This window comes from Dactylosporangium sp. NPDC000244, assembly GCF_040300725.1.
GTDB lineage: Bacteria > Actinomycetota > Actinomycetes > Mycobacteriales > Micromonosporaceae > Dactylosporangium.
Genome location: NZ_JBEPEH010000014.1, coordinates 1 through 57,671 on the forward strand (window position 1 = coordinate 1; position 57,671 = coordinate 57,671).

The 57,671-nt window shown below is 74.5% G+C and carries 37 protein-coding genes and 1 pseudogene (1 of these 38 running past the window's edge); 14 read left to right on the forward strand and 24 right to left on the reverse strand.

The annotated features are described in order from the left end of the window. Positions 1-91: 91 nt before the first annotated feature. The 14 genes from ABT369_RS20790 to ABT369_RS20855 form a co-directional block, all read right to left on the reverse strand. Entirely contained in the window at positions 92-922 is an 831-nt protein-coding gene (locus tag ABT369_RS20790) for a phosphate ABC transporter ATP-binding protein (protein ID WP_350614059.1), read from the reverse strand. Between the two features lie 55 nt (positions 923-977). Next, a complete protein-coding gene (locus tag ABT369_RS20795; protein WP_350614061.1) occupies positions 978-1,913 on the reverse strand; it encodes a class E sortase in 936 nt (311 codons plus the stop codon). Between the two features lie 100 nt (positions 1,914-2,013). Then, positions 2,014-2,880: an Ig-like domain-containing protein gene (locus ABT369_RS20800; RefSeq protein ID WP_350614063.1), complete on the reverse strand. Its 867-nt coding sequence runs from the start codon at positions 2,878-2,880 to the stop codon at positions 2,014-2,016. A 52-nt stretch (positions 2,881-2,932) separates the two neighbouring features. After that, entirely contained in the window at positions 2,933-3,229 is a 297-nt protein-coding gene (locus ABT369_RS20805) for a hypothetical protein (RefSeq protein WP_350614064.1), read from the reverse strand. After that, positions 3,226-4,419: a WxL protein peptidoglycan domain-containing protein gene (locus ABT369_RS20810; RefSeq protein WP_350614066.1), complete on the reverse strand. Its 1,194-nt coding sequence runs from the start codon at positions 4,417-4,419 to the stop codon at positions 3,226-3,228. Before ABT369_RS20810 ends, ABT369_RS20805 begins: the two co-directional genes overlap by 4 nt. Positions 4,420-4,499: 80 nt before the next feature. Next, a complete protein-coding gene (locus tag ABT369_RS20815; protein WP_350614068.1) occupies positions 4,500-5,930 on the reverse strand; it encodes an Ig-like domain-containing protein in 1,431 nt (476 codons plus the stop codon). Between the two features lie 223 nt (positions 5,931-6,153). Beyond that, the gene (locus ABT369_RS20820; RefSeq protein WP_350614069.1) at positions 6,154-7,266 is read right to left on the reverse strand and encodes a hypothetical protein; all 1,113 of its coding nucleotides are present in this window, start codon (positions 7,264-7,266) and stop codon (positions 6,154-6,156) included. A gap of 161 nt (positions 7,267-7,427) precedes the next feature. After that, on the reverse strand, positions 7,428-10,133 hold the full coding sequence (locus ABT369_RS20825; protein WP_350614071.1) for a hypothetical protein: 2,706 nt from the start codon (positions 10,131-10,133) through the stop codon (positions 7,428-7,430). Then, the gene (locus tag ABT369_RS20830; RefSeq protein ID WP_350614072.1) at positions 10,130-11,764 is read right to left on the reverse strand and encodes a phosphate ABC transporter substrate-binding protein PstS; all 1,635 of its coding nucleotides are present in this window, start codon (positions 11,762-11,764) and stop codon (positions 10,130-10,132) included. Before ABT369_RS20830 ends, ABT369_RS20825 begins: the two co-directional genes overlap by 4 nt. Continuing rightward, the gene (gene pstA / locus ABT369_RS20835; RefSeq protein WP_350614074.1) at positions 11,761-13,125 is read right to left on the reverse strand and encodes a phosphate ABC transporter permease PstA; all 1,365 of its coding nucleotides are present in this window, start codon (positions 13,123-13,125) and stop codon (positions 11,761-11,763) included. The genes ABT369_RS20830 and pstA overlap by 4 nt, the downstream gene beginning before the upstream one ends. A gap of 1 nt (position 13,126) precedes the next feature. Then, positions 13,127-14,134, reverse strand: coding sequence for a phosphate ABC transporter permease subunit PstC (pstC, locus tag ABT369_RS20840; protein WP_350614075.1), 1,008 nt, complete (start codon positions 14,132-14,134; stop codon positions 13,127-13,129). A gap of 130 nt (positions 14,135-14,264) precedes the next feature. Then, a complete protein-coding gene (locus tag ABT369_RS20845; protein ID WP_350614076.1) occupies positions 14,265-14,594 on the reverse strand; it encodes a hypothetical protein in 330 nt (109 codons plus the stop codon). Between the two features lie 656 nt (positions 14,595-15,250). Then, positions 15,251-16,291 (reverse strand): cellulase family glycosylhydrolase, encoded by a 1,041-nt coding sequence (locus ABT369_RS20850; RefSeq protein WP_350614077.1) that lies wholly within the window; start codon positions 16,289-16,291, stop codon positions 15,251-15,253. An 80-nt stretch (positions 16,292-16,371) separates the two neighbouring features. Further along, entirely contained in the window at positions 16,372-17,118 is a 747-nt protein-coding gene (locus ABT369_RS20855) for a class I SAM-dependent DNA methyltransferase (protein ID WP_350614078.1), read from the reverse strand. 266 nt (positions 17,119-17,384) lie between these two features. On the opposite strand from ABT369_RS20855, the gene ABT369_RS20860 reads away from it, so the two are divergent. From ABT369_RS20860 to ABT369_RS20870, 3 genes and pseudogenes are all read left to right on the forward strand, one after another. Then, entirely contained in the window at positions 17,385-19,271 is a 1,887-nt protein-coding gene (locus ABT369_RS20860; protein WP_350614080.1) for an ABC transporter ATP-binding protein, read from the forward strand. Beyond that, positions 19,268-21,052, forward strand: a complete 1,785-nt coding sequence (locus ABT369_RS20865) for an ABC transporter ATP-binding protein (protein ID WP_350614082.1) — start codon at positions 19,268-19,270, stop codon at positions 21,050-21,052. Before ABT369_RS20860 ends, ABT369_RS20865 begins: the two co-directional genes overlap by 4 nt. 30 nt (positions 21,053-21,082) lie before the next feature. Beyond that, positions 21,083-22,162: pseudogene (locus tag ABT369_RS20870) on the forward strand (condensation domain-containing protein); the annotation flags it as partial. A 629-nt stretch (positions 22,163-22,791) separates the two neighbouring features. Here ABT369_RS20870 and ABT369_RS20875 read toward each other — a convergent pair. Then, on the reverse strand, positions 22,792-23,820 hold the full coding sequence (locus ABT369_RS20875) for an aldo/keto reductase (RefSeq protein WP_350614084.1): 1,029 nt from the start codon (positions 23,818-23,820) through the stop codon (positions 22,792-22,794). A 118-nt stretch (positions 23,821-23,938) separates the two neighbouring features. Here ABT369_RS20875 and ABT369_RS20880 point away from each other — a divergent pair, with 118 nt between their 5' ends. The 5 genes from ABT369_RS20880 to ABT369_RS20900 are packed head-to-tail and all read left to right on the forward strand — an operon-like array spanning position 23,939 to position 31,008. Continuing rightward, positions 23,939-25,435 (forward strand): AMP-binding protein, encoded by a 1,497-nt coding sequence (locus tag ABT369_RS20880; RefSeq protein ID WP_350614085.1) that lies wholly within the window; start codon positions 23,939-23,941, stop codon positions 25,433-25,435. Then, on the forward strand, positions 25,432-25,656 hold the full coding sequence (locus ABT369_RS20885) for an acyl carrier protein (RefSeq protein WP_350614087.1): 225 nt from the start codon (positions 25,432-25,434) through the stop codon (positions 25,654-25,656). Before ABT369_RS20880 ends, ABT369_RS20885 begins: the two co-directional genes overlap by 4 nt. A 5-nt stretch (positions 25,657-25,661) precedes the next feature. Beyond that, on the forward strand, positions 25,662-26,489 hold the full coding sequence (gene surE, locus ABT369_RS20890; protein WP_350614088.1) for a 5'/3'-nucleotidase SurE: 828 nt from the start codon (positions 25,662-25,664) through the stop codon (positions 26,487-26,489). After that, the gene (locus ABT369_RS20895) at positions 26,486-27,862 is read left to right on the forward strand and encodes a condensation domain-containing protein (RefSeq protein ID WP_350614090.1); all 1,377 of its coding nucleotides are present in this window, start codon (positions 26,486-26,488) and stop codon (positions 27,860-27,862) included. Before surE ends, ABT369_RS20895 begins: the two co-directional genes overlap by 4 nt. After that, positions 27,859-31,008, forward strand: a complete 3,150-nt coding sequence (locus ABT369_RS20900) for an AMP-binding protein (protein ID WP_350614091.1) — start codon at positions 27,859-27,861, stop codon at positions 31,006-31,008. Before ABT369_RS20895 ends, ABT369_RS20900 begins: the two co-directional genes overlap by 4 nt. Before the next feature lie 55 nt (positions 31,009-31,063). Here ABT369_RS20900 and ABT369_RS20905 read toward each other — a convergent pair whose 3' ends face one another. From ABT369_RS20905 to ABT369_RS20915, 3 genes are all read right to left on the reverse strand, one after another. After that, complete coding sequence (locus ABT369_RS20905) at positions 31,064-31,987, reverse strand: TauD/TfdA family dioxygenase (protein WP_350614093.1); 924 nt, start codon at positions 31,985-31,987, stop codon at positions 31,064-31,066. Further along, positions 31,984-33,195 carry an SDR family oxidoreductase gene (locus ABT369_RS20910; RefSeq protein ID WP_350614094.1) on the reverse strand — a complete coding sequence of 404 codons (1,212 nt, stop codon included), beginning with the start codon at positions 33,193-33,195 and terminating at the stop codon, positions 31,984-31,986. The genes ABT369_RS20905 and ABT369_RS20910 overlap by 4 nt, the downstream gene beginning before the upstream one ends. Before the next feature lie 307 nt (positions 33,196-33,502). Next, a complete protein-coding gene (locus tag ABT369_RS20915; protein ID WP_350614096.1) occupies positions 33,503-35,173 on the reverse strand; it encodes a condensation domain-containing protein in 1,671 nt (556 codons plus the stop codon). A gap of 129 nt (positions 35,174-35,302) precedes the next feature. Here ABT369_RS20915 and ABT369_RS20920 point away from each other — a divergent pair, with 129 nt between their 5' ends. Further along, positions 35,303-36,037: an SDR family oxidoreductase gene (locus tag ABT369_RS20920; RefSeq protein ID WP_350614097.1), complete on the forward strand. Its 735-nt coding sequence runs from the start codon at positions 35,303-35,305 to the stop codon at positions 36,035-36,037. A gap of 53 nt (positions 36,038-36,090) precedes the next feature. On the opposite strand, the gene ABT369_RS20925 is transcribed toward ABT369_RS20920, so the two are convergent. Then, positions 36,091-36,807, reverse strand: a complete 717-nt coding sequence (locus ABT369_RS20925; RefSeq protein ID WP_350614098.1) for a phytanoyl-CoA dioxygenase family protein — start codon at positions 36,805-36,807, stop codon at positions 36,091-36,093. 338 nt (positions 36,808-37,145) lie between these two features. On the opposite strand from ABT369_RS20925, the gene ABT369_RS20930 reads away from it, so the two are divergent. From ABT369_RS20930 to ABT369_RS20945, 4 genes are read left to right on the forward strand one after another with little or no spacing between them, the layout of a single operon-like run. Further along, positions 37,146-37,877 (forward strand): phytanoyl-CoA dioxygenase family protein, encoded by a 732-nt coding sequence (locus ABT369_RS20930; RefSeq protein ID WP_350614099.1) that lies wholly within the window; start codon positions 37,146-37,148, stop codon positions 37,875-37,877. A gap of 4 nt (positions 37,878-37,881) precedes the next feature. Next, positions 37,882-39,141, forward strand: a complete 1,260-nt coding sequence (locus ABT369_RS20935) for a MupA/Atu3671 family FMN-dependent luciferase-like monooxygenase (RefSeq protein WP_350614100.1) — start codon at positions 37,882-37,884, stop codon at positions 39,139-39,141. After that, a complete protein-coding gene (locus tag ABT369_RS20940) occupies positions 39,138-41,297 on the forward strand; it encodes a penicillin acylase family protein (protein ID WP_350614102.1) in 2,160 nt (719 codons plus the stop codon). Before ABT369_RS20935 ends, ABT369_RS20940 begins: the two co-directional genes overlap by 4 nt. Beyond that, on the forward strand, positions 41,294-42,229 hold the full coding sequence (locus tag ABT369_RS20945; RefSeq protein WP_350614103.1) for a TIGR03621 family F420-dependent LLM class oxidoreductase: 936 nt from the start codon (positions 41,294-41,296) through the stop codon (positions 42,227-42,229). The genes ABT369_RS20940 and ABT369_RS20945 overlap by 4 nt, the downstream gene beginning before the upstream one ends. A 12-nt stretch (positions 42,230-42,241) precedes the next feature. Here ABT369_RS20945 and ABT369_RS20950 read toward each other — a convergent pair whose 3' ends face one another. The 5 genes from ABT369_RS20950 to ABT369_RS20970 all read right to left on the reverse strand — a co-directional run bounded on the left by ABT369_RS20950 (position 42,242) and on the right by ABT369_RS20970 (position 55,826). Continuing rightward, entirely contained in the window at positions 42,242-44,032 is a 1,791-nt protein-coding gene (locus tag ABT369_RS20950) for a 1-deoxy-D-xylulose-5-phosphate synthase (RefSeq protein WP_350614104.1), read from the reverse strand. Continuing rightward, complete coding sequence (locus ABT369_RS20955) at positions 44,029-48,555, reverse strand: type I polyketide synthase (RefSeq protein ID WP_350614105.1); 4,527 nt, start codon at positions 48,553-48,555, stop codon at positions 44,029-44,031. The genes ABT369_RS20950 and ABT369_RS20955 overlap by 4 nt, the downstream gene beginning before the upstream one ends. Continuing rightward, positions 48,552-53,825, reverse strand: a complete 5,274-nt coding sequence (locus tag ABT369_RS20960) for a non-ribosomal peptide synthetase (RefSeq protein WP_350614107.1) — start codon at positions 53,823-53,825, stop codon at positions 48,552-48,554. The genes ABT369_RS20955 and ABT369_RS20960 overlap by 4 nt, the downstream gene beginning before the upstream one ends. A 117-nt stretch (positions 53,826-53,942) precedes the next feature. Then, positions 53,943-54,680, reverse strand: coding sequence for a thioesterase II family protein (locus ABT369_RS20965; protein WP_350614109.1), 738 nt, complete (start codon positions 54,678-54,680; stop codon positions 53,943-53,945). Positions 54,681-54,683: 3 nt separating this feature from the next. Next, the gene (locus ABT369_RS20970; protein WP_350614110.1) at positions 54,684-55,826 is read right to left on the reverse strand and encodes a phosphotransferase; all 1,143 of its coding nucleotides are present in this window, start codon (positions 55,824-55,826) and stop codon (positions 54,684-54,686) included. A gap of 371 nt (positions 55,827-56,197) precedes the next feature. On the opposite strand from ABT369_RS20970, the gene ABT369_RS20975 reads away from it, so the two are divergent. After that, positions 56,198-57,671, forward strand: the 5' portion of a protein-coding gene (locus ABT369_RS20975; RefSeq protein ID WP_350614112.1) for an AMP-binding protein. Its footprint extends 275 nt past the window's final position; only the first 1,474 of its 1,749 coding nucleotides appear in the window; its start codon is at positions 56,198-56,200; its stop codon lies beyond the right edge, outside the window.

Here is a 57,671-nt window from a genome sequence, read left to right on the forward strand (position 1 = left end):
CCCCTGCGCCCACGCGCGGTCCAGGAACTGCCCGGCTCCGGGGTCGCCGAAGACGCGGAAGATCTCGTACCGGTGGCGATTCCCCCCGCCGTCAGCCGAAGCGGCCGCGCACGTAGTCGGCGGTCCTCGGGTCGCGGGGCGCGCCGAACATCGCCGGCGTCGGGCCGAACTCGACGACCCGGCCGGGCTGGTGCTCCTCGGCGAGGAAGAACACGGCCTGCTGCGAGACGCGGGCGGCCTGCTGCATGTTGTGCGTGACGATCACGATCGTGACGTCCTCGACGAGCTCGGCGATCGTCTCCTCGATGACCCGCGTCGAGGTCGGGTCGAGCGCCGAGCACGGCTCGTCCATGAGCAGCACCTTCGGCCGGATGGCGAGCGACCGCGCGATGCACAGTCGTTGCTGCTGGCCGCCGGAGAGCGCGCCGCCGGGCTGGCGGAGGCGGTCGCGGACCTCGCGCCACAGCCCGGCGCGCACGAGGCACTCCTCGACGATCTCGTCCTTGACCGCGCGCGAGGCCCGCCGGCCGGTCAGCTTGAGGCCGGCCACGACGTTGTCGTAGATGGACATGGCCGGGAACGGGTTGGGCTTCTGGAAGACCATGCCGATCTGGCGGCGCGCCTCGGTGAGCTTGCGGCCCGGATCGTAGATGTCCTCGCCGTCGAGCAGCACCTGCCCGGCCATCGACGCCGACGGCACCAGCTCGTGCATCCGGTTGAGGATCCGCAGGAACGTCGACTTGCCGCACCCCGACGGCCCGATCAGCGCGGTGACCTCGCCCGCGCGCATGTGCAGCGAGACGCGGTCGAGGACGAGGTGGTCGCCGAACCAGGCGGTGACGCCGACCGCGCGGAGTCCGGCCAGCTGCCGATGGCTGTGGTACGAGTCCGGTACGACGACCTCTGGTTCGGCGATGTCCATGGCGTTGCGTCTCCTCCGCTTCGATCTTCCCGGCCGGTCTCGCTCGCGCGCCGGCTCACAGCAGGTTGGGCAGCATCCGGACGGTCTGCTCGGCGACCATCAGGCCGAAGACCGCGAGCAGGGGCAGGAAGACCACCCAGGTGCGCACGGCGCCCCAGCGGTGCCGGGACCACACGAAGCCGACCGCGCCGGCGACGAGGCCCTGCAGGCCCATCACGAGAATCCACAGCGACGACGTGTCCCCGGCCAGCGCCTGCTCCTGCGGGCTGATGGAGCCCGGGCGCAGCGGGCGGGGCGGGCTCGGCTGGACCTGCGACACGAGCACCGCGTCGACCCGCAGCACGCCGTCGGGCAGGAACGGCACGCCGACGGCGGTGACGAGCGTGAGCCGCCCGGCGCCGGGCGCGACCGGCGGCGGCACCGCGTCGCCGGCGCGGCGGCTGCCGGTCACGCGGTACGTGGACTCGCCCTGCCCGGTGAGCACGGTGATGCGGTCGTCCGGCTGCAACTGCTCGATGCGGCCGAACGGGCCGCCGTACGCCGCGGCGCGGCCCATGATGATGGCGGTGCCGGCCTGGCCGGGCAGCGCGCTGTCGCGCTGGTGCCCGGGCCCGTACATGAGCACGCCGCTGGTCGTGCCCTCCGACACGACCTCCTCCAGGTGCAGCGCGGGAATGCGCAGGACGGCCACCGGCGTGCCGAGCGGGATGAGGTTGCCGTCGCGGAGCTGGCCCACGGGCGCCGTGCCCCGGGCGAGGTCGACGCGCAGCGTGTCCATGCCGGCCTTCTGCTTCGAGGCGTGCACGAGCTGGCTGATCCCGGTGATGTTCACCGCGAGCCCGAGCAGGACGGAGGCGAAGACCAGCAGCGCGGAGCCGGCGAAGTACCGCCAGGCGGGGGCGGGCTCCAGGGCCGGCGGCGGGTACGCGGCCGCGTACCGCGCGGGCTCGTAGTCCGGCGGCTCCGGGCGTACGGGCAGCAGTGCGGTCACGGGCCGGCCTCCCTGATCTTGTGGTCCGGTGCCGGGGCGGCTGCGCGCTCCGGCACCGTTGATGCGGGTGGTGCGGGTGGTGCGGTTCGTCAGGGCCGGATCAGGCGGTGACGTGGATCGTCACGGCGCTCGACGTGCCCGGGCGGACGTTGGCGTCACCGGAGTAGACCGCGACCAGCTGGTGGTCGCCGGCGGGGCTGAGGCCCGGAACGATCGCGACGGCCACGCCCAGGACGAGCCGGGCCGAGGCGACGACCGTCGAGCCGTCCTTGATCTGGATGGTGCCGGTCGGGATCTTGCCGTTGGTCGAGGTCACCTGGACCAGCGCGACCAGCGGCTTGTTCACCTTGACGGTGGTCGGGAACGCGAAGAACCCGCTGCCGGAGGTGGCCCGGCCGTCCCACCGCCACTGCAGGGCGTCGTAGAACCGGTCGGCCGGCCAGTCGGCCGGCTGCGCGGCGCGGGTGGCGGCCGAGACGTCGATCGGCGTCACCCAGGAGGCGAGGAGGTTGAAGTCGGCGTCCGCGCAGGCGCCGACGATGCTGAAGGCACCGGTGGCGACGGTGGTGCCCACCGGCTTCGCGGCGTCCTCCGGCGAGAGCCCCACGTCCGACGTGTTCGCCGGGAGGATGCCCTTGACGATGTTCTGCACGCCGCCGTCGTTGAACGTCCCGGCCTGCACCGGGATGGCGAGGTCGCTGCCGAGGGTGACGACCGGGGCCAGCGGCGCGCCGTTGACCACGATGTTCGCCTCGTCGCCCACCTTGGAGAGGGCGTCGACGTAGTACGTGGAGCCCGCGGGGCAGTTGGTGGCCGGGACGGCCAGCGTCACGGTGTCGGCGGGGTTGCCGGCGCCGAACTGGAAGCTGCCGGAGAGCGGCTTGACGGTGACGGTGCTGCCGCCGGTGGCCGCCTGGGCCGGGGCGCCGAGCGCGCCCAGCAGCAGCGACGACGAAACCGCCGCCACGATTAATGCCCGCTTGGACAGGTTCACAGGGAGGGGTCCTTTCGGTGCGCCGCTACGCGGCAGGGGGTTGGTTGGACTTGCCGTATCGCCGGCCGAGGACCACGAGCCCGAGGCCGGCGACGATCAGTGCGGCGGCGCCGCCGACCAGCCCGGCGAGCGCCGGGCCGGTCTTCGGCAGGCCGCCCGCGGGCGGTGAGGACGGGGTGGGGCTCGGCGTCGCGCCCGGAGGCACGCTGACGGTGATCGTCACGGAGCCGTTGTCGTCGGCCGCGGCGGCCCCGGCGGCGAACAGGCTGCCGAGCAGCAGCAGGGCGAGCGCGGTGACGGCAAGGCCGGTTCGACGGATCACAGCTTCTCCTCCATTCGCGCCGGCTCGGACTCGAGCTCGGGACGGGATGCCGCTCGCGCCGGCTCGGACTCGAAATCGGGACGGGATGCCGCCAGCCGGTCGGCGGCGGCGCGCCGCTCCTCGAGCCGGCCCCGCTCGACGGCCGCGGCCAGGCTCCGCGCGGCGGCCTGGCGGCGCCGGCGCAGGACGATGACGGCCAGCACGACCAGGGCGGCGAGCAGGACCAGCAGGACGAGCTGGCTCCACGGCATCGCGAACAGGCCGGCGCTGCGCCGGCCCGTGCCGAGGCCGGCGGCGGACAGGGACTCGGTGTACTTGTCGCCCTTGACGGCGGACGGCGTGACCGTCACGTCGGCGCCGAGCGGGCCGAGCGGGGCGACGCCCCGGATGATGACGGTGTACTGCAGCGACTGGCCCGGCAGCAGCTCGGCGACGGGCGGCCCGGAGGCGCTCGCCAGCCGGCCTCCGCTCGCCCCGGTCACCGCGGCGAGCTGGGCGGCGGCCAGCCGGACGTTGCCGGTGTTGCGCACCGTGTACTCCACGGTGACGTCGCCGCCGGCGAACGGGTTCGGCGAGTGGTGGTACCGCGCGTCGAGCCGGGTGATCCCCAGCGACGGCGCGAGCTTGCCGTGCACCCGCAGGTAGATCCGGGCGCCGATCCGGTTCTCCACGACGACGGGGCCCTGGCCCGCCCGCTGCAGCGCGGCGACGATGCCCCCCGCGTGGTCGCCGGGGGTGCCGTTGGCCGGAATCGCCAGCGTGAACGGGACGTTGACGGTCGCGTTGGCCGGAATCGTGACGGTGGACTGCGTCAGCGCCACCCAGGCACCGACGTCGGCCGGCTTCCGGTCGCCGGCGAGCAGGTCGAAGCCGCCCGTGGGCGTGTTGACGGCGTCGCTGGCGTAGACCCGGAAGGTCGCGGGCGCGGCGCTGAAGTTGCTGACCGCGACGACATCGCGCAGCGTCTGGCCGGGGTCCGCCTCGAACGTGAACGCGGCGCGCCCGTCGGGCCCCTTGTCCGTGCCCGGCGCCACCGACCAGGTGACGGAGCTCTTCGCCGCCGGCGTGCCCGGGCCGGGCGGCGGGCTCGGCGGCGCTGCGCCCGCGGGCTGGGCCACTCCCAGCAGCGCCGGCAGGGCCGCGACGACGGCGACCAGCCGGATCCGGCGCAGCGTGCGGGATTGCCTCATGAGGTTTCACGTCCGTTCGCGCTCGCGGTCCTGGTCCGGGTGGGCGGCCGGTTCGCCGCCCACCCGGTGGTGCGGCCGGGTCAGATCGCGGTGATCGTGACCGTGGCGTGGTACGTGTCGCCCGGCGTGGTCGCCGGGAACTGCAGACCCAGGTCGGCGCCGAGCTTGGCCGTGCCGATGCCGCTGCCCTCCGGCGCCGTGGCGAGCGTCGCCCCGGCCCCGGTGAGCCCGGGCGTGCTGCCCGGGGCGATCGCCGTACCGGCCGTCACGCCCTGGCCCTGGCTCTGGGACAGGACCTGCGGGGTCCAGCCCAGCGCGGTGCCGGGGAACGAGTGCTCGGCGTTGTCGCCGACGAAGGTGTCGGAGACCTTGCCGTTGACGTTCCAGCCGAGCGTGTCGCCCGTCCGGTTGTCGGTGACGGTGACCAGCGCGACGCCCGCCTGCTCGGTGACGAAGTCGTCCCCGACCCGCGAGGCCTCCGGCAGCGCGACGGTGCCCGTCGCGTCGACGGTGAGCGTCAGCGCCCCGGTGCCGGTGGACGGCACGGTGGTCTGGAGGGGGACGGTGCCCGACTGGCCACCGCCGCCCCTTTCCTGGGTGATCTGGTAGCTCAGCGTGGTGTTGGAGCCGGCGTAGGCCTTGGTGTCGTCCGGCGTGAAGACGGCCTTCAGCGTGTGGCCGCCGACCGCCAGGGTGTTCGTGCTCAGCGATGCCGCGCCGGCCGTGACCGCCTTGGCGCCGAGCGAGGTGGCGCCGTCGAAGAACTCGACGGAGCCCGCCGCGGCCGGCGGCGTGACGGTGACCGCGAGGTTCACGGTCGTGCCCGCCGTCGCCGACCCGGCCGGCGACGCGGTCAGCGCCACCGAGGTGGGCGTCGCCTCGCCGCCGCCCGGCGTCCCGAACGACCAGCTCCACTGCAGGTTGTCGTACGGGCGGTCGCCCGGCCAGCCCGAGGGCTTCGGGGCCCGGGTGGCCGCCTGCAGGTGCACCGCCGCGATGTCCGACTGCCCGGTGATCGCGCCGTTCGGGTCCAGGCACACCGAGAGGATGCTGAAGTCGCCCTCGGCGATCTTGGTGCCGGCCGGCTTCGCCGCGTCCTGCGGCGACAGCTGCTCGTCGGTGGTGCCCGCCGGCAGGATCGTCTTGACGATGTTCTGGATGCCGGGGTCCTGGAACGTGGCACCGTGCTGCGGCACCTGCAGGATCGGGGTGTTGCTGTCGCGCACGATGATGCCGTTCACGGTCATCGGCGCCCCGCTCTCGAGCACCGTGTCCTCGAGCCCCGGCAGGCTGAACGCGTCCAGGTAGAAGTCCGACCCGGCCGGGCAGGCGCCGCCCGGGGTGATCTGCAGCAGATCGGCGTCGTTGCCCACGCCGAACTGGAACTGCCCTGACTGCGGCGCGAAGGACAGCGCGCCGGTGCCGGTGGCGGCCATCGCCGGCGTCACGGCGACGCCGACGAGCACAATCGCTCCCACAGACGCCGCGATCAGGCGATGGGTGTTGTTCACGATAGGTTCTCCTCTCTGCCGAGCCATCGAGCGATGGCGGCATTCGGCCGGGCCGTCGAACCTGCTGCGCGGGCGCGCGGCCCCCGCGACCGGGCGTCGAGCGCAGCGTCGTCCGGCCGGACCCGGCGGGCTCGGCTGGACAGGAGCGTGGTGGCCCCGGGCCGGATGGCCGTGCGGGGAGGCACGACCATCCGGTGTTTCCGGTGTGGCGATGGGGCGACGACTACTTCTTGCCCTTGACGCTGGTGTCGCCGCAGTTCGCGTTGGTCAGGAAGCCGAACAGGTTGATGGTCGACTTCGGCGTGCCGGTGCAGACCAGCGCGCTGTTGCTGACGAAGATCTCCTTGAGCGCCGGGTCGGCGGTGAGGCCGGTGACCGACGTGGTCTTGAAGACGTTGTAGACCGAGCGCTGGTACGCCGACGGCCAGCTCGCGTTGATCTGGCCGCTGACGATCGGCGCCTGGCTGGCGAGGCTCAGCAGCTTGGAGCTGCCGCGACGGTCGGTGACGCCCGTCGTGACGTGGTTGGTCTGCGCGATGTTCTGCGCGATCGAGATCGGGATGATCTCGGTGTACAGGGTGGTGCCGACGGTCGGGTCGGTCAGGACCGTGCCGTCGTGCTCCTGCAGCGCCGAGCCGTCCGAGATCTTGGTGTCACGGACGCAGCCGCCCGACGCCGGCGCCTTGTTGACGTCGGCCTCGGTGATACCGACGGCGGTGAGCCAGAACGAGCGGGTGCCCGAGTTGGCTTGCGGCACGTACGGCGCGATGGTGTAGGTGGTGCTGCCGACCGTGATGGTCTTGGTGACGCACTTGTAGATGTCCTGCAGCTGGGCGATGGTCAGCCCGCTCGGGTACTTCTGGTCGAGCCCGCCGCCGGACTTGACCGCCGGCGCGACGGCGTCGATGCCGAACGGGATGAAGGTGAGGTCCGTGTTCGACGTGTCGTTCGGGCCACGCGAGGAGCGGGCGAAGGTCAGGGCGTTGGCCGGGACCGGGCCGGTGCCCTCGCCACCGAGGTTCAGCGAGTCACGCAGGGCGGTGATGCCGGCGCCGGAGCCGTCCGGGCGGGCGAACGAGCCGGCGGCGCAGTTCGTGGTGATGGGGCTGGTGCCGCGGGCGTTCCACGACTCGAACTTCTTGCCGCTGCTCGAGACGATGATCTCGGACAGCTTCTGCATGACGTCCTGCGTCGTGTCCGAACCGGAGCCACAGTAGACGGCGCCCGTGGGCGGCGCCGGGTCGGCCGAAGCCGGGCCCGCGGTCAGACCGACGACGACCAGCGTCGCCATCGGGATCGCGGCGGCCACCGCGATCGCCTTGTTGAGCTTGAACACTGCGGTTTCCTCCTCAGGAACCGCCTACCGGCCTGTCCGGTAGACTGCACTCCCGGCCTGCCCCTCCCTCTCTGAGGGGCAGGCCGGTCTTGCCACCGCCCGGGGGTGCCGGGCGGAGCCTCTGCGGGCCGCGTCGTGTGCGGCCCTCGGGAAGGTCTGCGCTAGGTGCCGCTCGGCCGGCGTCGGGGCCGCACGAACGGCGCCGCGAAGGCTGAGGCCAGCCCCGCGCCGAGTCCGAGGAGCAGGACCCACGGGGGCAGGACGGCCGGGTCGTCCGGGGTCCGTCCCGACTGCACGACCGCGACCGGCTCCGGGCCGCGGCTCGACCGGGCCGGCGCCGCCGAGGGCACCGAGCCGCGGGCGGGCACGCTGCCGGCCGCCGACGGTGCCGTGCCCGCGTTGGCGCCGTTGGTGTTCGGCTGCGAGCCCCCGCCCTCGTTCGCCGGCGGTTCGTCGTCCGGGTTGCCGTAGCCGGCGACGTGACCCTTCCGGATCTCCGTGGCCGCGGCCTTCGCCTGCAGCTTCAGGGTCAGCGGCAGCGGCGTGTAGCCCGGCGGCAACTGCCCGAAGGCCAGGCCCCGCGTCTGGCCGGCGCCGGCGGCGTACTCGACGAACTTGGCGAGCTGCTCGCGGGCCGTGGGGTCGGCCGCGGTGTCGATGTCGGCGACCGAGACCGCCGCGTAGGTGAGCATGGGCAGCGGGTAGGCGCCCGCCGCCGACGCGGCCGGGTTGGCGACCTTGACCCGCGGGTCGTCCGGGTCGCCGGCCATCGCCGCGGCGGCGGTCTGCAACGACGCGTCGCCGGGGGCGACGAAGTGACCGCTCGCGTTGCGCAGGCTCGCCGTGGACAGGCCGAAGCGGGCGGCCTCGGCGGTGGAGGTCACCGAGATCATGAACCGCTCGCCGACGTTCTGGGTGCCGATCTTCGTCCAGTGCGCGATGCCCGGCCCGTTGGTGATGGGGTCGCGGTTGTCGACGTCGTCCGGGCGGTACCACCGCGACGGCGCGACGCCGCCGGGCTTGCCGGTGAGCGTGCGCCGGGCGGCGTCGGCCAGGTTCTCCGCGTAGGGAGCGGCGTCGATCACGCAGACCGGCGTCGCGCCGTCGGCCTTCTCCTCGGCGGTGGGCGCGGTGCACGTGGGGTCGGAGGCCGGGAAGTTCTCGACCGGCAGCGCGATGCCCTTGTAGTTGGGGTTGACCGTCATGCCCCACGGGTCGGCCTTTCCGTCGAGGAAGGCGCGCGCGTCCTTGTCGGCGTTCACCCACTCCCACAGCGCCCGGGTGGCGTCGGCGTTCTCCAGCACGACGACCGGCGCCGCGGACGACGGTCCGCCCCGCGAGCCCAGCCATTTGATCTCCGGGTTGACGGCGACCACGTCCGGGTCCTCGAACAGCGTCGCCGGGTTCCTCGCCAGGTAGGCGGGCTTGCCGGAGGTCTTGTCGAGGTCCGGAACCGCGTACCGGTACGACTCGCTCAGCAGCTTGGCGACGATGCGCGGCGTGAGGTTGAGCCGGGGCAGCCGCGAGCCCCGGATGTCCTGCTCGGCCTGCGGCGTGTCGGGGGTGGTCACGTACCGCTCGATGTTGAAGGCGACGGCCACGCCCGACAGCGCCACCGGTGCGTAGGCGATGGGATGCTCGTCGTCGCGCCGGGCGGGCCGGCTGACGAGCGCCGCCCGCGTGCTGCCCGGGATCGAGCTGACGATCGTGTTGCGGGCGACCGTCTCCGCGACCGTCGTGAGGCTGTACGGCACCTTCTCGGTCGAGCACAGCGTCGGCGCCCAGTTGACGAACGCGATCTGGGCCGCGTTGCTGCCGATGATCCGGCGCTGGGCGGTGCCGAGCGGGCACGCGTCGCCGACCGGCCGGAAGTCGAGCCGGGCCGCCAGCCGGTGCTTCCACGTGGCCGCGGTGAGCGGCGAGGAGAGGTTCCGGCCGGTGCCGCCCGGCCCGGTGACGCTCGTGCCGGGGGCGTAGCCGTCGTCGATCTCGCCGCGCGGCACGATCACCAGCCAGCACGGGCGCCCCGTCGGGTGGCCGGAGTCGCCGACCGGTGCGCCGCAGCCCAGCCACGGCGACTCCAGCGACGTCTGCAGCTCGAAGGTCTGCTCGCCCGAGCCGTCCAGCCGCGCGGTGGCGTACGGCTGCTCGTTGGACTCGGCGTCGCCGAACACGCCGCCGCCGGCCCGGTTCACCGCCCCGCCGAACGGCGCGACGAAGCCCTTGTCGCCCGCGGCCACGTCGGGCCAGCCGCTCGCGACCGGGTAGAACGGCACCGAGCCGCCGGTGATGTTCCCGGCGTTCGCGAAGTAGTTCAGCGGCTGGCCGCCGCGCCCGGTGGCCGCTCGCTCGTCGACGTCGGCCCGCAGCGCCGTGCGGGTGCGGGTGTAGCCGCGCAGCGGGCCGCCGGCGGCCGGATCGGGGTGGTTGATCCGGCCGAGGTCGGTGTCGTCGTACGCGCCGAACTCGCAGGTCTCGCGGGCGGGCGCCGGCTGGCCGGCCGGTGCGGTCGGGTCGTCGCCCCAGCACTGCATGATCTGCAGGTAGCTCGAGAAGAACTCGGTGGAGAACTGCCGGGCCGGCAGGCCGGTCCAGCTGACGGTGATCGCCTGGTTGGTCAGGTCCCTGGTCTGCGACACCGTCACCTTGAGGTTCGCAAACGCGCTGTCGCCCTGCAGCGTGACCGCCGAGTCGGTGACCGGCGTGCCGGTGTACTCGATCTTGCCGATGCTCGGGTCGTCGGCCGCGGACACGGCCGAGATGTAGCCGACCTCGCCGAGGAGCATGACGGCCACGCCGGTGGCGACCCCGATGAGGGTCCGGCGGCGCCACGACATGGTGCGCGGCAGGGCGGGGATCGGGCTCACGAACGCCTCCGCAGGATCCAGGACGCCAGGCCGGGTCCGAGCACGAGGACGAGCACGGCTATCCCGGCGATGACCATCAGCGTCTGGCTGGCGGTCCAGCCGCCGCTGGTCGGCAGGGCTATCGGCACGGCCGCCACGTTCGGGTCTCCCCCGCCGCTGCCGCCGCCGGTGGTGACGTACTGGTCGGTGAGCGGGTCGTAGCTCACCGACGGCGCGGCGCTGGGGTCCCCCGTCGCGCCCGGGGAGCCCGCGCCGCCGGTGCCCTGCCCGCTGTTGCCGCCGGTGTTCTGCCCGCCGGAGGCCGCCTGGTTGACCGGCGTGCCCTGGTTCTTCTTGCCGCCCGTGCCGGTGGTGCACTGGCTCGGGCCCTGCTTGTCGCACGCCTGCGGCTGGGGCGCGATGTCGGCCAGGCGGTTGTGGCCGTCGGGCGTGAACGTGGGGTTGTTGCACGACTCGAGCGGCTTGCTGGCCGGCTCGGCGCCGGGGATCTTCTTGATCTGCTCGAAGCTCGCCTCGACCAGGTTCTTCGGCAGCGGCGAGTAGCCGAGATCGGGCGCCTGCTGCTGGCCCTCGCACTCGAAGAAGGTGCTGAACCTGGCCAGCGTCCGGCCCTTGTCGGTGGAGAAGTTGCCGGTGACCGTCGTGGGCAGGATGAAGTACGAGTACGACGACATCGGGTACGCCCGCGGGTCCGTGAACGTGTAGACGTCGGAGAGGTCCTGCGTGAGGTACACGGAAGGATCTGCGCTGTTGTTGTTGATCTTTGCCTTGAGCAGCGCGACCGCGACGTTGAGCGGCGTCGGCTCGACGTAGTAGCCGCCCCGGTTGAGCATCTTCACGACCGGGTAGTTGGCGTTGATCGCGTAGGAGTACTGCACGTAGCCGATCGCGCCCTCGGAGTAGCTCTGCGCGACGTAGCTGGCGACGCCCAGGTCGCCGGCCTTGGACACGGCGCCCGGGAAGTTCGGCCAGTACGACGCCGCGCCGTTGCCGCAGCCCCGGCTCCGGCAGAAGTTGCTCCACACGGACGCCTGCTGGGCCTGCATCCACAGGCTGAACTGGGCGCTGCTGCCGGAGCCGTCGGAGCGGATGACCGGCACGATCTTCTGGGCCGGCATGGTCAGGCCCGGGTTGTCGTTCTTGATCGCCTGGTCGTCCCAGCGCGTGATGCCGCCGGTGAAGATCTTCGCGATGACCTCGCCGGACAGCCGCAGGTTGGTGACCTGCCGGCCGGCGATCTTCAGGTTGTACATGAAGCTCGTGCCGCCGGCGACGATCGGCATGTACGCGTACGTCCCGGGCGTCGGGTTCTCCGGCGAGCCGCCGTCGGTCGGGTGCTGCTGGAACGGGATGTCCGAGGCGGCGAAGTCGACGGTGTGCTGCAGGAAGCGCTGGCGCCCGTCCGAGGAGCCGTTGGCGGCGTAGTCCACCCGGATGCCGTTCTGGTGCACGGCGCTGACCCACTGGTTGATGGCGTTCGCCGCCCAGCTCGAGCCGGCGCCGTTGATCGGCACGTTGCCGTCCGCCCGGGCCGGCGGGGCCGCGCCCAGGACGATGAGCAGGCTGCCGAGGCCCGCCAGCACCGGCCGCCAGGCCGATCGAGCCCGGCGGGCGGCGTCGCTGCGGTTCATGAGGCGTCTCCAGGGTCGCTCGGGTACGACTCGTGGTCGTCGTGGGCCGTCAGCTGATGGCGCGCCGCTTCCTGGCGCCGCATGCGCTCGAGGTCCTCGGCCGAGCGGCGGGTGTTGCGCCGGGCCTGCAGGGTGCCGACCCGGCCGGGCGGGCGGCCGGCGAAGGCCCGGGCCAGCGCGAAGAGGGTCACCACGATCACCATGAGCAGGGCCGCGGCGCCGAAGCCGCGCTGCTGGTAGAGCGGCTCGCCGGACCGGACGAGCTGGAAGGTGAGCAGCGGCAGCGACACCTGCGGGCCGCTGAACGGGTCGGCGTTGAGATACACCGTGTAGCCCGCCGTGAGCAGGACCGGGCTCGTCTCGCCGATGCCGCGCGCGGTACCGAGGATGATGCTGGTGAGCAGGCCGGAGCGCGCGGTCGGCAGCACGACATACCACACCGTGCGCCAGCGCGGCGCGCCCAGCGCCTCCGACGCCTCGCGCAGGTTGCCCGGCACCAGCCGCAGCACCACGTCGGCCGCCCGGATGATGATCGGCAGCATCATCACGCTGATCGCGCAGGCGGCGGCGAAGCCCGACGACGGGAAGCCCGCGATCAGGATGAGCGTCGCGTAGATGAACAGCCCGGCCACGATCGAGGGCAGCGCGGTCATCGCCTCGACGATCGTGCGCACCAGGCGGGCGCCGCGACCGCCGATCTCGGTGAGGTAGACGGCGCAGGCCAGCCCGAGCGGGATGGTGATCAGCAGCGCGATCGAGATCATCTCGAGGGTGCCGACGACGGCGTGCAGCACGCCGCCGCGGTCGAGCGAGTCGCGCGGGCCGGTGCCGGCCAGGTCCTCGGTGAAGAAGTTCAGGTGCCACAGCGCCGGTAGGCCCTTCCAGAGCGTGAAGCCGACGACGTCCAGCAGGCCGATCAGCAGGACCAGGCCGGCGCTGCCGAGGATCACCGTCCAGACCCGGTCCAGCGCCTCCGGGCCGCCGCCGGCGAGCCGGGACAGCACCGCGTAGGCGGCGATGAACACCGCGTACGCCACGATCACGAAGCCGGCGAAGCCGCTGAACGGGGCGAGCCAGGCGAACAGCAGGACCGCCACGCACACGCCGGTGCACAGCGATCCGAGCAGGTTGTACGCGTCGTCGGCCCGGATCGCGTGCAGCGCACGGCGCACCGGCACGGGCCCGAGGTCGCGCGGCAGGACGGTCTGCGCCCCGGCCGGCGGGTCCTGCACGGTGGGCTCCCACATGTCGACCTGGGTGTCCGCCCGCCCGGCGACCGGCTGCCACGAGGTCGCAGTGTCCAGCTCCGCGTCGGCGGCGCGCTCGCGCTCGCCGGGGTGGCCCATCGAGTCGACCGTCATCTCAGGCCTCGCTCTGCGCGCCGGAGCGGGACCGCGCGACGATCGTCGAGGCCGCGAAGTTCACGACCAGCGTGATGAGGAACAGCGCCAGGCCCGCCGCCATCAGCGCGGACAGGCCGAAGCCCGACGCGTCGCCGTACCGCAGCGCGATGAGGCTGGAGACCGAGTTCGTGCCGACCTGCAGGATGTGGATCTGCACGTCGAAGACCTGGGAGATCACCATGTAGACCGCGATCGTCTCGCCCAGGGCCCGGCCCAGGCCGAGCATCGTGCCGCCGATGATGCCACCGCGGCCGAAGGGCAGCACGACCGAGCTGATCATGCCCCAGCGGGTGGCGCCGAGCGCGTACGCGCCCTCGCGCTCGCCGGCCGGGGCCTGGCTGAACGCCTCGCGCATCACCGAGCACTGGATGGGCGCGACCATCAGCGAAACCGTCAGTCCGGCGACGAACGCGCTGGCGGTGTAGACGCTGGCCGAGCCCAGCGGGTCGGTCGGGTCCGCCCCGTCGACGTGCAGGATCGGGATCCAGCCGAACCAGGTCGCGAGCCACCGCGCCACGCCGACGACGGCGCCGTTGAAGAACAGCAGGCCCCACAGGCCGTACACCACGCTGGGCAACGCCGCCATGAGGTCGACGAGGGAGACCAGCCACGGCTTGAGCCATCGCGGCGCCACCTCGGAGATGAACAGCGCGGTGCCGATCGCCAGCGGCACGGAGACGCACACGGCGACGAGCGCGATGAGGACGGTTCCGGTGAGCACCGCGGCGATGCCGAACTGCCGGACGTCGGGCTGCCACTTGGCGGTGGTGAGGAACCCGAGGCCGGCCGCCCGCAGCGCCTCGGCCGCCCGCAGCGCCAGGAACAGCCCGATCGCGGCCATGACGCCGAAGACGAGGAAGCCGGTGAGGCGGGAGCCGCCGCGGAACACCCGGTCGGAGAGGGCCGACGAGGCACGCACGGCGCGCGGGCGCAGCTGCTCCTCGGCCGTCGTCGATTGCTGGCTCATCGGTCCCCTCCCCCTGCGCTGTCTCTGTCGAACGTGGCGTCGCCGATTCCCGGCTGCCGCCCGGAAAAGGTCATGCGGACACGCGGCGGCGAGCGCCGTCGCGTGGGATTGGCGGATGTCGGTCGTGTGGTCAGCCGGTGGTCGGGCGCCAGAACCGCCCCCGGCGACCGAGGGTCTCGTCGATGACGGCCGACGTGGCGCTGTCCATGAACCGCCGGGTGGCGGCCTCGCAGGTGGTCCGCAGCTCGTAGCCATGGGCGGCTACGGCCAGCACACCGAGCTCGGCGTCAGTGATCGACCAACGCCATCGGCGAGTCACATCGCGAGCCACCGCGACGGTGCCGGCGGCGGCGCGGCTGCGGACGTGCTGCGCGGCCTCGGCCGCCGCCTGCACACCGGCAAAACTCACCGGCGAAACGCCGAGAATCCGGTTGTTGGCGCCAACCAAGCGCCAGATCACCTGGCCACCACGCGTCCGATGGAATTGGTATCGCACTAATCAGCTCGCACCTCCGTGGTTCTGGCACGCCATTGTCACGGCAGCGTGCTCAGGTCTCGCGAACGCATCGATGCTGCGTCACGGTGGTGTATCGGCGAAACGCGGAACGGGTGAACAGGGACGTAATGAGATTGCTCCGCCCGGTAAAACCGACGATCTTGAAGCCGCGCGGATTCGCTAAAGGCGGCATTGACCTGCACTAACGGTCCACTTAAGGTCATCCGGGCTCCGCCGGGGGCGGGAGTTTCGCGTCAAGTGACGGATGGCGACCCATTGACTGTCGGCGGCGATTTGCAACTGATAAGGTGGCTGCCGGTCAGCCCAATCGAAGCCGATGGCACCTGGGCCCTATTGGCGTACCCGGATTAAGATCACCGGAACGAGCAGGTCAGCGCCACCGTGAGCGGTCACAGCATCGGCGATCTTGGCCGGCGCCAGCAATTGGCGATCTTCCATATTTGGAGGTCCGCAGCGGCCCCGGCGACGACCTCCGGGTCCCGTTATCGTCCGGACCCGGCGATATGCGCGCGGCCGCATTCCTCCCGGACGGGTCCGGCATATTTCGCGGCCGGTCGCGGCGGCCGGCAAGACCGCTATTCACAGCACGGCGGCCCGCACTACGGCGTGTAGACGGTCGCCTCGCGAGAGGTCTGCCGGATGCCGTTCGGGCCGTCGAACACCCGCCGGCCCCACCAGGTCATCGACTTGGCGTCGAACCGGTTCACCATGTCGAGGTTGCTCACGTCCCCGCTGTTGCCGCTCCAGGACCACGCGAGATAGCCGATGCCGTGCGCCTGCGCCTCGGCCATGACCGCGTCCTCGTCGACGTCGCCGTCGTGGTGGGTGTACGCGAACTCGGTCACCGCGATGGGGAGCTTCGCCTTCAGGTACCGCCCGGCGTAGTCGTGGATGTTCGTGGCCCGGCCGAAGGCGCCGTAGATGTGGATCGAGAAGACGGTGTTGTGCCGCGGGTCGGCGGCGAAGACCTCGGCGGCGTGGTCGCGCATGGTGAACGACAGGTCCTGGCCCCAGTCGGGCGCGTCGACCAGCAGCGTCTGCTGGATGCCCGCCCGGCGCAGGCGGCGGATCGAGTCCGTGGTGTCGCCGGGCCAGGTGCGGACGTTGTCCAGGACGTACGGTTCGTTCGCGACGTCGACGACGGCGTAGCGCTCCTGGCCGATGAGCGCCTTGCGAATGCCGATCCAGTAGTCCACCGCCCGTGCCTGCGGAATGGCCTCCGGCCGGTAGCCCCAGCCCGTGGTGTCGTTCACCACCAGGACGCAGATGAGGCGGTTCTGCCGGCACAGGGCGATCACGTGCGCGACATCGGCCGCGTCGTTGCGCTTCGCGACCACGCCGGTGGACAGCTCGACCCGGACGGTGTTGGCGCCCATCGCCTTGACGTCACTGAACACCTGAGCCGTCTTCTCCGGGAACACGGCGTGGTTCTCGCCCACGCCGCGCATGACGAACTCGTGGTTGTTGGCGTCGTAGAGGCGCCCGTCGCGCACGTGGAAGCCGGGCCGGACCGCCGCATCGCTCGGCCGGGGGGAACCACCGGGCCCCGGCTCCCCGTGCGAGTGGTGCAGCCGCCCCACGAGGACGAGCGCGGCCACGACGGCGAGCGACGTCCCCGCGACGGCGGTGCGCTTCCTCATGAACCACCTCGGACGGGATCTCCCGGCAATCGCCTGGCAATGTCGTAGCGCAGCCGGAGCACTTCCCCGAGGCCGGTCGTCTAATCCGGCAGCACGGGCTTCTCCCAGACGGAGACGTGCTGGGCGCTCTCGCTCGTGAACGGCTCGCGGTGCCAGTTCGCCCACCGCTCGCGCAGGTGCAGGCCGGCCATCTGGGCCATCAGGTCCAGCTCGGCGGGCCAGACGTAGCGGAACGGGATCGAGCGGAAGCCGCCGCGGCCGTTGACGACCTCGACATAGTTCGAGCTCATGGACTGCGTCGCGACGTCGTACAGGTCGTAGGCCCACCGCGTCTCGCTCACGTGGAACGGCACGGCGTCCTGCCCGGGCGGGAGCCGGCGCAGGTCCGGCATCATGACCTCGATGACGAACCGGCCGCCGGGCTGCAGGTGCGCCGCGACGTTGCGGAAGCAGGCCACCTGCGCCGCCTGCGTCGTCAGGTTCATGATCGTGTTGAAGACCAGGTAGGCCACGGAGAAGGCGCCGTCCACCCGCGTCGTGGCGAAGTCCCCGATCGTCACCCCGACCGCGTCACCACCGGGCTTCTCGCGCAGCCGGGCGACCATGGCCCGCGACAGGTCGATGCCGTGCACGGCGACGCCGCGGGCCGTCAGCGGCAGCGCGATGCGGCCCGTGCCGATGCCCAGCTCCAGCGCGCGGCCGCCGTCGGCCAGCTCGGCGAGCGTGTCGACGATCGGCTCGACCACCGCCGGGTCGGCCATGTCCGCCGACGACTCGTCGTACCTGGCCGCGACCTTTTCCCCGAAGTACCCATCCTGATCAATCACCGCAGGACCCTATCGCGGGCGCCCTCGCGCTCACCGGCCGCCGGTCGCCCGTCGAACAGTTGTTCCAGCCCCCGATGTTTCGCAATGATGTCGATCGCTGCGGGGGTCACGGACACACATAGGCCGATCCGGATTGATAGGTTGGATCACCGCACCGCGGGGAGCGCTCTCCCGGCGGGCCGCGATACCGCGTGTTCAGGGGGAGGTGCCATGCGTGCGCGATGCGCGAGACGTTCACGGCCGGCAATGCCTACGGGGTGTGACGCATGACCGCGGCGCTGCCCGGTGAGCTGTTCGAGGATTTCCGCGGCCGCGTCCGGGACCGGTGGCGGATCATCCGGCTGGTGCCGACCGGCGGCGCCGCCGCGGTCGGTGCCGCGCTGCTCATGCAGGTCGTCGCCGGCGCGCTGCCGGTCGCGTTCGTGGTGCTGACCGGTGCGGTGATCCAGCGGGTGCCGGAGACCGTGCGGGCCGGGATCGGGACGCCGCAGTGGCGCGAGCTGCGCAACGTGCTCGTCGCCGCGGCGGTGGTGTTCTTCGTCCAGCAGGCGCTGCTGCCGGTGCAGGCGTGGGCCGGTGAGCTGATCCGCCGCAGGATCGACGACATCGCCTCGGACCGGGTCATGGCCGCCTCGTTCGCTACGCACGACCTCGGCGTCCTGGAGGACCAGGAGGTCATCGAGTCCGCCGCCAACGGTGTGGAGATGCTCAAGGTCACCGTGTGGACCCCGGGGGCCGCCTGCACCGGCGTGATCGCGCTCGTCTCGCGCTACCTGCAGACGATCCTCGCCGGCGCGGTCGTCGGGTGGATCTTCAGCTGGTGGGCCGGTGCGCTGCTGGTCCTGGCGGGGCTGACGATCCGGTTCGGGTACCGGCTGGGGCTGTCGGTGTTCGTGAAGTCGTGGCGGACCGTCGACGCCGAGCGGCGCAAGCGCTGGTACTTCCGCGACCTGCTGCTCGAGCCGCGCGCCGCCAAGGAGGTGCGGGTCTTCGGCCTGCTGCCGTGGCTGCGGGAGCGGTTCACCACGACGGCGCTGGAGTCGGTGTACCCGACCTGGGCCGTCCGGCGGCGGATCTTCTACGGGCCCTACGTGCTGTACACCCTCGTCGCCTTCGCGGCGACCGCGGGGGCGCTGGCGATGACCGCGAACGCCGCGGCCGGCCAGGTGCTCGTCATCGGCAGTGCCGCGCTCGTCGCGCAGGCCGCGCTGTCCTCGCTGCAGATCGGCGGGTTCATCGCCGACTCCGACGTGCAGACCGAGTACGGCACCGTCACCTCCCAGGCGTTGCAGCGCTTCGAGGACACGGTCGCCGCGCGGGCCGGTGCCACGACCGCGGACCGGGACCCGGCGGGCCTGCCCCGGGCCGGGATTCGCTTCGAGGGCGTCACGTTCGGCTACGGCGACGGCCCGCCGGTGCTCAAGGGGCTCGACCTGGACGTGCCGGCCGGGCAGTCGCTCGCCGTGGTCGGGCTCAACGGCGCCGGGAAGTCGACGCTGGTGAAGCTGCTGTCGCGGTTCTACGAGCCGCGGCAGGGGCAGATCACCGTCGACGGCATCGACCTGCGGGACTTCCCGGCGGAGCGCTGGCAGCGCCAGATCGCCGCGGTGTTCCAGGACTTCGTGCAGTTCGAGCTGCCGGTGCGCGACAACGTCGGGTTCGGCGCGACCGGCCTGCGCGGCGACACGGCCCGGATCGAGTCGGCGCTGGAGCGGGCGGGGGCCGCGGACATCGTCCGGGGGCTGCCCGACGGGCTCGACACGATCCTGTCCCGGCAGTACGAGGGCGGCACCGACCTGTCCGGCGGGCAGTGGCAGCGCATCGCCATCGCGCGGGCGTTCATGGCCGTCGACCGGGGCGCCCGGCTGCTGGTGCTGGACGAGCCGACGTCGAACCTGGACGTGCGGGCCGAGGTCGAGTTCTTCGATCGGTTCCTGGAGCTGACGCGCGGCCTCACCACGATCGTGATCTCGCACCGGTTCTCCACCGTCCGGCGCGCCGACCGGATCGTCGTGCTCGACGACGGGCGGGTCGTGGAGTCCGGCAGCCACCAGGAGCTCGTCGACGCCGGCGGCCGGTACGCCGAGCTGTTCCACCTGCAAGCGGCCCGGTTCACCGACGACGCGGCCGACGTCGAGGAGGCAACCCGATGACCGAGTTCGCCCGCAACATCGCCGCGATCCTGTCCTCCGCGCGGCAGGCCAGCCCGTCCCGGCTCGCCGTGTCGCTGGTCCTCATGATCCTCGGCGCGGTGAGCGGGCCGCTCATCGCGCTCACCCTGAAGCAGATGATCGACGCCTCGATCGACCACCGGGTCGCCTGGGCGGTCGGCGCGTCGGTGGTGTTCGCGTTCATCGCCCTGGCCCACCTGACGATGGAGCACTTCGCGCACATCTTCTTCTTCGAGCTGTGCGACCTGCACGCGATCCGCGTCGAGTCCGAGCTCGGGCAGCTCGCCCTCGGCACGCCCGGCATCGAGCAGCACGAGCTGTCCGACTTCGCCGACCGGATGGAGCTGCTGCGCAAGGAGAGCGGCTCGATCGGCGAGGCGGTGCAGGCCGTGCTCACCGCCATCGCGCTGGCCGTGCAGATCGTGCTGACCGCGGTCCTGCTGGCCTACCTGCAGCCGTTCCTGCTGCTGCTCCCCCTGGCCGCGATCCCCCCGGTGATCGCCGGGCGGATGGCCGAGCAGCGCCGCCAGCGCGCCGAGCTCGCCGCCGCCGAGCAGGAGCGGCTCAGCACGCACCTGCTGGAGCTGGCCGTGCGGCCCGCGGCGGCCAAGGAGATCCGGATCTTCGGCCTGCAGGACGAGCTGCGCTCGCGGCGGGCGGGGCTGCGCCGCGACATCCACGCCCGGCTGCGCAAGGCCGAGACGACCGGCATGGTGCTGCGCATCCTCGGGCAGCTGGTGTTCGCCGCGGGGTACGTCGGCGCGGTCGTCCTCGTCGTGCGCGAGGCGATCGCCGGGCGGCGCAGCACGGGCGACGTCATCATGGCCGTCGCGCTCGCGGTGCAGACCAGCGCGCAGACGGCGAACGCGCTGAAGCTCGCGCAGGACCTCCAGCGCCACTCGCGCACCGTGCAGTGGGTGTCGTGGCTGCACGAGCGGGTCGCGAAGCTCCAGCCGCCGCCGGCGGACCTGCCCGCCCCGGACCGCCTGGAGCAGGGCATCGTGTTCGACGAGGTGTCCTTCCGGTACCCCGGCAGCGACCGCGACGCGCTCAGCCACGTGAACCTGCGCATCGCCCCCGGGACGACCGTCGCGATCGTCGGCGACAACGGCGCCGGGAAGTCGACGCTGACGAAGCTGCTGTGCCGGTTCTACCGTCCCTCCGGCGGCGCGATCACCGTCGACGGCGCGGACCTGTCCCGCATCGACCCGCAGGCGTGGCTGTCGCGGATCGCGGCGAACTTCCAGGACCACGTGCGCTTCGAGCTCGCCGCCGGGCAGGTGGTCGGGCTCGGGGACCTGCCGCGCAGCGACGACGAGGAGGCGGTCCGCCGGGCGCTGCACCGCGCCGACGCGACCGGCGTCGTCGACGGCCTGCCCGACGGGCTGGCCACCCAGCTCGGCAAGTCCTACGCCGACGGCGCGGAGCTGTCCGGCGGGCAGTGGCAGCGCCTGGCCCTCGGCCGGGCCATGATGCGCGAGGCGCCGCTGCTGCTCCTGCTCGACGAGCCCGCCTCCGCCCTCGACCCGCAGGCCGAGCACGCGCTGTTCGAGCGCTACGCGGAGTCGGCCAAGCAGGCCGCGGCGGTCAACGGCGGGGTCTGCGTCCTGGTGTCGCACCGGTTCTCCACGGTGCGCATGGCCGACCTCATCGTCGTGCTCGACAGCGGCGGCGTGGTCGAGCAGGGCAGCCACGACGAGCTGATGCGCCGCGGCGGGCTCTACGCGGAGCTGTTCGAGCTCCAGGCATCGGTGTACCGGTAGGCAGCAGTGATACCAGACGGGGAGGGCACGATGACGACACCGGACACGACGGTCTCCGTCCGCTTCGAGGGCGGGCGGGGCGGTGAGGCACCCCTGACGTGGGCGCAGCGGTTCATGTACGACGTGGTCGAGTCGCTGCGCGGCCAGGACACCCACCTCAACTTCCACATCCGCGCGGACGTGCCGGCCGGCGCGTCCACCGAGGCGGTCGGCGCGGCGGTACGGACCCTCGTGGAGCGCAACGAGGTGCTGCGCACGCGCTTCCACCCGGGCCCGGACGGCGAGCCGGTGCAGACCGTCCTGCCGTCGGGGACGGTCGAGATCGGCCTCGTCGACGGGGTCGGCCCGGGCGCGGTGGAGGACTTCTGCGCGGCGGTGCGCTTCGCCGACCACGAGTGGCCGCTGCGCGTCTCGCTGCTGTGCGACGACGACGAGCCCCGGCACCTGGTGGTCACGGTCGGCCACGCCGCGGTCGACCAGTGGGCCGCGGCGCTGCTCGGCGACCAGCTCACCGCGCTGCTGGCCGGCGATGCGCTCAGCGCGCCCCCCGACGGCGAGCAGCCGCTGGACCGGGCCCGGTTCGAGGGCTCGCCGGAGGGTGCGCAGCTGCGCGAACGGACCCTCGGGCACCTCGAGGCGCAGCTGCGCGCGGCCCAGCAGACGCTGTTCCCCGCCGCGTCCCGCGCGCCGGAGTCGCCGCGGTACTGGATCGGCGAGCTCGACTCGCCCCTGGGCGGCATCGCCATCCGCAAGGCCGCGCGCCGGCTGCGCGTGCCGGCCACCGCGGTCCTGCTCGGCCTGTTCGCGATCTTCGTCGGGGAGCGGGGCCGCACCGGCGCGCCGCTGATGCTCATCATCGCCGGGAACCGCCACACGGAGGCGGCGATGCGCTACGTCGGGCAGCTCGCCCAGTTCACCGCGACGACGGTGCCGGTGGACCCGGACAGCGTCGCGGCGACGGTGCGCGCCGCGTCCCGCGGCCTGCTGGAGTCGTACTCCTTCGGCCAGTACCCGACGCTGGAGCTGGAGCGTCTCGTGGAGACCGTCGGCACGCAGCGCGGCGTGGCCCTCGACCTCACCACGACCCTGAACGTCCACCACAGCGACGCGGACATGTCCCCGGTGAGCGACGAGGCGTTCGCCGAGGCCGTGGCCAAGTACGCGGACGCGACCACGTTCGGGTGGCTGTCGAAGCTGGAGGTGGAGAACTACAAGCTCTACCTCGACGCGCGCGTCGACGACCGGCTGCACCTGTGGCTGCGGACCGACACCGCGGTCATCTCCCCCGCCGGCACCGAGGCGCTGCTGCGCGGCATGGAGCACGCCATGGTCCGGCTCGCGACCGGCGACCTGAAGGTCGAGGAACTCATGGCGCAGACCGGTGCGCCCGCGTCCCGCCCGGCGTCGGGCGACGAGCGCGTCGTGGACCACAGCCTGGTCGACCTGCGCGACTGCCTCCGGCTCGTCACGGACGCGACCGGAGCATCGGCCGCGGTGAGCATCGAGGACGGCGACCGGCTCACCGCGTGGGTGGCACCGGCCGACCCGGCGACGGTGACGCCGCAAAGCCTGCACGCCGCCTGCATGGCCGCCCTGCCGGGCCGCCGGACGGCGATGGCGCCGCAGCACTACGTGGTGTGCGCGGAACCGCCCGCTGACCCGGCCGACCTCGGCCAGTGGCGCGCCCTGCCGGTCGTCGCGTCGGCGACCGGCCGCGGATGGCGCACCCCGCGGCGGCCTCAGCCCGCGCGGCGCCGGGCGGCCGGGTCGGTCAGCGACGGCGGGCGGTGGCCGGCGTCGGCGGGGTTGACGTCGGTGCCCGGCGGGACGATCTCGTCGATGCGGTCCAGCAGGTCGTCCGGCAGGTCGACGTCGGCGGCGCCGAGCTGGGACTCCAGGTGCTCCATGGTGCGCGGGCCGACGATCGCCGAGGTGACCGCCGGGTGCCGCAGGACGAACGCGACGGCCAGGTGCACCAGCGACAGGCCGGCCTCGGCGGCGAGGTCACCGAGGCGCTCCGCGGCGACCAGCTTCGCGGCGTTGGCGGGGTGCCGCGGGTCGTAGCGGTGCGGGGAGCGCGCGGCCCGCATCGACACCGGCCCGGCGTCGCGGTGCTTGCGGCCGGACAGCCAGCCTCCGGCGATCGGGCTCCACGGCAGGACCGCCAGGCCGTAGCGCTCCGCCAGCGGCAGGACCTCCCGTTCGACGCCGCGGACCAGCATCGAGTACGGCGGCTGCTCGCACACCGGCCGCTCCCGGCCACGGGTGCGGGCCACCCACTGCGCCTCGACGAGCTCGCCGGCCCCGAAGGTGGAGGTGCCGACGTAGCGGACCTTGCCGGCGGCGACCAGGTCGCTCAGCGCGCCGAGGGTCTCGTCGATGTCGGTGTGCGGGTCGGGCCGGTGCGCCTGGTACAGGTCGATGTGGTCGGTCCCGAGACGGCGCAGGCTGTCCTCGGCGGCCCGCACGATCCAGCGGCGGGAGCTGCCCGCGTGGTTGCGCCCGCCGGGCATCTGCCCGTGGAACTTCGTCGCGAGGAACACGTCGTCGCGGCGGCCACCGGCCAGGGCCCGGCCGACGATCTCCTCGGACTCGCCGGCGGAGTACACGTCGGCGGTGTCGATCGCGTTCACGCCCGCGCCGAGGGCCGCGTGGATGATCCGCACGCTGTCGTCGTGGTCCGGGTTCCCGGACGCGCCGAAGTTCATCGCGCCGAGCGTCAGGGTGCTCAGCTCCACCCCTGTGCGCCCGAACCTGCGGTACCGCATCCCCCGCCCCTTCCGCCGGTCCGCCGGGCATTGCCGGCGATCACTCGACCATATTTGCTCTTGCCGATAGCATTCTTCCATTCGCGGCCTGCCCGACGAACACCACACGGGGACCCACATGACCTTCGCACCTGACCGGATCACGATCGGGGAACGCATCGGCGCGCTCGCCGCCGAGCACCCGGAGACCCTGGCGATCGTGTCGGTCGCGCCCGACGGCACCCGCCAGACGCTCACCTGGGAGCAGTTGGAGCGTGTCACCAACGTCGCGGCCCGCGGCCTGATCGAGCGGGCCCGCGCCGCCGGGGCGAGCCCGGCCGGCCCGGTCGGCATCGCGCTGCCCAGCGGCCTGGACCACGTCATCGCCACCCTCGCCGCGTGGAAGGCCGGTGCGCTCGTCGTGCCGCTCAACCACGAGGCCACCGAGACCGAGCGCGCCGCGCTGCGGGCCAAGCTCGCCGGCGGCCTGCTGATCGGCGGCCGCGAGTGGAGCGGCGAGGAGACCGGCACCGTCGCGGGCGGCTGGTGGCGCGACGACGACGGGCTCGGCGACGGCCCGGTCGAGGCGGCCGGGGTCCCGCGGTCGGCGTCGGCCAGCGGCGGCAGCACCGGCCTGCCCCGCATCGTCATCCGCCGCCGCCCGTGGGTCTACGACCCGGAGCGGCTGCTGTCCGACGCGGACCGCGAGACCGGGCTGCGCTTCGGCCAGGCCCAGCTGGTGACGCTGCCGATGTACCACGCCGGGTTCACCGGGCTGCACCACGGCCTCGTGCTCGACCACACGATCGTGCTGCTGGAGCGGTTCGTGCCGACGCTGTTCGCCGGGCTGGTCGAGGAGTTCCGGGTCAACTGCTTCCGGATCGTGCCGACCCAGATGCGGATGCTGCTGGAGGTGCCCGCGTTAGCCGAGGCCGACCTCACCAGCATCGAGGCGGTGCACCAGGGCGCGGGGCCGTGCCTGGTCGAGGTGAAGCGCCGCTGGCTGGAGCTGGTGGCGCCGAAGGTCGTGTTCGAGGACTACTCCAGCGTCGAGCGGCTGGGCCTGGTCACCATCCGCGGCGACGAGTGGCTGGAGCACCCCGGCAGCGTCGGGCGCCCCACCGACTGCGAGGTGCTGGTCCTGCGCCCCGACGGCACGCCGGCGGAGACGAACGAGGTCGGCGAGCTGTACCTGCGCTCGGCCACGACCGGGCAGCCGGAGTACCTCGGCGACGGGCCGCCGCTGCGCTCCCACGGCGACTTCCTCACGCTCGGCGACGCGGGGCGCATCGACCAGGAGGGCTACCTGTTCCTCGTCGGGCGCACCAGCGACGTGCTCAACGTCGGCGGCGCCAACGTGTACCCGTCGGAGATCGAGGCGGTGCTGCTCGGCCATCCCGCGGTCCGCGACACGGTCGTCGTGGGCAAGCCGCACGAGTACCTCGGCGAGGCCGTGCACGCGCTGGTCGCCGCGGCCGACCCGCAGTCGCCGCCGGATCGGTGGGACCTCGACGCCTACTGCCGCGAGCACCTCTCACTGGCGAAGGTGCCGCTGTCGTACGAGTTCGTCGACGATGTCGGGCGCACCAGCGCCGGGAAGCTGCGGCGCGGTGCCGCGACGGGAGGAGCGCGATGAGCGACGTCGAGGCCGGGGTCTACGAGATCGTCGGACGGGTCCTGGGCTCCCGCGAGTGGACGCCGAAGAGCGACTTCTTCGACGTCGGCGGCAGCTCACTGGGCGCGATCCAGATCGTGGGCATGGTCGAGGAGCGCTTCGGCGTGAAGGTGTCGCTCACCGACTTCTTCGACGCGCCGGACCTGGAGACGTTCGCCGCGCTCGTCGTCGAACGGCACTGAGGCGCATGCGGATCCTGGTCACCAACGACGACGGCGTCGCCGCGCCGGGCCTCGCGGTCCTCGCAGCGGCGGCCGTCCGGCGGGGCCACGAGGTCGTCGTCGCCGCGCCGCTGAGCGACCACAGCGGCGCGAGCGCGTCGCTCGTGTTCGACCTCGCCCGGGGCGTACCGGTGCGCCGCTGCCGCCTCGGGGGTGCCGGTCTCGATGGTGCCGGTCTCGAGGGTGTGGAGGCGTTCGGCGTCGACGGCAGCCCCGCCCTGGCCGTGCTGCTGGCCCGGTCCGGGGTGTTCGGGCCGCGGCCGTCGATGGTGCTCTCCGGCGTGAACGCGGGCGCCAACACCGGCCGGGGCGTCCTGCACTCCGGGACCGTCGGCGCCGCCCTGACCGCCGCGACGATGGGCATGTCCGGGCTCGCGGTGAGCCTCGCCGCGGCCGACCCCGTCCACTGGGACACCGCCGGCCTCGCCGCCGGGGTCGCCATCGACGCGCTCGCCTCGGCCCGGGCCCGCACGGTGCTCAACGTCAACGTGCCCGACATCCCGGCCGCCGCGGTGCGGGGCGTGCGCTGGGGGCGGCTCGCCGCGTTCGGCCCGACCCGGCTGTCGGTCGGCATGGCCGGCGAGGACCACGTCGAGCTGGCGGAGCAGCCGGGCACGCTGCCGCTGGACCCGGAGACCGACGCCGGCCTGGTCGCCGCCGGGTACGTGTCGGTCACCCCGCTGCAGGGCGTCACGGCGATCGACGACCGCGGCGACGCCGACCTCGCGGCCTCGATGCACGGGCCGCTGCGCGACGCGCTCGCCCCGCACGGCACACCGGCGGGAGCCCGGTGACGGCGGCCGACGACCTGCGGGACCGGCTCGCGCGGCTCGACCCGCAGCAGCGGCGCGCACTGCTCGATCGGATCCGGCCGGCGCCGCTCACGGCCGCCCAGTTCGGGATCTGGCTGTTCGAGCAGCTGAACCCGGACACGACCGCGTACCACAACCCGGCCGCGCTGCGCCTGCGCGGCCCGCTCGACCTCGGTGTCCTGCGCCGGACCCTGGAGGTGGTCCAGCAGCGCCACGACGCGCTGCGGCTGCGCCTCGACGAGGACGACGAGGGGATGCCGGTGCAGCGCGTCGCGCCGCGGGCCGAGGTGGCGCTCGACGTCGTCGACGCGGCCGGTGACCCCGAGACCGCGGTGCTGGCGTCGGTGCGGGCCCCGTTCGACCTCACCGCCGGGCCGGTGTGGCGGGCCCGGCTGGTCCGCGTCGCGCCGGACGACCACATCCTGGTCATCACGTTCCACCACATCGTCTCCGACGGCTGGTCGCTCGGCGTCGTGCTGACGGACTTCGCCGTCGCGTACACCGCCCTCGCCGCCGGCACCGAGCCGCCGCTGCCGCCGGTGCGCCCCGGCTACCTGGCCACCGTGCGGGCCGCGGCCGGACCGTCCGGTGCGGACAGGGACCGGCTCGTCGCGTTCTGGCGCGGGTACCTCGACGGCGCACCGTCCCGCGTGACGCTCCCGGCGGACTCGCGGACACCGGCGAGCGGCTACGCGGGCGGCTCCGTGCCGTTCACCCTCGACGCCGCGGACACGGCCGGGCTGCGGGCGGTGTGCCGCTCGGCCGGCACGACGCTGTTCGCCGGGGCCACCGCCGTGTTCCTGGTCTGCCTCGCGCGGCTGTCCGGCGCCCGGGACCTCGTGGTCACCACCCCGGTCGCGGGGCGGGACGACGCCGCGACCCAGTCCCTCGTGGGCTGTTTCCTCAACACGGTACCGGTGCGGGTGCGGCTGCGCCCCGGTGCCACCTTCCGCGACCTGGTCGCCACGGCCGGACGTTCGCTCGGCGAGGCCCTGGCCCACGCGGCGCTGCCCTACGCCGACATCGTCACCGCCGCGGCCACGGGCCGGGGCGAGTCGGCCGTCAGCAACGTGATGGTGCTGCACGGCAACGCCCCGACCGCGTTCCCGCCGCTGCCGGGGCTGCGCTGCGAGCGCTACCGGGTCCCGGTCGCCGCGTCCAAGCACGACCTCGCCCTGCTGCTCACGCCCGGCGCCGACGGGCTGAGCGGCGAACTGGAGTACAAGTCGGAGCTCTTCACCGCAGCGACGGCAGCGCGGCTGGCCGCAGCGTTCACCACCGCCGCCCGGGACCTCACCGGCCGCCCGGACGTGCCGCTCGACGGGCCGGAGGACTCGACCACGGGGGCACCATGACACACATCGACCCGGCACCCGGCGAGGTGCCGCACGACGCCGTCACCGTGCACGACGCGGTGTTCCGGCACGCCGCGGCGCGGCCGGAGGCGCCGGCGGTGGAGGGGCCGGACGGCGTGCTCACCTTCGGTGCCCTGGCCGCCGCGGCGCGCGGGGTGGCCCGGACGCTGCTCGAGGACGGTCCCGGCGGCACGGTCGTCGTGCGGGGCGGGACGAGCCCGCAGTACCTCGCCGCGGCGCTCGGCGTGATGGCGGCCGGCGCGGCCGTCGTGCCGGTGGGGCCGGACGACCCGCAGGCCCGGGTCGCGGCGATCCTGCAGGACAGTGGCGCCCGCGCCGTGCTCGACCTCGCGACCCTCCGCCTCGACCCGCACGACGCGGAGCCTCCGGCGGTGGACGGCGGGGAGCTGGCGTACGTGCTGTTCACGTCGGGCTCGACGGGCCGGCCGAAGGGCGTGATGGTCGAGCACCGCAACGTCCTCGCCTACGTGCGGTTCGTCGCCGGCGCCTACCGCGTGGACGGCACGGTGCCGGCCCTGCCCGCACTGACCCCGCCGTCGTTCGACGCCTCGGTGCTGCAGACCTACGCGCCGCTGACCCGCGGCGAGCCGGTGTGGCTGCTGCCGCGCGGCACCCGCGAGGACCCGGCGGCGCTCGTCGCGGCGCTGCGGGAACGGCCCGGGAGCGGCCTGCACTGCGTGCCGTCGCTGTGGGAGGAGGCCCTGCGCGAGGTCGAGGACGGCGGCCCGCTCCCGCTGCGGGCGCTGCTGCTCGGCGGCGAGGTCGTGCGGCCCGAGCTGTGGGAGCGCACCCGCCGCGCCCTGCCCGCGACCCGGCTGGCCAACGTCTACGGTCCGACCGAGGCGACGGTGCAGGCAACCGGCGGCTTCCAGGCGGCGGGCGAGCCGCTCACCACCGGGCGGCCGATCACCGGTACCACGGTCACGGTCCGCGACGAGCACGGCGCGGTGCTGCCGCCGGGTGTCCGCGGCGAGGTGCACATCGCCGGCGCCGGGGTCGGCCGCGGCTACCTCGGCCGGGACGCCCTCACCGCCGAACGGTTCCGCGTCGAGGACGGCGTGCGGGTGTTCCGCACCGGCGACGCGGGCACGCTCGGCGCGGACGGCACGCTGGTCGTGCACGGGCGCCTCGACGACCAGGTGAAGGTCCGCGGGTACCGCATCGAGCCCGGCGACGTCGAGGCGGCCCTCCTGCGCCACCCGGCCGTGACGGCGGCGGCGGTCACCGTGCAGCACCCGGGGTCGAGCTCGGCCCGGCTCGTCGCGGCCGTCGTCGCGCGGCCCGGCGCCGGTGACCTGCGCGCCTTCCTGGAGACCGAGCTGCCGGCGTACCTGGTGCCGACGCTCGTCCGCGAGGTGCCGCGGCTCCCCCACGCGGCGAGCGGCAAGGTCGACCGGGCCGCCGTGGCCGCGCTGTTCGACGCCGCCGCGCCCGACGCCGGCACCGAAACCCGGGACGCCCCCGGCGACGAGATCGCCGCGAAGGTCGCCGCGATCTGGGCCGAGCTGCTCGGCGCCGCGCCGAACGGCCCCGGCGACGACTTCTTCGACGAGGGCGGGCACTCGCTGCTCGCCACCCGGTTCGTGGCCCGGCTGCGCAAGGCGTTCGGCCGCCCGATCCCGCTGCGGACGGTGTTCGACCTTCGCACCTTCGGCGCGGTCACCGCGGCCGTGCGCGAGCTGGCCGGCGCCGGGACCGCGACCCCCTCCCCCGCGCGGCCGGACACCGCGGCCGCCACGGCACAGCAGCCGGCCCCGCTGGTCGAGCCGGTCTCGGTGGCCGCCGACCGGCCCGTGCCGCTGTCGCTGCAGCAGCGGTCGCTGTGGCACGCCGAGCAGGTCGCCCCCGGCATGGCCACGGCCCACGTCGTGCTGCCGCTGCGGCTCACCGGCGACGTGGACGAGCCGCGGGTCGCCGGCGCGCTGCGGGAGCTGGCCGCGCGGCACGAGGCCCTGCGCACGGTCGTGGACCCGGGCCGCCGCGACGGCGACGGCGAGGAGGACACCCTGCGGGTCCGGCCCGAGGCGGTGGTACCGCTGCGGGTGCACGACCTGCGCGACACCGACGAGGCCGGGCGGCACCGCCGCGGCCGGGCCCTCGCCTGGCAGGCGTACCGCACCCCGTTCGACCTCACCGCCGAGCCGCCGGTGCGGGCGGTCTGGCTGCGGCTCGCCGACGCCGAGTCGGTGCTGCTGCTCGTGCTGCACCACATCGCCTGCGACGGTACGTCGCTGCGCATCCTCGTCGCCGACCTGACCCGCTCGCTGAACGGCACCGGCTCCGGCACTGAGCCCGGGGCCACGTACCGCGACTTCAGCGCCTGGCAGGCCGCGCGCCACGCCGCCGGGGAGCTCGCCGCCCAGCAGGCGTTCTGGGCGTCCCGGCTGGGTGCGCCCCGCGACGCCGTGCGGTGGCCGCTGCCGGAGCCGGAGCGGCGCACCTACCGGCATGCGATCACGACCTGCGACGCCCCGGCGGCGCTCACCGGGGCCCTGGAGTCGCTCGCCACGGCGCACCGGACCAGCCCGCTCGTCGTGGTCTGCGCCGCGCTGGGGGTGTTGCTGCAGCGGCGGTACGGCACGAGCGAGCCGGCGACGGGCATCCTCACCGCGAACCGCACCCACGCCGAGTTCGACGGCACCGTCGGCCTGTTCGCCACCACGCTCGTGCTGCGGACCCCGGTGGCCCCGGACGCGCCCTTCACCGAGGTGCTGGCCGTGGTACGGGAGGCCGCCCTGCAGGCCGTGGCCCACCAGGAGGTGCCGCTCGACGTGGTCCTGGAGACGACCGACGCCGTGGACCCGCCGATGGACGTGGCCCTGGTGATGGACATCGACGGCGTCCCGGCATCCACATCGGACGGTCCCGGCGACTCGACCGGCGATGCGGCCGGCGATACGGCCGGCGATACGGTCGGCGTGGAGGTCGTGGTGCCGGAGGCCGATGACGTGCCGACCGGTGTCGCGCTGGCCCCGACGCCGCTCACCGTGTTCGTCGCCCGCCACGGTTCCGGCCTGCGCCTCGCCGCCGAGTACAGCACCGACGTCTTCGAGGAGAAGGAAGCGCTCGCCCTGCTGGAGGCGCTGCTCGGCATGCTCGCCGACGCGACCACCGGGCACCGCTGAGCACCGCTGAGCCTCTGCCGTGGGGGATGCACCGGCATCCCCCACGGCAGGCCGGTCAGACCGGGTTGCCCATGGCGACGACGATCCGGCGCTCGCCGGTGAAGGACTCGCGGCCGTGGGCGGCGAGCATGTTGTCCACGACGAGGACGTCGCCCTCCTGCCAGGGCAGTGCCGCCTTCTCCGCCTCGTACGCCGCGTCGATCTCGGCGGCGACGTCGTCGGGGATCGGGGTGCCGTCGCCGTAGCGGGTCTCGTACGGCAGGCCGTCCGGGCCGAACTCCTCCTGCATCAGCTCGCGGGTCTCCTCCGGCAGGAACGACGGGTGCCAGAACCGCACGTGGTTGAACCAGGCCCGCTGCCCCGTGTGCGGGTGAGTGGCGAGCACCGGGCGGACCTGCCTGGTCCGCAGCACGTCGTCGCCGACCCACTGGGCGTCGACGTCGGCCTCGCGGCAGTACCGTTCGACCTCCGCCCGTGACTCGGTGCCGAACGCGCGCTGCCAGCCCAGCCCGAACCACGGCCCGAAGTTGCGCAGGAGCATCCAGCCGCCACGGTCCTCGAAGGTCCGCACCAGCGAGGCCGGCAGCCGCCCGAGCACCCGGCGCACGTCGGCGACCGGGGTGGCGCCGCCGGTCTCGGGCGCCTGCTGGCAGCCGAAGAGCAGCAGGCCCGGCCACGAGGTGGCGTACGAGTTCTCGTTGTGCAGCGGGATGACCTCGGCGGCGGGAAACTCGGTGGAGGTGAACACGTTGTCGCTGAGCTGCCGGCGCGGCGTGGCCCCCTCGACGTAGCGCGCGGGCTCGGTGAACACCGCGCGGCGGCACTGCTCGAACCCGTCGGTGTCGGTGACGCCGAAGCCGCGCAGCAGGACGGCCCCCGCCTCGTGCAGGTGCCCGGTCAGCCGCTCGCGATGCTCCGCGAGCCACTCGGGCACGCCACGGCCGTCGCTGTCGACGACGACGGGCAGCTGTACGGTCACGGCCCTTCCTCTCCATCTTGCTCCTGGCCATCCGTCGCCGGCGTCGCGACGTACCGCAGCAGCAGGTGCCGGTCGAATGGCTCCTCGGTCACGCCGTACGGGGCCAGGGCGGCCCACGTGCCGTCGTCGGGGCGGGGCGCCCCGGACGGCAGCGACGGCGCGAACGCGGCCATCCGCGCGAGGTCCGGTGTCCCCGTGAGCCGGTCGCGCAGCAGGTCCCACCAGAGCGCGGGCTCGACGACGTCGAGGCGATGGCCGGCCCGGCGCAGCCAGGAGAACACTTCGGCCCAGCGCACGCCGGTGCTCGCCGCGATCTGCAGCGTGTGCCGGTCGGCCGCCCGCAGGTCGTCGCGCGCGAGGGCGGCGACCGCGTCGGCGGCGACGTCGACCGGGACCCAGCACAGGTCGCCGGGGATGTGCGGCGCCGCCCGCAGCTCCAGGCAGGCGCGGACGAAGATCCAGCGGAAGTCCCGCTCGTTGCTCAACGCGGTGCCGCGATGGCCGGCGAGCGCGCCGAGGCGGTAGGTCCACGCGCGCAGCCCGCGCTGCCGGGCGGCGTCGACGAGGCGTTCGGCGACCCACTTGCTCTGCGCGTAGCCGTTCGCCAGGCCGGGCAGCGGCAACGCACCGGCGTCGGAGGCGGCCCCCGGCACCGGCACGGCGGCGGTGGTCGAGACGTGGTGGAGCGCGGCGCCCGCCTCGGCGGCGAGGCGCAGGACCGCGGCGGTGCCGAAGACCGTGCTCGCGCGCAGGGACGCGTAGGGCAGGCTGCCGTTGACGTTCGCGGCGGCGTGGACCACCCGGGCGGCGCCGGCCCGGATCTCGCGCCGGCGGTCCTCGGTGAGGCCGAGGCCGGGTTCGGCGATGTCGGCGGCGATCGCGCGGAGCCGGTCGGTCCCCGCGCGGTAGCCGGCGCGGTCGAGCGCGCCGGTCAACCGGGCCCGGGCCGCCTCGTCGTCGGGGGCGCGGACCAGGCACAGCACGTCGCCCTCCCCCGCGCGCAGCAGCGCGTCGACGAGGGCGGCGCCGAAGAAGCCGGTGGCGCCGGTGACCACGGTGGTGGTGCGCACCCCGGGCTCCGGCGCGGCGGCCGGGACGAGCTCGTCGGCGAGCCGGGCGTCGGCCGCCATGACCGCGGCCAGACCGCCGTCCGCGGCCGGGTCACCGTCCGTGGACGGGGCGCCGGCCTGCGGGTGGGTACGGGTCATCGCCCCGGTTCGGGCTCGGTGGGTGTGGCGGTCGCCGAGGCCTCGCCCGCGGAGGCGGACTGGTCGGCGTCGGCGTCCTGCAGCGACTGCTGGTAGAGCTCGCGCACGCGGCGCATCTCTTCCTCGGACAAGAACCTGGAGAACGAGCTCGGCATCATGACCTCCCGGGTCCGTGCCGGGGGCAGCCCACACGACATCGCCGTCGCTCGATCCGCCCCCCGCAACGTATCGATCTCGGACGCTAGCAACGGGCCGCTACACCGTCAAGGGCGTCGATGCTGGCCGCTGTCCATCCACTTCGGACGGTTCAGCCGCGCAGCAGCCGCGCGACCGGGACGTGCGGATCCTCGCCGACCCGGCGTACCACCTCGGCGAACCGGTCCGCGAGCGCCCGCGCGGCCGCCGCGTCGACGGTGTCGGTCTGGTACGCGAGGTGCCCCGACAGCCCGTCGGCGGACTCGCGAAGCTCCAGCGTCAGGTCGAACGTCGACGGGTTGACCTCGCCCTCGTCCTGGCCGAGCAGCTCGGGGCGGCGCTGGACGAGCACCAGCTCGTCGCCGAGCGGCCGGTCGGCGCCGACCGCCGGGTGCAGGGCGATGCCGTAGCGCATGCCCTCGGACAGCTCCCGCATCACCTCGCCGCCCATGGCCAGGCAGACGTGCTCGAACGGGTACTCCTGATGCGCCATGGCGGTGATCCCGGCCGTCCGGCACCGGGCCAGCACCTCGTGGAACGTCGGCTCGCCGGACACGTCGACGACGACCGGCACCACCGTGCAGAACATGCCGACGACGTCGTTCGTCGCCGCCCAGGTGCGGTTGGCGGTGATCGTCGCCACCGGCAGCCGCTCGCACCCGAGCCAGTCCGCGAGCACCACCCCGAACGCGGCGACGCAGGAGATGAACGGCGTCGTGGCGGCCGCTCCCGCGAGCGCGGCGAAGCGCCCCGAGTCGTCCCGCCCGATCGCCACGCCCTGCCGCCGCGACATGAACGTCGGCTCGGCCGGGCTCCCCGCCGCGCCGTCCGGCCGCTGCGGCGCCGGTGGCCGGGGCGTGCCGCCGCGCACCGCGTCCCGCCAGAACCCCAGGTGGCCGGCCACCTCGGTGGCGCCGAACCGGCCGCGCTGCCAGCGGGCGAAGTCGGCGTAGGAGATCCGGGAGGCCGCGGGCGGGGCGTCGCCGGCCGGGTCCGGTCCGGCGGTGAGCGCGGCGCGGTACAGCGCGGCGAAGTCGTCCAGGAGAACGTCGCGCGACCAGCCGTCGAAGTTGATGTGGTGGACCGCGATGATGACGTTGGCGCGGCCGCCGGGCAGGTGCGCGAGCATGACGCGCAGGCCCAGGTCGGCCGCGAGGTCGTAGCCGCGGCGGCTGAACGTGCGGGCCAGGGCCTGCAGGCGCTCCGCGGCCGGCGCGTCGGCGAGGTCCGTCAGGTCGTGCTCGGCGAGCTCGACGCCGGCGTGCGGGCGCACGTGCTGGGTGATGCCGCGCGGGCCGTCCTCGTAGACGGTGCGCAGCAGGTCGTGGCGGCGGACCAGGCCGAGCAGCGCGCCCGCGAAGGCGCCCGCGTCGAGGCGGCCGAGCAGGTCGAAGCGCACGAAGGAGACGTAGATGTTGCTGCCGGCCACGAGCTGCTCGATGCGGTACTGCCACTCCTGCTGCCAGGACAGGGGCGCCGCCGCCGTACCGTCCGCCGCCTGCACCGGGCCGCAGAGCGTGGCGTACGCCGGGTCGCAGACGCGTTCCGCGAGCGCGCGGGGCGTCGGGGCCTCGTAGACCGACTGCAGCGGCAGCGCCACGCCGAGCCGGTCGGCGAGCAGGCCCACCGCGCGCACCGCCGCCAGCGACTGACCGCCGAGGGAGAAGAAGTCGTCGTCGGGGCCGATGTCCTCGCGCCCCAGCAGGTCGGCCCAGGCCTCGCGAATCCGGCCGGTGACCTCGTCATGCGACAGGCTTCGAATGTCCGTGCCAGTGCCAGCCATGGAACGTGACTGTAGCAGCGCAACGGCGCGCCGCATTGACCCCCGACGATCGGCGCAGCCCTCGCGGGAACGCCGCTCCACCTATACTCGTCGATGATCACCGAACCCTGGCGAAACGGGAGGCATGCGATGGGTGTGTTGGACGGCAGGCGGGTGCTCGTCACCGGCGGGTCGGCCGGCCTGGGTGCCGCCGTCGCCCGGCGGGTGGCGGCCGACGGCGGGCGGGTCGCGGTGCTCGGCCGGGACGCCGACCGCCTCGAGGCGATCGCCAAGGAGCTCGACGCGGTCACCGTCGCCGCGGACCTCACCGACGGACCGGCCGCCGGGGCGGCCGTCGACACCGCGGCCGAACGACTCGGCGGCCTCGACGCGCTGGTCAACAACGCGGGCACGTTCCGGCTCGGCCTCGTCCGCGACGGCGAGCCGTCCGACTGGGCGGACATGGTCCAGGTCAACGTGCTCGGCCTGCTCGCCGTGACCCAGGCCGCGGTCAAGCACCTCGAGGCCGGCCGGGCGCCGCAGATCGTCAACGTCAGCTCGATGGGCGGCCGCCGGGTGGCCCAGCCCGCCCAGGGCGTCTACGCCGCGACGAAGCACGCCGTGCACGCGCTCACCGAGAGCCTGCGCCGGGAGCTGTACAGCTCCGGCATCCGCGTCACCGTGATCGCGCCCGGCTTCGTGCACACCAACCTCGGCGCCTACATCCGCGACCCCGACGTGCGGGCCAACATGGAGCACGGCCAGCTGCACCAGGGCCTCGACCCGGCGGACGTGGCGGCGCAGATCGCGCACGTCCTGTCCGCCCCGCCGGACGTGCACCACGTCGAGATCGCCCTCATCTCGACGCGCCAGCCCCCGGGCTGACCGCCCGCGACGTCCGCAACGCCCCGGGCGCCCGGGGCGTCGCGGCCCGCCGGCTATCGCGTGGCGGGCTCCAGGGTGTACGTCAGGGCCATCGCCAGCCGCGGACGCTCGGAGGCGTTGCCGTCGCTGCCGTGCACCATCATGTCGTGGTGCAGCGCGCCGGAGCCGCTACTCAGCTCGGCGACGAACGGGTCGGGCATCGCCGCGACGAGGTGCGGCGCGATCGCGCGGAAGAACTCGTCGCCCTCGACGCCGCCGTGCTCGACCAGGCCGTCGTGGTGGGAGCCGATCCAGTACTTGAGCGCGCCGTTGTCGGCGGTCGCGTCGTCGAGGCCCAGCCACAGGTTGACGCCGACGATCGGGCGGCCGACGTAGTACACGCCGTCCTGGTGCACCAGCGACGGGCTGCCGACCCGGGCCGGCTTGTGGAACGTCTCCATCGAGGCGAAGGTCGCCGTGCGCCCGGTGACCCGCTCCACGATGTCCTTGAGGTCCGCGCGCGCCGCGAAGTCCGTGAAGAACGGGTCGACCCGCTCCAGGAAGTACATGCCGCGCAGGGTGCCGTCGGCCTCGCGGCGGGCCCAGTCCTCGGGCAGCGCCGGCAGCAGCCACTTGGCGTACCGGGCGATGTTGCCGCGCACCTCGGCGACCTCCTCGGCGCTGAGGACGTCCCGCATCAGCACCACGCCGTCGCGCTCGTACGACTCGGGCAGCGCCGCCTCGTCCGTGTCGTGCAGTCGCAGCTCGTGCTGCGCGGCCGTCGATCCCATCCAGCCCACTCCCTCTCGCCGTTGCCGAACGATGCCGATGACAAAACGAGGTCCGTCGATGACGAACACGGCGGGGCCCGGCGTCCCCGCGCGCCGCGTCCCGATTCTTGCCCGGCACGACCGACGCCTGCAAGAGCGCAGATTCATTGATCGTAATGCGGCTCCAGGGCGTGACGGCAGCGACATCCTTGGATAGGGTGACGCCACGGCCCGCGCCGACGCGGGCCGTTCCGCCGTGCCGTGCATGAGACCGGCGCCGCGACACGCATGCTGCGTGGCACGGGGAGCACCAACGGGGCACTGGGATGCACCTCACCATACGGGGAGCCGGAGGGCGCATGACCGAGACAACGATCCAGCACTGGCGCGACACCGACCTCGACGACGCCGCGCGCCGGTTCGTCGAGGACGGAGCACTGTTCGCCGGGCAGGTCCTGACGCAGGACGAGCTCGCCGAGGTCCGCCATCATCTCGACCGCTATGCGAAGTACGTGATCCCCCGCCTGCCGGAGGAGATCGTGCGCAAGACCGTCCGCATCGAGGAGGACGGCGTCTCGGTGCGCAGCGCGTACTTCATGGACCAGATCGACGAGTGGTTCGCGGAGTTCGGCAACCGCGAGGACTTCAAGGACCTGCTGCGCCGCGTCACCGGCTGGGAGCCCGAGCTCTACGTCGTGGAGACGTTCAACAAGCCGGCCGGCATCGGCTCGGCCGCCTCGGCGCACCAGGACTGCGCGTTCCTGCCGCTGGAGCCGATGGACGTGGTCCACCTGTGGATCGCCATCGACGACGCCACCATCGAGAACGGCGCCCTGCGGTACTGGATGGGCAGCCACCGCGGCGGCCTGCGCGAGCACATCCCGGCGCAGTGGGGCCAGCAGGTCGGCCACGAGTTCGTCGGCGACTCCGGCGAGGCGACCGTCATGGAGGTGCCGGCCGGCTCCGCGGCCATCCACAGCGGACTGATCATCCACGACAGCCCGCCGAACACGTCGTCGAAGCGGCGCCTCGGGCTGCTGTGCGGCTACCGCGGCGCGCACACCCGCTACCTGACCGAGAACGCCGGGTGAGCCGGTGACCTCCGCCGACAACGAGCAGCTGCGGGCGCGGCTGGCCCAGCTCACCCCGCAGCAGCGCGTCGAGCTGCAGCGGCGCCTGCGCGAGACCCGCCCCGCCGGGGCGAGCACGCCGGCGCCCGCGCCGACGCCGGCGCCACGGGACGGTTCGCGGGCGCCTCGATTCAGCCTGTTCTTCTTCTCCTCCGACGCGCAGCACCCGGCCGCCGCGACGTACGACCTGGTGCGCCGCTGCGCCGCGTTCGCCGACGAGCACGGCTTCCACGCGGTGTGGATGCCGGAGCGGCACTACGACCCGTTCGGCGGGCCCTACCCGGACCCGGCCGTGCTCGCCGCCGCCATCGCCGCGACCACCCGGCGCCTGCGCATCCGCGCGGGCAGCGTGGTGCTGCCGCTGCACGACCCGCTGCAGGTCGCCGAGCGCTGGGCGATGGTCGACAACCTCTCCGGCGGGCGGGTCGACATCTCGCTCGCCTCCGGCTGGCACCCGCAGGACTTCGTCGTCTCGCCCGGGACCTTCGAGCCGCGCAAGCAGGTGCTCGCCGAGCGCCTGACCCAGCTGCGCACCCTGTGGGCGGGCGGCACGCTCGAGCGGACCGACGGCGCCGGGACGACCGTGTCCGTCGCCGCCTACCCGCGGCCCGTCCAGACCTCGCTCGACGTGTGGCTCACCAGCTCCAGCAACCCCGCGACGTGGCGCACGGCCGCGCGAATGGGCACCAACGTGCTGACCGCGCTGCTGGAGCAGAGCGTCGAGGAGCTCGCGGAGAAGGCCGCCGTCTACCGCGAGGCCCGCGAGGCCGAGGGCCTGGCGCCGGACGCGGGCGAGATCACCGTCATGCTGCACACCCTGGTCGGCACCGACGTCGACGCGGTGCGCCGCCTGGCCCGCGAGCCGCTGCAGCGCTACCTGCGCTCGCACGTCGACCTGTTCGAGAAGCTGGTCCGCAGCCGCGGCCTCGACATCAACCTGGACCAGGTCACCGAGCAGGACAAGCAGACCCTGGTCGAGATGGCCTTCGAGCGGTACTTCACCACCAACGGCCTGTTCGGCACCCCCGAGACGGCCCTGGAACGCGTCCGGGCGCTGGTCGCCGCGGGCGCGACCGAGATCGCCTGCCTGGTCGACTTCGGCGTCGGGCACGACGCGGTCGTCGAGCACCTCGTCCACCTGCGCCGCCTCGCCGATCTGGCGACCGCCGAGTTCGACGCCGGTCTCGAAGCCGCTGCGCCGGCCACTGTGCCGGCCGCGGTGTGAGCGGCGGCTCCGACGGCGAGGTCCGGGTCAGCACCGACGGCAAGGGTGTGCCGGTCGTGCACGGCCCGGACCGCGTGGCGGTCGCCCGCGGCCTGGGCTGGGTGACCGCCCGGGACCGGCTGTTCCAGCTCGACCTGTTCCGCCGCCGCGCGACCGGCCGCCTCGCCGAGGTCTTCGGCCCTGGTCTGCTGGCCCACGACACCGCCCAGCGCACCCTCGGCATCCGCATCGCCGCCGAGCGCGCCCTGCGGGACCTGCCGCCGGAGCAGCGCGCCCTCGTCGAGGCGTACACCCGCGGCGTGAACGAACGGCTCGGCTCCCTGCCGGACCGGCCGGACCTGCCGGTCGAGTTCGCGGTCACCGGCGCCGCGCCCGAGCCGTGGCGCCCCGAGGACTGCACCGCGGTGGCGCTGCTCCTCGCGCAGATGCTCGGCGGCGACGGCGCGGAGCACCGCATGCGCGCCGTGATGGAGGCCGCCCTGCCCGCCGCGGTCGTGTCGTTCCTGCTGCCGGAGCGGGGCCCCTACGACATCGGCATCGACGGCCGCCCGGCGCCGCCACCGGACCCGCCGGACCCGGCCCTGCTCGCGACGCTGGCCGGCATCGCCCGTGCGACCCGGCCCGACCCGAGCGCCGCGCCGGTCGTCGGCGCGGACGAGTCGCCGTTCGGCTCCAATGCCTGGGCGGTCTCGGGACGCCGGACCGCCGACGGCCGGGCCGTGCTGGCCAACGACATGCACCTGCCGCTGACGGCGCCACCGCTGCTGTATCGCGTGTCGCTGCGCTACCCGGGCCACGAGGTCGACGGTCTCGTGGTGCCCGGCGTCCCGGCGGTGATCGCGGGCTCGACGGGCCGGATCGCGTGGGGCGCCACCCGGCTCACCGCCGACAACGCCCGCCTGGTGCCGATCGGCGACGACGAGCCGCTGACCGTCCGCACGGAGCGCATCGAGGTCCGCGGCGGCGAACCGGTCGAGATCGGCGTCCGGGAGTCCCGCTTCGGCCCGGTGTACGGGCCCTCGCTCCTCGGCCGCCCGGTGGCGCTGCGATGGCGGCCGCTGGAGCCGGGCGGGCTGGACCTCGGCCTGGCGGACCTCGCCGAGGCGGCCACCGCCGAGGAGGCCTGCGACGTCGCGAACCGGGCCGCCGGGCCGCCGCTGAACATCGTGGTCGCCGACGCGGACGGCCGGGTCGCCTGGACGGTGACCGGCAGCTTCCCCGGCGCGGCGCGGCTGCCGCGGCTCGTGGACCCGCCCGGCGGTCTCGTCGTGGTCGCCAACAACCTCACGCCGCAGCACGCCGCCGCCGGGCACGTGGCGGCCAACGGGTTCAGCGCCTGCCGGGCGCGGCGGATCGTGACGCTGCTGGAGACCGGGGAGCCGCTCGCCGAGGCGGACCTCGCCGCCGTGCAGCTCGACACCGACGCCGGATTCTTCGCGTTCTACCGCGACCTGGTCCGCGCGGCGGTACGCGAGGCCGGTGACACCCCGCCGGCCCTGTCGGACGCCCTCGATGCGGTCGAGGCGTGGGACGGCACCGCCGGTGCCGGGGCGCGCGGGCTGGGCCTGCTGATCCTGCTGCGGGAGAACCTGCGCGAGTCGCTGTTCGCGGCGCTGCTGCAGCCGTGCCGGGCGCTCGAACCGGGGTTCCGCTACACCTGGTTCGACCACGAGCTGCCGCTGCGGGCCCTGCTGCGGGCCGAGCCCGCGGTCGTGCCGGCGCCGTACCGGACCCGGGCCCGGTTCGTCCTCGGGCAGCTGGAGCTGTCGGCCGCCATGCTGCGGGTCGCGGCCGGGGCCGAGCGGGTCGCCGACGTCGCGTGGGGAGCGCTGAACCGTACCGGCGCGCGGCACCCGCTCTCGCCGCTGTTGCCCGACCTGGCCGCCATGCTCGACCTGCCCGACGCCGCGCTGCCCGGCTGCGCCGAGTCGGTGCACGCCGCGCACACCGGCTTCGGCCCGGCGATGCGGCTCGTGGCCTCGCCCGGCCGTCCCGGCGACGCGATCCTGCACCTGCCGGGCGGGCAGTCCGGCGATCCCCGGCACCCGAACTACGCCGACCAGTTCGACGACTGGCTGCGGGGGCGGCCGGCACCGCTGCTCCCCGGCGAACCGCGCGACGACGTGGTCCTCACGCATCTTCAGGAGGCTCGATGACCCAGCCGTTCACGTTCTCCGTCGCGACCGGCGGCGAGACCTCCGGCGGACCCTCCAGCAAGGCCTGGCTGGAGCTGGCCCGGTCCGTCGAGGGCCTGGGCTACGACGCGCTGTACCTCAACGACCACGTCGAGCAGCCGCTCGCGGCGCTGCCCGCCCTCGCCGCCGCGGCGGCGGTGACCACGACGCTGCGGCTCGGCCCGCGGGTCGCCAACAACGACGTGCGCTCGCCGGTGCTGCTCGCCCACGAGATCGCCACCCTCGACGTGCTCAGCGACGGACGGGCCGAGCTCGGCCTCGGCGCCGGCTGGCGGGCCGAGGACCACCGCGCGGCCGGTATCCGCTTCGACGACGGCCCGCGGCGCGCCGCCCGCTTCGCCGAGAGCGTCGCCGTCGTCGACCGGCTGCTGCGCGGCGAGCCGCTGTCGTACACCGGCGCGCACTACACCGTCGAGCTCACCGAGCCCTTCGTCACCGTCCAGCGGCCCCGGATCCCGCTCACCGTCGGCGCCGGCGGCCCGCGCCTGCTGCGCCTCGCCGCCGAGCACGCCGACACGGTCAGCCTCACCGCCCGCAGCCTCCCCGGGGGCGGCGCCGACGAGGCCGACCTCGACCCGGCCCGCCTCGACGAGAAGGTCGCCGTGGTACGCGCCGCCGCGGCCGCGCACGGGCGCAGCCCCCGCCTGCACCACGTCGTCTGGGAGTGCATGATCACCCCGCAGCCCGGCCCGCTCCTGGAGATGTACGCGGGCGCGATGGGCATCACCGTCGCCCAGCTGCGCGCGCAGCCGAGCCTCATCATCGGCTCGGTCGAGTCGGTCACCGAGGACCTCCTGGCCCGCCGGGAACGCTGGGGGCTGTCCTCGGTGTCGGTACCGCACACCGCCCTGCAGCACTTCGCCCCGGTCGTCGCCGCCCTCGCCGGCCGCTGACCGGCCGCCCGCTCAGGAGCGGCCGGCGTCGAGGGCGGCCAGCACCCGGGCGGCGACCGCCTCCGGGTCGAGGCCGCTCGAGGCCCGCAGGGACGGCACGTCGCCGTGCGGGAGGTAGCCCACGGGCACGCCGCAACGGACCACCGGCACGTGGACACCCGCGTCGGAGAGGGTCTCCAGGACGGCGGTCCCGAGGCCGCCGGCCCGGCAGTGGTCCTCGACCGTGACGACGAGCCGGTGCGCCGCGGCGACCTCGGCCAGGCGGTCGTCGACCGGGTGCAGCCAGCGGGCGTTGGCCCGGGAGACCCGAAGGCCCGCGTCCGCGAGGCGCTCGGCGGCGGCGGCCGACACCGCGGTCATCTCCCCCGCCGCGACGAGCAGCACGTCGCCGGAGGTGCCGTCCCACGCCCAGTGCGGGGCGGGCAGCTCCCCCGGACCCGCGCCGGGCCGGCCCTCGGGGAGGTTGCGGTGGTAGCGCACCAGGGTCGGGCCGGGGCGCTCGACCGCGGCCCGCAGCAGCGCCGTCATCTCGGCCGCGTCGGACGGGGTGGCGACCGCGGCGCCCGGGACGTGGCGCAGCAGCGCCACGTCCAGGAGCCCGTGGTGCGACGGCCCGTCGCCGCCGGTGATCCCGGCCCGGTCGGCGACGAAGACGACCGGCAGGTCGTGCAGGCCCACGTCGAACAGCAACTGGTCGAAGGCGCGGCCGAGGAACGTCGCGTGGATCGCCACGACCGGCCGCATGCCCGCCATCGCGAGGCCCGCGGCGAGCGTCACCGCGTGCTGCTCGGCGATGCCGACGTCGAGGATCCGCCCCGGGTACCGCTGCGTGAACGGGTCCAGCCCGGACGCGCTCGTCATCGCCGCGGCCACCACGACCACCCGATCGTCGGCGGCGGCGAGCTCGCACAGGGTCTCGTTGAGCACGTCACCGGCGGGGCGCCGGCCGGCCGGTCCGGCCGCGGCGGTGCCCGTGTCGGCGTCGAACGGGCCGACGCCGTGCAGATGGTCGACCTGGTCGCGCTCGGCCGGCGCGTAGCCCTCGCCCTTGCGCGTGACGACGTGCACGATCACCGGGCCGGTGGTGTCCCGGGCGGTGCTCAGGACCCGCTCGGTCGCGGCGACGTCGTGCCCGTCGACCGGGCCCAGGTACCGGCAGCCGAGCACGCTGGCCGACCGCTCCCGGCCGCCGGCGCGCAGCTCGGCGAGCAGCTGCGCGACGGCACCGGTGGTGGGTGCGTAGCTGCGGGCGTTGTCGTTGAGCACGACGACGACGTCGAGGCCGCGGTCGACGATGTCGTTGAGCGCCTCCATCGCCATGCCCGCCGTCAGCGCCCCGTCGCCGATGACCGCCACCACCCGCCGCCGCCGTGTCCCGGCGCCGTCCGGGGCGAGGCGGAAGGCGGTGGCGAGGCCCGCCGCGTAGGACAGGGACGTCCCCGCGTGCGAGTTCTCCACCCAGTCGTGCTCGCTCTCCGTGCGGCACGGGTAGCCGGACAGCCCGCCGAGGGCCCGCAGCGACGCGAACCGCTCGGCGCGGCCGGTGACGACCTTGTGGATGTACGACTGGTGGCCGGTGTCCCAGAGCAGGACGTCCTCGGGGCTGTCGAAGACGCGGTGCAGCGCGAACGTCAGCTCGACGACGCCGAGGTTGGGGCCGAGGTGCCCGCCGCGGGCCGCGACGCTGCGCACGACGAGGTCGCGGGCCGCGCGGGCCAGGTGGCCGAGGCGTTCCGGGCCGGCGGCGCGCAGCTCGGCGACGGTCAGGCCGCCGAGGTCGAGTTCCAGGTCGGCGGCGGTCACAGGGCCGGGCCGTCCTGCTGGCCCGCCGGCTCGCGGTCGCCGAGGTCCTGCTGCTCCAGCTCGTTGAGCAGGTCCTCCATCTCCTGCGCGGAGCCGGCGGCGAGCAGCGCCTCGATCTCGCCGTCCTCCACGACGTCGGCGGAGGCCGGGGAGCCGGCGGGAGCCGGGGCGTCGGCGGCGGGCGCGCCGCCGCCGGCCAGGTGCTCGGCGATGGCCGCGGCGAGCGAGGCCGCCGTCGGGTCGCGGAACATGTCCGACATCGGCAGCGAGGTCCGCAGCTTGTCGCGCAGCAGCGAGATGAGCTGCATCGCCATGAGCGAGTCGCCGCCGAGGTCGAAGAAGTTGTCCAGGACGCCGACGCGCTCGATGCCGAGCAGCTGGCCCATCACCTCGACGACGAGCCGCTCGTCCTCGTTGCGGGGCGCGACGTAGACGGTGTCGACGTCGGGCCGGCCGTGCCGCTGCGGCGCGTCGCCGCCGGAGGGCTCCGGGGCGGGCGCGGCCGGGATCGGCTTGCGCGCCGCCGCGACGCGGGTCGCGAGCGGGCCGGTGGAGACCGCGAACGTGCCGGCCGGGCGGTGCAGGGCCGCGTCGATCGTCACGGTCAGCTCGTCGGCGTCGATGGCGTAGCGCTCCCGCTGCCCGCCGAGGGACTGCTCGCCGGGGCGCCGCCAGTGCTCCCAGGCGACCGTGGTCCACCGGGCGGCCCCCTCGGAGCCGGCGCCGCGGGCCGCGGCGAAGGCCTCCGCCCACAGGTTCGTCGCGGCGTACGGCGCGGTGGCCATGCCGCCGAGCGCGGTGACGAGCGACGTGACGAGCAGGCACGCCCCGACCGGCAGGCCGTCGGCGGCCGCGGCGAGGGCGCGCAGCCCGGCGACCCGGGTCCGCAGATGCGGCGCGAGGCTGTCCGCGGTCATCTCGGCCAGGCCCGCGACGCCCTCGGTGGCCGAGGGGCCCGCGGCGAAGAGGACCGCGTCGACGCGTCCGTGCCGGTCGGCGGTGCGGCGCAGCACCTCGCGGACCGCGTGCTCGTCGGCGCAGTCGGCGGTGACGACCTCCACGGTGCCGCCGAGGCCCTCCAGCTCCCGCAGCGCCGCGGCGTCGCCGCTGCGGATGTCGGCCAGCACGACGTTCGCGCCGGCCGTGCCGAGCAGGTGCGCGGCGGCGGTGCGGCCGAAGAAGCCGAGCCCGCCGAGGATCACGTAGGTGCCGCCCGGGCGCGGGGCCGCCGGCGCCCGGTCGTCCGGGCAGGGGGCGTAGGTGCGGGTCCAGCGACGGCCCGCCCGGTACGCCACCAGCTGCGGCGCGCCGTCCGTGGCGAGCTCCGCGGCGAGCGCGTCCACGCCGGCCGCAACCGGGTCGGCGGCGCCGAGGTCGATGCCGCGCGAGCGCAGCTGGGCGTGCTCCTGCTGAGCGAGCAGCGCCACCGTGTGCAGCGCGGCGAGCCCGGGCGAGACCGGGTCGTCGCCGTGGACGTCGAACGCGCCGCTCGTGACGACCACGAGCTCGACGACACCGTCGCCGGCGTGGCGGCGGGCCGCGTCGACGACCGGGGCGAGCGCGGTGAGGCCTTCGAGGTCGGTGCCGGGGTCTGCGGGCAGCAGGACCACCCGGTCGACGCGGTTGCCGCCCGGCTCCGCGAGCCGGGCCGCGAGGGCCGCGGCCGAGGCCACGACGGTGCCGCCCAGCCGCGCGGCGAGCGGGCCGGCGAGTCCGGTACCGCCGTCGAGCAGCAGCACCCGGCCGGGCTCGCGGGCCCCGGTGACCGGCGCGCTCTGGGTCCACACCGGCATGTGCCACCAGCCGTCCGGGGACGGGATGCGCGCGTCGCCGGCGACGGCGGCCGGAGCCGTGGCCGCGGCGGGCGCCTCGGCGAGCGGGGCGACCCAGTGCCGCCGGCGCTCGAACGGGTACGTGGGCAGCGACAGCCGCAGGCGCCGCGTCCCGGCCCACAGCCCGGACCAGTCGACCTCGATGCCGGCCGCCCAGAGCGCGCCGACCGCCGACAGGACGCTCTGCCGGGCGTCGACGCGGTCCTGGGCGCCGGGCACCGGCCGGATCGCCTCGGCCCACGGACCGGCCCCACGGGTGAGCCCGGTGAGCACGCCGCCCGGGCCGGCCTCCAGCAGGACCAGGTCGGCCCGCTCGGCGAGGGTCGCGACGCCGTCGGCGAAGCGGACCGTGCCGCGCACGTGCCGGGCCCAGTAGCCGGGGTCGGTCGCCTCCTGCGGGGTGATCCAGGTGCCGGTGACGTTGGAGATCCACGGCTCGGCCGGCGCCCGCAGCTCGACACCGTCGAGGGCGGCGAGCAGCGCGCCGAGGGCGGGCTCGGTCATGGCCGTGTGGAACGCGTGCGAGACGTGCAGCCGCTGGGCCGGGATGCCGGCGGCGTTGAGCCGCTGCTCGGTGGCGTCGACCGCCTCGGCCGGGCCGCCGACGACGATGACCGCCGGGCCGTTGACCGCGGAGATCTCGGCGCCGTCGGCCAGGTACTGCGCGGCTTCGGCCGGGGCGAGCGGCACCCCGAGCATCGCGCCGCCGGGCAGGGCCGAGAGCGCGGCGCCGCGGGCGACGACGAAGCGCAGGGCGTCGGCGAGGCGGAACGTGCCGCCGACGGTCGCGGCGACGAGCTCGCCGATGCTGTGGCCGAGCATCGCCGCCGGCCGGATGCCCGCGGTCGCGAACAGGCGCACCAGCGCGTACTCGACGACGAACAGCGCGGGCTGGGCGAAGGCGGTGTCGCGCAGCCGGTCCGCCAGGTCGGTCGTGGAACCCTTGGCCAGCAGCAGCTCGCGCAGCCGCGCGGCGAAGTCCGGCTCCAGCGCGGCCAGGCACTCCTCGACCGCGTCGCGGAAGGCGGGCATCGTCTCGTGCAGGGTCCGGGCCATGCCCGGGTACTGGGTGCCCTGCCCCGGGAACAGGAACGCGACCCCGGACGCGGGCGGGTCGGCGCGGTGGGTGAGCACCCGCTTCGACGACGGCGCGTCGAGCGCGTAGGCGGCGTCCTCCACGTCGCGGGCCAGGACGGTGCGCCGGTGCGGCATCGGCCGGCGGCCCATCTGCAGGGTGTACGCGACGTCGGCGAGGTTGGCCGCCGGGTGCTCGCGCAGCCAGCGGGCCAGCCGCGCGGTGGACTCGTGCAGCGCGGTGGACGTGCGCGCGGAGAGCACGAGCAACTGGCCGCGCTCCGCGGGGTCCGAGGGCGCGGGCCGCGGTGGTTCCTCGATGATGACATGCGCATTGGTACCGCCCATGCCCAGCGAGTTGACCGCGGCGAGACGCGGGCCGTCGGAATCCCACTCGGTCAGCGCGTTGTTGACGTAGAACGGGCTGTCGTCGAGGCGCAGCTGCGGGTTCGGGCTGCGGAAGTGCAGCGTCGGCGGGATCAGCCCGTGCCGGACGGTCTGCACCGCCTTGATGAACCCGGCGATGCCGGCGGCCGCGTCGAGGTGGCCGATGTTCGTCTTCACCGAGCCCAGCGCGCAGTACTGGACGCGGTCGGTCCACTGCCGGAAGGCCTGGGTCAGCGCGGCGACCTCGATCGGGTCGCCGAGCGGGGTGGCGGTGCCGTGCGCCTCGACGAACCCGATGTCGGCGGGGTCGACGTCGGCCGCGCGGACCGCACCGGCCGCGGCCTGGGCCTGGCCGAGCACGCTCGGGGCGGTGAAGCTGGCCTTCGTGGCGCCGTCGTTGTTGACGGCGCTGCCCTTGACGACCGCGTAGATGTGGTCGCCGTCGCGCAGCGCGTCCGCGAGGTGCTTGAGCACGACGACCCCGGCGCCGCTGCCGACGACGGACCCGCCCGAGTCGGCGTCGAAGGCGCGGCAGTGCCCGTCCGGCGACGAGGTGCCGCCCGGCTGGTGCAGGTAGCCGCCGCCGACGGGCATCCGGATCGACGAGCCACCGGCCAGGGCCATGTCGCACTCGCCGCTGAGCAGTGCCTGGACCGCGACGTGCACCGCGACGAGCGACGACGAGCACGCGGTCTGCACCACGCAGCTCGGGCCGCGCAGGTCGAGCTTGTACGACACCCGCGAGGTCAGGTACTCCTTGTCGTTGCCGACCATGATCTGCAGGTCGCCGACGACGTCCACGACACCGCCGCCGGCCATGAGGTTCATCGGCAGGTACGTGTTCATGGTGCTGCCGCCGTAGACGCCGATGAGCCCGGCGTAGCGGCGCGGGTCGTAGCCGCTGTCCTCCAGCGCCGCGTGCGCGCACTCGAGGAAGACCCGGTGCTGCGGGTCCATCACCTCGGCCTCGCGGTTGCTGTAGCCGAAGAATGCCGCGTCGAAGTCCTCCGCTCCCTCGAGCACGGCCGATGCCTTCACGTACCGCGGGTTCTCCAGCAGGTGCTCGGGCACGCCACGGGCGCGCAGCTCCTCGTCGCCGTGCATCGCGATGGACTCGATGCCCTCGCGGAGGTTGCGCCAGTACTCGTCCGGGTCCGCGGCACCCGGGAAGCGGCAGCCGATGCCGATCACGGCGATGTCGGCCGGGGAGGTCACCACATGCTCGGTCACTCAGATACTCCTTGCGGACGTGCGGATCGGTCGGCCAGGCCCCGCTGCCGGCCGCGGGCTTGCCGCCGGGCGACCGGCCGGGCCGGTGGCGCGGCATCGGTGCCGTCGCCGCCGGACGAGCCGGGTGCCGCGGCCGGCGCACCGGCCTGCCGGGCGAGCAGCTGCTCGACGTGCTCGGCGAGCAGCCGCACGGTCGGATGTTCGAAGAGCGTGTGCAGCGGAAGCTTGCCGACGCCGACGCGTTCGGAGACCGCCGCGAGCATCGGGACCACCGCGAGGGAGTGCCCGCCGAGCTCGAAGAAGTTGGCGTCCGGGTCGACGCGGTCCAGGCCGAGCTGCTCCTGCCAGGCCCCGGCGACCGCCGATCGCACCCCGCCGTGCCCGGTGACGGCACGTTCCTCGCGGGAGCGGCGCAGCAGGGCGTCCTCGTCGAGCTTGCCGTGCGCGGTCCGGGGCAGTGCCGCGACCCGGATGATCCGCCCCGGCACCATGTAGGCGGGCAGCCGCCGGGCGAGCTCCGCACGGGCGGCCGCGGGGTCGCAGGCGGTGCCGACGACGACGCCGACGATCCGGGCCGGTTCCGCGCCGCGGTCCAGCAGGGCGACCGCGTCCTCGGCGCCGGGGCAGTCGCGCAGCACGGCCTCCACCTCGCCGAGCTCGATCCGGTAGCCGCGGATCTTCACCTGGTGGTCGAGGCGGCCGAGCAGCAGCAGCTCGCCGCCGGTGACGAGGCCGATGTCGCCGGTGCGGTACATGACGCCGGAGCCGGCGACGGGGTCGGGCAGGAACCGGGTCGCGGTCTCGCCGGGACGGTTCAGATAGCCCGCGGCGACGCCGGGGCCACCGATGTACACCTCGCCGACGAGACCGGCCGGAAGGAGCCGGCCGCGCTCGTCGAGGACGTAGACGTCGCTGCGCCCGGTGGCCGCGCCGACCGGCAGGGCACCGTCGGCGGGCGGGCCGCCGTCGGCCCCGGCGATCCGGGCCCGGTCCACGAAGTGCATCGTGCAGTTGATGCTCGCCTCGGTCGGCCCGTACCCGTTGATGATGCCCGTGCCCGGGCCCAGCAGCGGCAGCACGTCGCGGACGGCGGCGGCGGTGAGCATCTCCCCGCCGAGCACCAGCAGCCGCAGCCCGGCGAGCGAGACGCCGTGCGCCACCAGCTCGCGCAGGAACGACGGGGTGGCGAACAGGGTCTCGACCCGGTCGCGGCGCAGGAACGCGCCGAAGGCGTCGGGCGCGTAGCGCTCCGCGGGCTCCGGGACGCACAGCGTGCCGCCGAACAGCACGGTCGTCATGAGCTCCTGCAGCCCGAAGTCGAACGACAGGGCGAGGGTCTGCGCCAGCCGCATCCCCGGGCCGGCACCGAGCCCCTTCACCTGCCAGCGCAGCAGCGGCAGCACCTGCGCCGAGGTGATCGGCACGCCCTTGGGGCGGCCGGTCGTGCCGGACGTGTACACCACGTAGACCACGTCGTCGGCGTCGAGCACGGGACCGCCGTCGCCGGCGGGCTCGGGCTCGGAAGCGGGCTCGGGCGCGTCGGCGCCGGGCAGGGTGACGACGGGACGGGACGCGCCGGCGAGCCGGGCCAGCCGCTCGGCGTGCCCGTCGTGCTCGTCGGCGAGCACGGCGCCCAGGTCGCAGTCGTCCATCATGTACGCGAGGCGCTCGTCCGGGAAGTCGGCGGGCAGCGGCACGATCCCGTAGCCCCTGGACCACGCGGCGAGCATGCCGGTCAGGAACCGCACCGGGTCGGCGAAGCACAGGCCGACCAGCGGGGTGCCGACCGCGGCCGAGGCGCGCACGGCGGGCAGGACGGCGGCGGCCGCGGCCGCCTGTGCGGCGAGCCGGGCGTAGGTCCAGCGTTCCCCCGCCCGGACCACGGCCTCGGCGTCCGGGCGCAGGGCGGCCTGCTCGGCGAAGAGCGCGCCGAGCGCCCGCGGCGGCTCGTCGCCGTCCGGCGCGGGCAGCACCGACATCGGGGGCGCCGCGAGCGCCCCCGGCGGGCCGCCGTGCCAGGCGAGGGGCGCGTGCGGGGCGGTGGCGGCGTGGCGCACCAGGCTCGTGAACAGCTCGGCCAGGAGGGCGCCGGTGGTGTCGTCGAAGACCCGGCCGTCGTAGGCGAACCGGCCCCGCAGCTCGTCCCCGGCGGCGGTGAACGCCACGTCGAGGTCGGCGAGGGGGCGCGGGGTGCCGGCGAGGTACGGCGTGAACCGCTGCGCCCCGGCGGTCACGACCGCGCCGGGCAGGTCCAGCCCGGCGGCGCCGAGGCCGGTGACGCCCGGCTCCGGGTCGTCGAGGAGGTCGAACAGGGCCGGGAACAGCGCCGCGGCGGCCGTGCGGGAGCGGCGCAGGTGCCGGGCGACGACGGCGAGCGGCACCCGGGCCGCGTCCATGCCGTCGAAGAGGGCCTGGCGTGCGGCCCGGACCGCCGCCGCGGGCGTCGTGCCGGGCGGCAGGTGCAGGCGGATCGGCAGGGTGTTCACCAGGTACCCGACCGCGCCACGGCGGCGGCTGCCCTCCCGGGCCGCGAACGGCACCCCGACGGCGATCGTGTCGTTGCCGGTCAGGCCGGTGAGGAACAGCCCGTACAGGCCCAGCAGCACCGCGAACAGCGTGGTCCGCTCGGCCTCGGCGAGCGCGTGCAGCGCGGCCGTGGCCGGGGCGTCGAGCCGCATGGTGACGGCCGCGCCGGGTGCGTCGGTGCCGCCGCGGGGCGCGGGGACCGGCCAGCGCACGTCGGGCAGGTCGCGCAGCCCGGCGGCGAGGCGTTCGGCGAGGGCTTCGGTCCCGGGTGCCCGCAGGTACGCGGCCTCCTCGGCGACGACGGCGGCGAACGCGGCGGGCGGCGGGGGCAGCGCCTCGCCGCGGCAGACCCGCAGGATCTCGTCCATCACGCGGGCGATGGAGTGCAGGTCGGCCACGAGGTGCGAGACCCGCAGCACCAGGACGGGAGCCACGCCGGGCGCGGTGAGGACGGTGCAGCCGAACAGGGGGTCGGCGGCCAGGTCCAGGGGCGTGCCGAGCAGCCGCCGGGTCCGCGCCTCGAGCTCGTCCGGCGCGGCCAGCTCGTGCACGGTGCACCAGGCGGCCTCCCCCGGTTCGCGCACGGTCAGCGTCTGCTCGCCCGGCTCGCCCGCGAACCGGCTGCGCAGCGCGGGATGCCGGGCGACGACGGCGGAGACGGCCCGTGCGAACACGGCCGGTTCGAGGTCCTCGGGCAGCCGTACCGAACGCGCGATGGTGTAGTCGGCGGCGCCGCGCGCGCCGACGGCGCTGAGGAAGGCGAGCGCCCGCTGCCCGACCGTCATGCCCCCGTCGCCGTCCGGGCCGGGCTGGTCCTGCTCGCCGGTGCCGTCCGGGCCGCCGGTGCCGTCCGGGCCGCCGGTGTACCGCGCGAGCTCCCCGGCGAGGGACGCCGGGGTGGCGCCGCCGAGCAGGACCGACAGCGGCACCTCGGCGCCGGTGCGGGTCGCCAGCTCGTCCTGCACCCGCAGCGCGCGCAGCGAGTCCAGGCCGAGCGCGGTCAGCGGGGTGTCGGGGCGCACCGACGCGGCCTGCACGCCGAGGACGGCGGCGATCGCCTCGCCGACGCGCGGGTCGACCGCACCGGTGGCGGCCCCGTCACCGGGCGCCGCTTCGGCGGCGACGGTCAGGACCGGCAGCTCACCCGCGAGGTACCGGCGGCGGCACTCGGACCGGCGGACCTTGCCGCTCGTGGTGCGGGGCACGGCCCTCGGCGGGACCAGGACGACGTGGTCGAGGTGCACGCCGTGGGCCTCGCTCACCGCCGCGCGGATCGTGCCGGTGAGCCGGCCGGTGTCGGCGTCGCCGCGCACGGCCTGCACGAGCACGAGGTCGTCGCCGTCGGTGAAGACCGCGCCGACGCCCGCCGGGAGGCTCGGGTCGGCGGTCTGGGCGGTGGTCTCGATGTCGTTCGGGTGGTGGTTGCGGCCGCGCACGATGATGAGGTCGGTGGCGCGGCCGGTGACGAAGAGCTCGCCGTCGCGGACGAACCCGAGGTCGCCGGTGCGCAGGTAGGTGTGCTCGCCGACGCGGCAGCCGAACGTCGCCCCGGTCTGCTCCGGGCGCTGCCAGTAGCCCGCGGCGACGTTCGGGCCGCGCACGAGCACCTCGCCCTCGACGCCGTCGCCGGCGGGGACGCCGTCGCGCACGACGAGGATCTCGTCGACGCTCCACGGGCCGCACGAGACCACCTCGGTCGGGTGGCCGTCGCCGCGGTCGAACGGCACGATGCGCGGCGCCCGGCCGGGCGCGACGCCGCTGACGAGCAGGGTGGCCTCGGCCATGCCGTAGGAGGGGGCGAACGCGGCGCCGTCGAACCCGCTGCCGGCGAACACCTCGGTGAAGCGGCGCACGGTCGCGGGGCGGACCGGCTCGCTGCCGTCGCAGGCGACCCGCCACGAACGCAGGTCGAGCCCGTCCGGCACCCCGTTCGCGGCGGCGATCTGGGCGCAGAGGTGGTAGGCGAAGTCCGGCGCGGGGCTGATCGTGCCGCCGTACCGGCTGATCGCGCCGAGCCACCGCAGCGGGCGGCGCAGGAACGCGGTGGGCGGCATGAGCACGGCGGTGGCCCCGGCGTAGAGCGGGTGCAGCACGGCGCCGATGAGCCCCATGTCGTGGTAGAACGGCAGCCAGCTGACCACCACGTCGGCGGGGGTGGTGCCGAAGACCCCGGCGATCTGCGCCTCGTTGGCCATGAGGTTGGCGTGGGTCACCATGACGCCCTTCGGGTCGCCGGTGGAGCCCGAGGTGTACTGCAGGAACGCCAGGTCCCGCACATCGGCGGCCGGCGCCTCATCCGTCGGCTCGCAGCCGAGGGCCTCGCCGAGCGGCCGGACCACGGCACCGCTGCCGGCCAGGTCGTCCCCGTCGCCCGGCACGTCGTGCAGCACCAGCGTGGCGCCGGCGTCGGCGATGATGCGGCGCAGGGCCGTGACGTGCGCGGCGGCGGCGCCGGGCGGTGCGACCGGCACCGCGACGCACCCGGCGTGCAGCACGCCGAGGAATGCCGGCAGGAACGTGAGTCGTGGCGGTACCAGCAGGACGACCCGGTCGCCGCGCGCGCAGTGCCGGGCCGTGTAGGCCGAGACGCTGCGGACCTGCCGGTCGAGCTCGCCCCAGGTCAGCGCGCTGGTCTCGGCCTCGCCGTCACCGAGGAACCGGTAGGCGACCGTGTCCGGGCTGCGCTGCGCCGTCTCGCTGAGTAAATCGACAATCGTGCATGCTAAAGCCTCCCCCGAAGGCACGATGCGAAAGCCCCCCTTTGACGTCCGGCTGATAGCGCTCTCTCGCGTGCTATGCGCAGCCTTCCGTGCAGGCCGACCACCTGTCAAGCATCGGCGTATGGAGATGCGTGAGAGGGCTTACCCGGCGGCGGGGGCGGCCAGCAGGCGCAGGACCTCGGCCGGTCGCTCGTGCACGAGGAAATGACCGGCGTCGAAGCGCTGCACCGTGCAGGCGGCCGACGTGAGCGTGGACCACGCCCGCGCGGAGTCCTCGGACAGGTGCGGGTCGTCGACGCCACGCAGGACCGTCACGGGCATGCGCAGGGGCTCCCGGACGCGCGGGACGTAGGTCTCGGTGACCGCGAGATCGGCCCGGATGAGCGGCATGAGCAGGTTGCGCATCTCCTCGCTGGCCAGGATCTCCGGCGGGGTGACGCGCAGCGCCGAGAGCAGCTCCACCACGGTCGAGTCCGGGCTGTCGTGGACGCGGGGCAGCGTCCGCGGCACGTGCGGTGCCGGGTACGACGCGACGAACAGGCGCACCGGCGGCCGGCCGCGCTCGCTGAGCCAGTGCGCCAGCTCGAACGCGACCAGCGCGCCCATGCTGATGCCGAACAGCGAGTACGGGCCGCGCAGGGTGGGCAGGATCGCCGCTCCGGCCTGCTCGGCCATGGCCACCGCCGAGGTCAGCGGCGGCTCCTCGAAGCGCTCCCGGCGGCCGGGCGGCTGCACGGGCACGACGGCGATCCCGGGCGGGGCCTGCCGCCGCCAGGGCCGGTAGATGGCCGCGCTGCCGCCCGCGTACGGCAGGCAGTACACCGGATGGGCGTCCGGCGACCCGGGCGGCAGCGGCAGCCAGGGGTTGACGTCGGGCACGGCCTACGGCTGGGCCGCGGCCGGGAAGAGCTCGGCGGCCAGCGCGCGCGCCTCCGCGGCCCACGCCACCAGCATGCGGAACACGTTGGCCCGCTCCGCGTAGAGACGGTCCGCGTCGACCGCCTGACTGCCGTAGACCTCGTGGTTGTCGCGGGTGGCGCGGGTCAGCATCACCGGGATCAGCCACGTCCACTTGGCCGCCATCACGCACATGCCGAGCCGGACCGCCCGCTCGTCGGCGTCGTACCCGGCGTCGCGCAGGCCCTGCACGTATCCCCGGAAGACGCCCTCGTCGAGCGCGGGCAGCTCATCGGACGGGCGCAGCAGGTCCAGGGCCGTGTCCGACACGAAGTTGCCGATGTCGCCGCCGACCCAGCCCTCGCCCGCGAAGGCCCAGTCGACCAGGACCAGGCGCCCGTCGTGCTCGAAGACGTTGTTGGGCCACAGGTCGTGGTGGCACAGCGTGTGCGGCAGCGCCTCGCCCCAGCTCACGAACTCGTACCGCTCCCGGCACAGCCGCAGCACGTCCTCGCGCAACTGCCCGCCGAAGTGGGTCCGCATGAGGGGGGTGTCCCAGGCGTCGGCGTTCTCGAGCATCTCCCAGTTGATGTCGGGCGACGTCGCGTCCGGGGTGTCGAGGTAGTCGCGCAGAACGTTGCGGCTGAACGGCACCGCCGACTTGCGCCAGGCGTCGTCGACCAGGCAGGTGCCCTGCGCGCGGCCGAGCTGCCGGGCGTGCTCCTCGGTGCGCTGCACGGTCCAGCCGGCCCCGCCGTTGCCGGACACGTCCTGCATCCAGAGGCTGATCTCGCCGCCCCCGCGCCGGAACGCGCCGAGCAGGCCGGGCAGGGCGATCCCCGCGTCGGTGTAGGCCTGCGGCTGGCCGGCCTCGTAGAACAGCGCCTCGCGCTCCCAGAACCGGTAGTTGGCCGGGTCGTGCGAGCCCCGCCAGACCTTGCCGCCGGCGTCGGCCGCGGGCGCGACGACCTTGACGACCGCCCGGGCGTCACCGGCCTGAGCCCGGAAGACTCCGGAGGTCACGCCGATGCGCTGGCCATGCGCGAGCGGGGTGAAACTGACGTCGTCCCGGCCGAGCACGCTACGTGCCTCGGCGGACAGCTCGGCGTCGATCTGAGTATCCGGCAACTCGCCCTCACGGTGACAGCAGGCAACAGAACCGGCACATCGTAACGTAGCGATCCGGTCACCAGTGGCCCCGTTTTCGAAAAAGATTTCCCGGCACGGCACGCCAGCGGAATGATCGAAAATAGACCGGCGATATTGGTACGAGTCTTTGAAGTAAATTCCCGAAGACGGCGGAGTAACACGCAGGCCGCATTGATCGACATTCACGATTCGGCAACAAGGGCTTTACAAGCTGGGCATACGTCATCCAGATGGCCCGCGAAAGGGATACCGGGAATCGCTTTTCGGATTGCCGCCCGTCACCGCGCACACCTAGCGTGATGCGCGTTGTGGCACCACCTCGGAGCAATCTTGAGCGAGAGGAATCATCGGTGACGCAAACCCACGAAGCGGCGCGGTGGACCATTCCCGATCAGCTGCGCCTGCGCGCGGCGCAGCGGCCCGGCGCGGTGGCGCACGAGGTGGCCGGCGGGGTCGCCCTGACCTTCGGCCACTGGGACGCCGCCTCCGACGCCGCCGCCCACGGGCTGGCCGCGCGGGGCGTGACGCCCGGCTCCCGCGTCCTGCTCAACGTCTCCGCACGCCACTGGACCGACTACGCCGTGGCCTGGGCCGGCGTGCTCAAGGCGGGCGCCGTCGCGGTGCCGGTGTCCCCGGCGGCCGGGCGCGAGCAGGCCACGGCGGCCTTCCTCGCGTCCCGCGCGGTGCTCGTCGTCGGCGACAGTGACCTCGTCGACGGGCCGCGGTGCACCGTGGCCGAGCTGATCGTGGACCGGCCGCAGACGCCGCTCGCCGTGCCGGTCTTGCCCGCCGACGACGCCGAGATCATCTACACCTCGGGCACCACCGGGCGGCCCAAGGGCGTCGTCGCCACGCACGAGAACCTGCTGTTCTCCCTGATGCGCTCGCGGGCGCGCGCACCGCGCACCGCGCTGCACGCGCTGCCGCCGGGCACGACCGTCGGCCAGGGCCTGCTCGTGCAGCCGCTCGGCCCCGCACCGCACCGCACGCTCACGCTGCCGCAGTTCGTCCCCGCGGAGGTGCTCGAGGCCATCGACCGGTTCCGGCCGACGGATCTGGTGCTGGTGCCCGCGATGGCGATCGCGCTGGTCACCGCCGGCGCCCGGGGCGACTACGACCTCGGCAGCGTGGAGCAGGTCCGCACCACCAGCGCCCCGATCCACCCGGCGACGCTGCAGGCCCTCGCCGAGCTCTTCCCGGCGGCGCGCATCCGCAACGTCTACTCGACCACCGAGTGCTGGCCGCGCCGGATGGCCACCGACTTCGACCGCGCCCGGCCCCGCTCCCTCGGCCGGCCGGGCGCCGGGTCCGAGGTGCGCATCGTCCTGCCGGACGGCGGCCTGGCCCCGGCGGGCGTGGCCGGCGACGTCCAGCTGCGCAGTGACGCGCCGCAGCGGCGCTACGACGGCGAGACCGCGGAGTCGGCGGTGTTCCTCGACGGCGGCTGGACCCGCACCGGCGACATCGGCCGCGTCGACGCCGACGGCTACTTCTATCTGGTCGACCGCAACCCGGACCTCGTCAACACCGGCGGCCTCAACGTGTCCACATTGGACGTCGAGGCGTCGCTGATGGAGTTTCCGGGCGTCGTGGAGGCCGCCGTGTGCGGCGTGCCCCACCCGGTGCTCACGGAGTGCGTGATGGCCGCGGTCCGGGCCCGGCCCGGCCTCGACCTCGCGGCCCTGCAGGAGTTCGCGCGCGAGCGGCAGGGCGCGGCCGCTCCGCTGCGGATCGTCGTGGTCGAGGACATGCCGCGCAACATGATCGGCAAGGTCGACAAGCGGCAGCTGCGCAAGGACCTGGAGCAGCACGCGGACGCCCGGC

What these genes read in the sequence shown, in the direction of transcription:
- ABT369_RS20790 (WP_350614059.1), bottom strand. Translation starts at nt 922, where the DNA reads ATGGACATCGCCGAACCAGAGGTCGTCGTACCGGACTCGTACCACAGC.
- ABT369_RS20810 (WP_350614066.1), bottom strand. Translation starts at nt 4,419, where the DNA reads ATGAGGCAATCCCGCACGCTGCGCCGGATCCGGCTGGTCGCCGTCGTC.
- ABT369_RS20830 (WP_350614072.1), bottom strand. Translation starts at nt 11,764, where the DNA reads ATGAACCGCAGCGACGCCGCCCGCCGGGCTCGATCGGCCTGGCGGCCG.
- pstA (WP_350614074.1), bottom strand. Translation starts at nt 13,125, where the DNA reads ATGACGGTCGACTCGATGGGCCACCCCGGCGAGCGCGAGCGCGCCGCC.
- pstC (WP_350614075.1), bottom strand. Translation starts at nt 14,134, where the DNA reads ATGAGCCAGCAATCGACGACGGCCGAGGAGCAGCTGCGCCCGCGCGCC.
- ABT369_RS20850 (WP_350614077.1), bottom strand. Translation starts at nt 16,291, where the DNA reads ATGAGGAAGCGCACCGCCGTCGCGGGGACGTCGCTCGCCGTCGTGGCC.
- ABT369_RS20860 (WP_350614080.1), top strand. Translation starts at nt 17,385, where the DNA reads ATGACCGCGGCGCTGCCCGGTGAGCTGTTCGAGGATTTCCGCGGCCGC.
- ABT369_RS20865 (WP_350614082.1), top strand. Translation starts at nt 19,268, where the DNA reads ATGACCGAGTTCGCCCGCAACATCGCCGCGATCCTGTCCTCCGCGCGG.
- ABT369_RS20875 (WP_350614084.1), bottom strand. Translation starts at nt 23,820, where the DNA reads ATGCGGTACCGCAGGTTCGGGCGCACAGGGGTGGAGCTGAGCACCCTG.
- ABT369_RS20880 (WP_350614085.1), top strand. Translation starts at nt 23,939, where the DNA reads ATGACCTTCGCACCTGACCGGATCACGATCGGGGAACGCATCGGCGCG.
- ABT369_RS20885 (WP_350614087.1), top strand. Translation starts at nt 25,432, where the DNA reads ATGAGCGACGTCGAGGCCGGGGTCTACGAGATCGTCGGACGGGTCCTG.
- surE (WP_350614088.1), top strand. Translation starts at nt 25,662, where the DNA reads ATGCGGATCCTGGTCACCAACGACGACGGCGTCGCCGCGCCGGGCCTC.
- ABT369_RS20900 (WP_350614091.1), top strand. Translation starts at nt 27,859, where the DNA reads ATGACACACATCGACCCGGCACCCGGCGAGGTGCCGCACGACGCCGTC.
- ABT369_RS20910 (WP_350614094.1), bottom strand. Translation starts at nt 33,195, where the DNA reads ATGACCCGTACCCACCCGCAGGCCGGCGCCCCGTCCACGGACGGTGAC.
- ABT369_RS20915 (WP_350614096.1), bottom strand. Translation starts at nt 35,173, where the DNA reads ATGGCTGGCACTGGCACGGACATTCGAAGCCTGTCGCATGACGAGGTC.
- ABT369_RS20920 (WP_350614097.1), top strand. Translation starts at nt 35,303, where the DNA reads ATGGGTGTGTTGGACGGCAGGCGGGTGCTCGTCACCGGCGGGTCGGCC.
- ABT369_RS20925 (WP_350614098.1), bottom strand. Translation starts at nt 36,807, where the DNA reads ATGGGATCGACGGCCGCGCAGCACGAGCTGCGACTGCACGACACGGAC.
- ABT369_RS20930 (WP_350614099.1), top strand. Translation starts at nt 37,146, where the DNA reads ATGACCGAGACAACGATCCAGCACTGGCGCGACACCGACCTCGACGAC.
- ABT369_RS20945 (WP_350614103.1), top strand. Translation starts at nt 41,294, where the DNA reads ATGACCCAGCCGTTCACGTTCTCCGTCGCGACCGGCGGCGAGACCTCC.